Source organism: Sinosporangium siamense (assembly GCF_016863435.1).
In the GTDB taxonomy this organism is placed as follows: Bacteria; Actinomycetota; Actinomycetes; order Streptosporangiales; family Streptosporangiaceae; genus Sinosporangium; species Sinosporangium siamense.
Window position 1 is genome coordinate 114,352 of the sequence record NZ_BOOW01000034.1, and the last position, 57,671, is coordinate 172,022.

Here is a 57,671-nt window from a genome sequence, read left to right on the forward strand (position 1 = left end):
GGCGCTCGAACGGACGACGACGGCGGCCGCCCGGCCCGCGGCCGCCTGGACGAGGGCGAGGAGCGACGGACCGTCGTTGAGGCCGACGGCGAGCACGATCGACCCGGCGGGCACGGGCGCGGGGTCGGCGGGGTCGTGAACGTGGACACCGGTGACGACGCCCGCCGTCCCAGGATCGCCGGCGAGCAGGTCGACGAGGGTGCTGCCCAGATGCTCGATGGCTCTGGCGAGAGTGGATCCCACCGGCTGGGCGGGGGCGTCGGTCCAGTTCACAGGGCATCCTCCGATCGCCGCTGGTTCGCACACCGTAACCCGCGAACGGCCGGGTGCGGTAGCGTCCGTGCAGGTCAAGGCCCATTCGGAGTGACCCTCGTCACTCTGCGGCGCCGCTCTCGACGCGGGTGAGGATGTCGTCGCGCCCGCCCCTCCGCAACGTGCGGCATGTGGGAACCGCCTTCGAGGGTCACCCATTCGCAGCCGGGGATGCCGTCGCGGAGCGGCTCGGCCTGTGCGGGCGTCAGCTCGTCGTTACACCATGGGACCCCGCCGGTTTGTCCGGGCTCCTACCCAGCCCGGGACCATGTTCCGACTCGACGCGAACCGACCAACTTCCGACTCGACGCGGGGTCACGGCCGCGGACCGTGAAGCGCGCTCCGCCCGCGTCGAGTCGCAACTCCTCCTCAGGTCAGGAGATCCAGCCTTCCCTGACCGCCAGAGCCCCGAGATGCATCCTGGTCTTCGCGTCCCATTCCTCCATCAGGGATGCCACATGGCGGCGCACGGTGCGCTCCGTCACCCCCAGCGACACGGCCACCTCGTGGTCGCTCTGCCCGGCGGCGAGGAGAGTGAGGATGCGCTGCCGTATGGGGTGCACCTCGCCCGTGACGCCCTGCGCGTCGCTGAGCGGGGTCGCCGTCCGCCAGATGCTCTCGAACAGGTGGCAGGCCATCTCCGTGAGCAGCGGATGCCGCACCACGAGCGCCGCCGGCACCGTGGGCGCCGGGATGGGGAAGATCACCTGGTCGTCGACAATGGAGAGCCCGGCGCCAGGCAACCCGTGGTGCACACGGACGGCCACCCCTTCCGCGGCCAGATCGTGGAACAGCGTGGCGGGGTGAGGCCCGCGGTCCAGGAGATCGCTGGCCACCACCGTCCGCAGGAGCCGCATGGGCAGCGGCGGCAGCACCCAGGGCTCGTCGCAGCCGGCCGCGAGGTCCCAGTAGACGGGGGTGTTCACCACCATGATGCGGTCCAGCGCGTTGACGTGCAGCCCCATCACGGCGGCGGGCACCACGTCGGCGCCCTGGACGAGGTTGACCACCCCGTCCGTCTCCGGCGCCACCGCCGCCCTCGCCGTCAGCCACGCCTGCAGACGCCCCAGATAGTCGTGCAGACTCAGCAGGTCGCGCGTCCGGTGGTTGAGCTCGGCGTGCATGTCCTCAAGCAGCGCCTGCTGGTGGGTGAGCACCTTCTCGTAGACCTGGCCGGGCGGCACGGCGTTCAATGTCGCCGGGCGCGTGCCGCTGATCCATGCGAACCCCCTGTCGATGAGCTCCGCCACCGCCGGGGCCGGCCCGGGGAGCGTTCCATGGTTGCTGAAGGCGATCGCCGGGGGTGCGGTCGCCCGGGGCCGGCCGCCGCCGGCTGTGCCCATAGCCGGGCCCATTTCCATGCCCATCGCCGTGCCGTTGGGCACGGCGACGGGCGGGACGTCGAGATGAACGGCGTGGCGCGACGTGGCCGCCGGCGCCCATGGACCGCTCCCGCCTCCACCCCGCGCTGTCTCCGTCCGCGCGCTTTCCCCGTCCGGTGCGGCACCGGCCCCCGTGCGGGCACCGTACACGGCGGAGTGGCGGCCCGGCGGCTCAGGGCCGTCGACGATCTCCACGTCGATCGGGAGCGGTCCTTCACGGACCAGACGTTCATAGAGCTGCGCCGCTTCGCCCGACATTAATAACTCCAGCATTTCCTCCCCTTCTGCCGGACAGAGCGACGCCCGGCTGGTTTACCGATCATTCTTCATCCGGAAGATGACTTGGTCCATAGGCGGAAGCGCCAAAGGGCTCACAACATTTGTCCGCTGTGTGTGCGTTTGGTGTCCCGGAGGATGGATTGAAGGCAGCCGCGAATATTTACGCTGCGCCATCCGCCGGTCACCGAACAGCACCCTTATCGGATGGCCTGCCGTCAACCCTACACACCCTTCTCCAAAAGTTGATATGACTCGGCACCACTTTTGTCGCCTTTCGCGGACGGTGCGAACCTTGGCCATTATTGGCCACCGTCAGTGATCCTTTGACTACCAAGAATCTCGGCTGACGTCGCAGCCCACCCCTCCGGCCCACGCGGCGGGCACAACGCGCCGAGGGGCGGGCGACGGCTATTCAGAGCGGGAGAGCAGCGTGCGGAAAGCCGACCCGGAGAAGCGCCACCGAAAGGTGGCGTGCCGCCTTTCGAGGTCGCGGTGCCCTGGCCCGGGAAGCTCACCGGAGAGGATAAAGATCGGCTCGGCGGCAAGACTGAGACAGGCAAACAACCACGCTTTCCAATATCGACTATCGTAAATTTCATTTGGATTCCTTTCGCAATCGACGCTCGCTGTCACCAGGTTTTCACACCGCACACCCGAAGAATTCAAATTCGCCGGCGCCCCGGCGGGCGACGGCCAGACCACCCGCCGGAGAACACCCTGCGGCCCCCAGGCGACACGTTCCCCCAACGATCATCACCCATGAGGTGCCCATACGTCTGCCCCTGTTTCACCGCCCTGTTGACCCCTGCTGCCCGCATTCCCCCTCTCTCCACCGCCCTCCGCGGTCCACGTCTCGGGCGCGAGCAGCACCGTGGGCACGCTCGGCCGACGGCGGGCGCACCTGGTCCAGGCCGGTCGCCGTGGCCTCGGGAAACGACGTCACCAGCGCGCCGATCACCGCCGATCCGCGCCATCCGTCCCGCCTCTACGCGGCGGGCTCGACCGTGACGCAGCAGGCGGCCGAGGGTGAACCGTTCCACGGCCCCGCGTTCTTCACCGCGAGCCGCAACTCGGGACGCACCTGGAGCCCCGCCCGCGTCGTCGTCGCCCCAGGGCCCAGGCCGAATCACCACGGGGCATCAGCTCAGCGTGCTGCAGGCGGCGTCCTCCTCGGCACCGTCACGCACATCGACCTCCAGGCCAGGCCGCCCCGCACGCGACGAGGGCGCCACGCCCTCATGGCGATCCGCTCGGCCGACCGGGGTCCCACGTGGACGCCGCCGGCGACGGTCGCCGGCCTGCGGTCGACGGTGTCCACGACCCGCAAAACCCCCGGCGACGCGGTGGCCAGGGGCGGGCGGATGGTGGCGCACAACGCCGTCCACCCGGTCACCGGACGCGTCTACCTGGTTTGCCAGGACGCCCGCTTCACCTCGAGGCATGCCGACGGCGTCGATCTCCTCATCCGGGGGCGGAGCCGCCACCTGGACCCCGCTCGTCCAGGTGAACGCCACCCCCGCCACGCTGCCCGCACCGAACCGGCAGGCGTTCACCCCGAGCGGTCGCGGTGGCCGTCACCTGCGCCGACTTCCGCCACGACACCGCGGACGCCGCGCTCCTCACGGACCGGTGGACGGCGACGTGCGCGGCGAGGTGCGACACGCAGGCCGGGGTGTGGCGGGAGACGCGGCTGACGCCCGTGCCGTACGACATGAGGAAGGCGCCGCGGCTCACCGAGAAGGGCCCGCCGGGATGCTTCCTCGGCGACTACACGGGACTGGCCGCCACCTGCCGGAATCTCGTGGCCGTGCATGCCCAGCCCCACGGCTCGGACCCGGCGGTGGTCATCGGCACGGTCGTCCGTACACGCCCCTAGTCTCCAGATCGGGGGCAGACGTCGCGGTACGGCACGCCGATCTTGAACGCCTTCCAGTCGGCGGCCGAGAGCGTCTTGCCGGCCCGGGCGCAGACGGCGGCGGCGGACTGCTCGGGGTCGACGACGTGCTCGGCGATGTCCCCACCGGCCCCGACGGTGACCAGGTGTGTGCCATCCGCGTTGAAGGCCATCGCCGCGATGTACTCGGGATGCACGCTGAACGGCCCGCCCAGGGGGATGCCCGAGCCGGCCTCCCACATCATCACCTTCTGCCTTTCGACGACGGCGGCGACCACGTCACCGCGCGGTGAGAAGATGACGCCGGATACCCCCTCGACGAACTGGCCCGCGAGCCGCGTGTCGAGCCTGCGTTGTGTGGCGGTGTCCCACAGCGAGACCTCTCCGACGGGGGAACGTCCCTCGTCGTCGTAGCCCGCGAGGGTGCCGAGGGCGAAGCGGGTGCCGCCCTTGTCGAACGCCAGCGTGGCCGCGCGGGAGTCGCCCAGAACCGCGCCGAAGTCCTTGCCGGTCTTGCGGCCCGACACCAGGTCCACCAGGCCGCTCCAGCTGTTGCCGGCGATCGCGAGAGACTTGCCGCCGGGGGCGAAGGTGAGGCCGCTCGTCCTGCGTTGCCGGCGTTCCCAGCGCAGGCTGCCGCTCGACAGGTCCCACAGCTGCACGGCGCCGTGGGGGTTCTTGTCGGTTTCGTCCACTGCCATGGCGAGCAGTCCGCCGTCGGCGCTGAGCGTCAGCGTCCGCGCGCCGAGGTGCCGTCTCGGGGTGAGGGTGGCGACCCGCTTGAGGGTGGAGGTGTCCCATACGTCGACCTTCAAGGTGTAGGGCGAGTTGCCCTCCGTGGCGGCGGCGAGCCGCCTGCCGTCGGCGGAGAAGGTGAGGATGGAGAACGCGGCGGCGCGGCCGAGGTCGAGGGTGCCGATGGGGGTGCGCCGCCGTACATCCCACAGGGTGACCTTCGCCGTCTCGTCGGCGTGGGTGGCGAGCAGACGGCTGTCGGGGCTGAGCACGAGGTTGTCGCTCGTTCCTTTGAGCCGGGCGGGGGCGAGTGTCCGGCGGAGATCCAGGGTGACGACCTTCGCACCGTCGAGGTATCGCATGGTGTGCCCGTCGGGGTCGAAAGCGACAACGGGCTCCACGGTGTCGATCTTGTGCACGAGGGAGGGACTCAACACGCAGTCCGACCACACGGTGATGGTGTCGGCGGTGTAGGACACCACGTGCCGCCCGTCGGGGCTCATCTGCACGGTGCCCTGGTCGTAGTCGGCGATGAGCCTGTCGCAGTAATCCTTCTCGTCGCGGACGGTCTTGAAGTGGATCGCCGATCCGACGGCGACCGCGGCGAATCTGCTGTCGGCGCTGTAGGCCGCGTCGCGGGACATCGCCCCGAAGTCCCCCCTTTTCCCATCGACGGGACGCCATGTCTCAAGCGCATGGGATTCGCTGTGGCCGACCATGTGCTTCCCGTCAGGTGAGATCTGCGCCACGTGGAAAGGCGGTGTGCGCTTGCGACCGGTCGTGAGGTCCCACAACACCTGCTTCTGGCCGGAGTCCAGCGGACCTTCGCCGCCCACGATGAGGATGTTCTCGGCCTGGCCGAAGGCCACCGCGCGCGGCACCCTCGCGTAAGCCGGTGTGTCCAGAGGGAGCTGGGCCCGCCTCTTACCGGTCCGCAGGTCCCAGACGTCCACGCGTGTGCCGTCGACGACGGCGAGGGTCCGCCCGGCGGGGCTGACCGCGGCACTCCGGACACGGGCGCCGACCCCGGCGAACCCGCCTACCTGAGTGCCCGTGCGCACATCCCACACGCGCACGGTGTTCTCGCCGACGCTGACCAGCGTGCGGCTGTCGTGGCTCAACGCCCTGATCGTGCCGGAGGCGGTCGCCGGGTCGTGGAACGCCCTGTGCTCGTGCTGTGCCAGCGAGCCGGCGACCGCCGCTCTCGTCTGCGGCGTCGGCGTGATCCGCCAGGCCGCCACGCTGAGCAGCATCGCCTTCACCGGGTCGGTGGCCCGCAGCGTGTCGGCGAGTGCCGCGATCCGCTGCGACTCGGCCCGGGTCGCCTGTGATTCCGCGGTCGCGCCGCGCTCCTCGGCGAGCCCGCTCTGCTGTATCGCGAGGCCGCCGGCGACCAGCGCGGCCACGAGCAGCCCGCCCAGCGAGCCGGTGAGCACACGCCCGCGCCTGGCCCGGCGGCGGGCGAGCGCCGCGCCCGCGTCGAGGAACGCGCGTTCGGCGTCGCTCGGCACGATGTCGCCCCGCTCCGCCGCCGCCCATCGCCGAGCGTCGGCGAGGACGGCCCCGGAGAGCAGCCCGCTCTCCTTGCGCCCGCCCTGCTCCCAGCGGCGCAGCGCGGTCCAGACCTCGCGGTGTACGGCGAGGCCGTCGCGGTTGTTCCGCGCCCACGCGCGCAGGCGGGGCCAGGCGTGCGGCAGGGCAGGGCTCGCCGGCCAGATCTCACGTTCGTCGCCGGTGAGCAGACGGGAGAAGGCACCGAGGATCTCCCGCCCGGCCTCGGGGAACTCGTCGCGCCGTGCCCGCCGCGGCCGCACCTCCCCGTCCTCGTCGAGGGTAACGAGCCGCAGGAACACGGCGGGAGCCAGCGCCCGCTGCTCCTGCCCGAGGCGCGCGTAGATCTCCTCTGCCCGGGCCCCGAGCGCCGGGTCGTCGCGGTCGCCGCGGATCAGCCCCGCCTCCCGGCTGCCCTCGGCCAGCAGCGCGGCGGTGCCGGAACGGCCGTCGTCGCTGACCAGCGCCAGCAGCAACTCGCGTGATGCCGGCCTGTCCCGCGGGTCCTTGGCGAGCGCGGCGCCCACCAGGGACCGCATCGAGACGGGCAGCGGCGTCAGGTCGGGGTCGGACGTCAGCACCCGGTGCATCACACTGCCGAGGCTCTCCGCCTCGAACGGGTCCTCCCCGGTCGCGGCGAACAGCATGATGCCGCCCCAGGCGAACACGTCCGCCGGCGGCCCGGCCCGCTGCCCCGTGAACACCTCCGGCGCCATGTACGTCGGCGTGCCCGCCACCATCCCGGTCGCGGTCAGCGACATCTCCAGGGTGCGGGCGATGCCGAAGTCGATGACACGCGGCCCGTCCGGGCCGATCAGCACGTTGTCGGGCTTCATGTCCCGGTGGATCACCCCGGCCTCGTGGACGGCGGTCAGGGCGGTGGCGACAGCCGTACCGAGCCGGTGGAGGTCGGCACCCGCGAACCTGCGGCCCCCCGCGACCGCTGTGCGCAGGCTGACGCCCTCCACGAACTCGCTGACGATGTACGGCCGTGCCCCGTCGAGCTCGGCGCCGATCACCGCGGCGGTGCAGAACGACGCCACCCGTCGCGCCGCCGCCGCCTCCCGCCCGAACCGCCCCCGCAGGTCCGGGTCCGCCGCCGCATCCCCATGCAGCACCTTGATGGCCACCCGATGGCCGTCCGAACCGTATGCCTCGTAAACCACTCCTTGTCCGCCGGCGCCCAAGCGGCCCGCCAGCCAATAGTCGCCGAGCCGCTGTGGATCCCCGTCGATTAGCGGTGTCGCCATGCTTTCCGTCCCCCGTTTCAATGTGCGTCGCAGGATTGGATGCACATTTCTGCGGAGAAGTTCCGGGGAAGGCCACCCTGTAGATCAGAAGTGGCCTTCACCCGGCTTTGTACGGCGGTGCCTTAGCGGCCCTGCAGACCCTTGACGTTGTCGCCGAAGGTCCAGCCCTTCGAGCCGTCCCAGTTGATGGACCAGGTCATAAGGCCCTTGAGCTGGCCGTTGAAGCTGTTCCACGCCTGGGAGACCAGGCCTGGCGCCATGTGGCCGCCGCCCGCGCCGACCTGGGCGGGCAGACCGGGGGCCTGCTTGTCATAGGGGACCCGGATGGTGGTGCCCTGGATGACGAGGCCGTCGTTGAGGCAGGTGGTCTGGGCGACGAAGCCCTGCACGGTGCCGGCGGCGTAGGAGTCGCCGGAGCAGCCGTACATGCTGCCGTTGTAGTACTGCATGTTCAGCCACCAGAGGCGGCCGTTGTCGGCGTACTTCTTGATGATGGGGAGGTAGGAGCCCCAGATCGAGCCGTAGACGACGCTGCCGCCGGTGACGTAAGCCGTCTCGGGGGCCATGGTGAGGCCGAAGTTGGCCGGCATCTGGGCGAGCACGCCGTCGATGATGCGGATGAGGTTGGCCTGGGAGACCGAGAGCTGGTTGATGTTGCCGCTGCCGGAGAGGCCGGTCTCGATGTCGATGTCGATGCCGTCGAAGTTGTACCTCTTGAGGATCGGCACGATCGTCTGGACGAACCGGTCGGCGACGGTGGCGGAGCTGAGGTCGATGCCCGCGGTCGCGCCGCCGATCGACATCAGGATCGTCAGGCCGTTGGCCTTGGCCTGGCACATCTCGGCCGGGGTGGCGACCTTGACGGTGGAGTCCATGCCGTCCTCCCACAGGACGGTGCCGTCCGAGCGGATGACGGGGAACGCCGCGTTGATGACGTTGTAGCCGTGGGCCGTGATGCGGGAGTCGGTGATCGGGATCCAGCCGAGCGGCGGGTGCACGCCGTTCACGGCGCCGTCCCAGTTCTCCCAGTAGCCGTGCAGGACCTTGCCGGCGGGCTTGCCCTTCAGCGCGCAGGTGACGTCACTCGTCGGCGACACCGACGGGGACGGGGAGGCTGAAGGGGAGGTCGAGGGCGAAGGGGACGCCGACGGCGACGGCGAGGGCGACGTGGAGGGGGAAGGCGAGCTCGACGGGGAGGCCGAGGGGGACGGCGAGGGGCCCGGGGCGCCGTCGAAGCTGACGTCGTCGGCGTGGTAGGTGCCCTGGCCGTACCATCCGTGCAGGTAGACCTCGGCCGAGGTCTGGCTGGCACCCGTGGTGAACGAGACCGTGAGCTCGGTGTAGTCCGCGGCGGAGGCTGCCCAGCGCGAGGTGCCGCCGACCACGCCGAGGTAGACGTAGTTGCCGCGCACCCAGGCGCTCACCGTGTAGGTCGTGCTGGGCCGCACCGACACCGTCTGGGCGCAGCGGGCGTTGTCGGAGCCGCTCGCCGCGCCGGCCAGGGCCTTGGTGCCCGAGCGCGCGGGGGTGGCGACGACCGACCCGAGGCCGCCGGAGCAGGTCCACGGGGAGAGGGATCCACTCTCGAAGCCGGCGTTGGCGAGCAGGTTGGCGGCGTGCGCCGAGGTCTGCGTGGCGACGACGCCCAAGGTCGCCAGCATTAATGACACTGCCAGGAGAAGCAAGCGGGGGGTGCGCTTCATAAAGGGGACAACCCTTCTCAGCCCGGGCGCTTCAACGTCACCCGGCGTAGACAGCACAACAGAGGTTGCGAGGCCGCGGTGGGTGAGGGCTCGCGAGCTACAATCCACCGAATTATCCGGAGAAACCGCCATATGAGTCCATAAAGAGAACCTTAAGCGCACCTTTCCGGTCGACATTTGCGAGGGGCTGACCAGGACAAAGTGGCGGGTGGGTATCGGACCTGCTTTTAAAGGCCACGTGGTGGCGCCGGCCACGGATATGCGGGGCCACATCGGCGCCGCAGCCGAGGCCGGCCAGGTGGTCCCGCAGGGGCGAGCACGGGGCTCGTGCAGGGTGAATGAGCCCGGCTTGAATGCCGAATGGTGACCTGCGCCCCCGAGGAGTGTGTCCATCATCGGACAGTGCAGACACGGAAAGTAATCAATCATCTACACTACGTGACGGCTCGATCAGTCTCTTCCTTCCAGAAAGGACACCGGAATGATCAGCAGGACACTGGCGGCCACGGCACTGGCGGCGCTGGCCGCCGCTGCCCTGGCCGGCTCGGCCTCCCCCGCCTCCGCGTCGGCCACCACCTCGGCGTCGGCCCGCCCCTGCGGCGGGCCGCACAAGGTCGGCGACAAGGCGGTCTGGTACAACTGCTCAGGCGTCAATCAGTCCATCTGCGTGCGGCAATACTTCCCCCTGGCCAACTATCGGGCGGTCGTGGCCCCTCGGGGCGAGCACCAAAACTCATGGCGGTGGACGATCGACATGACCACCGACATGAGCCGCTGTTAGCCTCCGGCCTCCCGGCGACATCAGGACACCGCCCCGGCGGCGGGTCTCAATCGGGCGAGGGTCCGTGCCCCCTCGCCCGGTCTCCGTCCCGCCTCGCTCTCCGGTGACGATGCGTCTCTCAGCCGGGGTCGCGCCCTTCTCCCGTTCTCCGTCCGCGTGAGAACCCCTCGTCCTCCCGTTCGCACCGCACCGGCGGGCGAGGCTCACCCCCTCGTGACGGGGACGATGCGATAGAGCAGTTCGGGGCGCCCGACCCCGCCATACTGCGGCACCCGGCTGGCGACGCCGGTGTCGACGAGATGCTCCAGATATCTCCGCGCCGTCACCCTCGACACCCCCACCGCGGTTCCGACGGTCTGCGCCGAGACCCCTTCCGGCGCCTCACGCACCCGGGTGACGACAACGTCCAGCGTCGACTGGGTCATGCCCTTCGGCAGCGGCGATCCGGCGGTGTCCCGGAGCAGGGCCAGCGCCTTGTCGACCTCGCCCTGACCGCTGGCCTCCCCCTGGCCTCCGACCGACGAGCGGAAGTCCGCGTAGCGCCGGAGCTTGTCGTGAAGCGTGGCGAACGTGAAGGGTTTCAGCACATATTGCACAACCCCAACGGATATGGCGGTACGGACGACCGACAGGTCGCGCACCGAGGTCACGGCGATGACGTCACAGAGGTTCCCGGCGGCACGCATCGCCCGGCAGACGTCCAAGCCGTGCATGTCCGGTAGATACAGGTCAAGGAGCACCAGATCGGCGGGATGCCGGCGGAGAAACCGCAACGCCTCCCCACCCGACCGCGCCATCCCGGCGACCCGGAAGCCTGGCACCCGCTCCACGTAGATGCGGTTGCCCTCGGCCGAGATCTCCTCGTCCTCGACAATGAGCACCGAGATCACGCCCCACCTCCCGGCGGCCCGGTCTCGACACCCTCCGAAGACCCGATGTCGCCGTCCCCGCCACCCCGGGCCGGTCCGCTGAAGGGCTCGACGCCGGCTTCTCGTGGCGGCGCAGCGCCGGTGTCCTCCCGAGCGCTTCTCCCGCGCCCCTCTCCCTGGACCTGCCCGCGGCGCGGCCCATCGGAAGGCAGCGCTTCGATGCCCCTTGACGGCGCAGCGTCGATACCCTCCGGAGCGCCGACGTCGCGGCCCGCCGTGGGCTCGGCCGCGGACCCATGTCCGGCGACTGCGACCTGTGGCGACTGCGCTTCGCCGGGCGGCCCGGCCGCGCGGCCCTTCGCAGCCCCGGCTTCCCGCAGAGAAGGCCCGGGCTCGACCTCACCGCGGCCCCCCGAAGGCCCGGCTCCCGTTTCCTCAGGTGGCTCCGGCAGCGGTAGCCGTACCGTGAAGGTCGCGCCCTCCTCCCTCTCCACCTCGATGGTCCCGGCGAGGCGGCGGACCGCCTGGCCCACCATGGCGAGGCCGAGGCCGCGGCCGTCGGCCTTGGTGGTCCAGCCGCGGCGGAAGGCGTCCGCCGCCTCACGTTCGCCGAGGCCGGGGCCGCTGTCGGCCACGCGGATAAGGACCTCGCCGGCGTCCGCGCGGAGGGTGACGCGCACGCGGGCGGGGCTGCCGCCGGTGACGGCGGCGTCGAGGGCGTTGTCGACGAGGTTGCCGAGGATGGTGACCAGATCGCGCCCGTCGAGGCCGACGTCGTCGAGTTCGCTGTCCGGTGTGATCGACAGTTCGACTCCCCGCTCGTCGGCCTGAGCGGTCTTGCCGAGCAGGAGGGCGGCCAGCACGGGTTCGCGTACGGCGCCGACCACCTTGTCGGTCAGCTGCTGCGCGGTCGCGAGTTCCGCGGTGGCGAAGGCCACGGCCTGCTCGGTTCGGCCCAGCTCGATCAGGGTGACGACGGTGTGCAGCCGGTTGGCCGACTCGTGCGCGGCGGAGCGGAGCGACTCGGTGAAGCCGTGGGCGGCGTCGAGCCGGCCGGCGAGGTCCTGCAACTCGGTGTGGTCGCGCAATGTCACCACATAGCCAAGGCGGCGGGAGCCGGAGCGCACAGGGGCCATGTTGACCACGAGGACACGCTCACCGGTGAGGTGGATCTCGTCGGTGCGTTCCTCGCCGCCGGTCAGCAGGTCGATCAGCGACCTCGCCAGCGGCAGGCCGGACACGTGCCCGCCCTCCACGCCTGCGGCCAGGCCGAGCAGTGCACGGGCCCCGTCGTTGCACAGCGTCAACCGGCGCTCGGCGTCGATGAGCAGCAGCCCTTCGCGCACGGCGTGCAGGATCGCGTCGTGGTGCTCGTAGATGCGGGTGAGCTCCGCGGCGTCGAGCCCGCGGGTCTGGCGGCGCAGGCGGGAGCTCACCAGCACCGTTCCCACACCGCCCACCGACAGTCCAAGCAGTCCGGTCAGCCCGGCCACCCCCGCCTGCTCGCGGAACCTGTCGCCGATGCGCTTGACCGTCGTGCCCGCGCTTACCATCCCGCGGACGGCCCCGTCCTCTCCGCGCACCGGCGCGACGGCGCGTACGGACAGACCGAGCGTGCCGGTGAATTGCTCGGTGAAGGCGTGACCGGCGAGGGCGGGAGCGGTGTTGCCGAGGAAGGGCTTACCGATCTGCCCGGGATTGGGATGGGTGTATCTGATGCCTGCCGTACTCATGATGGTGATGAAGTCCAGGCCCGCCTCGCGGCGGGTGCGTTCGGCGTATGGCTGGAGCGTTTTCGAGGGGTCCGGACCGGCCAGGGCGGTGATCACCGACGGCGAGTCCGCCACGCTGATCGCCACCGCCTTGGCGGCCCGCCCGGCCTCGTCGGCCAGCAGCTCCCTGGTGTTGTAGAGGGTGAGAAGGATGCCGCCGGCGACGGTGACGGACACGACGACGATCTGCATGAGCAGCACTTGCCCGGCCACACTCCACTGGGCCGGTCGGGGCATGCGCGGCATGTCTTCTCCAGATTCCTCAGGCCGTGGTCTGGATGCACGAAACTTACGCAATGGTGACTCACCTCACACTGACCTCGCATAGTCGCTCCACACGACCCGCTTTGTCACGGCCCTTTGTGGTTGTGCCGCATCGCCAGGGAGAGTCGAGTGACGACGCCAACACCACCTCGCCGAGACAGGACGCATTACCTGTATCTCGCCGTCATCGCCGCCGTGCTGGCCGGGATCGCCGTCGGGCTGATGGCTCCCGACTTCGGCACCGCGCTGAAGCCGCTCGGCACCGCCTTCGTCAACCTGATCAAAATGATGATCAGCCCGATCATCTTCTGCACCATTGTGCTGGGCGTGGGGTCGGTCGCCAGCGCGGCCAAGGTCGGCAAGGTCGGCGGCCTCGCGATCGGCTACTTCCTGCTTATGTCCACGGTCGCGCTGGCCATCGGGCTCGTCGTGGGCAACATGCTGCACCCGGGCGAGGGCCTCACCCTCACCGACGAGGCACGCAAGGCGGCCGAGACCGAGGCCGCCAAGGGCGGTGAGACCAGCACCACGGACTTCCTGCTCGGCATCATCCCGACGTCGCTGCTGTCGGCCTTCACCGAGGGGCAGGTCTTGCAGACCCTCCTCGTGGCCCTGTTCACGGGGTGCGCGCTGCAGACCATGGGCGACAAGGCCGCCGCTCCCATCCTCAAGGGCGTCGCGCACATTCAGCGGCTCGTCTTCCGCATCCTCGGCATGATCATGTGGGCCGCCCCCGTGGGGGCTTTCGGCGCGATCGCCGCCGTGGTGGGCGCGGTCGGCGTCGACGCCCTCACGAGCCTCGCGGTCCTCATGTTCGGCTTCTACGTGACCTGCGCGTTGTTCGTCTTCCTGGTCCTCGGGCCGCTGCTGTGGGCCACGACGAGGATCAACCTGATCCGGCTGCTGCGCTACCTGGGCCGGGAGTTCCTTCTCATCCTGTCGACGTCGTCGTCGGAGTCGGCGCTGCCGAGGCTGATCGCCAAACTCGAGCATCTCGGCGTGAGCCGCCCTGTGGTCGGCATCGCCGTACCGACGGGCTACTCCTTCAACCTCGACGGGACCGCGATCTATCTCACGATGGCCACGCTGTATGTCGCCGGCGCCACCGGCGTGCCGCTCTCCTTCGGCGAGCAGGTCTCGCTGCTCCTCTTCATGATCATCGCCTCCAAGGGCGCAGCGGGCGTGACCGGCTCCGGCCTGGCCACCCTCGCCGGCGGCCTCCAGTCGAACCGGCCCGACCTGGTGGACGGCGTGGGCCTGGTGGTCGGCATCGACCGCTTCATGTCCGAGGCCCGGGCGCTCACCAACTTCGCCGGCAACGCGGTGGCCGCCATACTCCTCGGGGCGTGGACCAAGGAACTCGACTCCGCCCGCGCCGCCGAGGTCCTGTCCGGCCGCGCACCGTTCGACGAGAGCACCTTCACCGACAGCCACCACCCGGACACAACGGATGGTACGGACGACGGGTCTGACGAGGCCCGGCAGCCCGAGCCCCCACCGGTCCCGGCGGGTCAGCGATAGGACCCCCTCGGCCCGCCCGGCCCGCCCGGGCGGGCCGAACGCCTGCCTTCCGGCCCCGGTCGGCTAACGGTCCCAGGGAGCGGTCTCGCCCATCTTCTGGTAATAGCGCGCCAGGTGATTCTTGACCCGGTCGATATCGCCCGGCGGCAGGTCGACCCCGCCCCTGCCGCCCTGCATCACGTTGCCCGCCGCCATGACGGCCCTGGGCACGGCCTTGAGCTCACCGCCGATCACGTCGGCGAACAACAGCTTGTAGCTCGTGAAGTTCTCCGGCTTCTCGCCGTCGTACCACACGTGGGCGTCGCGGTAGGCGGCGTTGGGTTCGTCCTCGGCTCCCGCCCACTTCCGCACACGCTGCTCGGCGCTGTCCCCGTCCCACTCCCGATCCCGGTCGGCAAGCGGAAAATCTTGAAATCTGGTCACGGTCATATCCCTCCCCTACCCCGCCTGACCTGGGACAACAAGCCAGGCTGGAAGATGGGAAGGGAGTGACTCACCCCTTCGGCCGGCGTTTCCTGGAGACGACGACGTCGTCGATCAGGCCGTACACCCTGGCCTCCTCCGCCGTCATGATCTTGTCTCGCTCAAGGTCGCTCGCGATCTTGTTGAGTGGGCGGCCCGTGTGCCGCGACAACAAGTCGTTCTGCAGATCCCGCAGCCTCAGGATCTCGCGAGCCTGGATCTCCAGGTCGCTCCCGCTGCCACGCCCGCCCTCGGTCCACGGCTGATGGACCAGAATCCGCGAATGCGGCAACGCAAACCGCTTCCCAGGCGCACCCGCCGCCAGCAGAACAGCCGCGGCCGAGGCCGCCTGCCCGAGGACGAACGTCTGCACCTCCGGCCGGATGTATTGCATGGTGTCATAAATCGCGAGCATCGACGTGAAAGAACCGCCCGGCGAATCGATGTAGAGACTGATATCCCGGTCGGGGTCCATCGACTCCAACGTGAGCAGCTGAGCCATCACGTCGTTGGCCGACGTGTCGTCGACCTGCACGCCCAGAAAGATAATTCTGTCTTCGAACAGCTTGTTGTAAGGACTCGTTTCCTTGACGCCATAGGTCGTGCGCTCGACAAACGAGGGAAGCACATGGCGGTTTTCAAACACCGTCATCTCCTCAGGACTCGCCGCGCGCCGGCAGGGGCGCCGTCAAGGACGTCGCCTGCGCCGCGATGTGGTCGACCAGCCCGTAGTCCCTGGCCTCGGCGGCACTGAACCACCGGTCCCGATCCCAGTCGGCGCGCACCTGCTCCACCGTCTGCCCGCTGTGGAAGGCGATGCGCTCGGCCAGCACCTGCTTGACATAGAGCATGTGCTCGGCCTGGATGGCGATGTCCGCCGCAGTGCCGCCGATGCCGCCCGACGGCTGGTGCATCATGATCCTCGAGTACGGCAGAGCATGCCGTTTGCCGGGAGCCCCGGCGGTCAGCAGCACCTGCCCCATCGACCCCGCCAACCCGATCGCGACCGTCGCCACGTCGTTGGGGATGAACTGCATCACGTCGTAGATCGCCATCCCGGCCGTCACCGAGCCGCCTGGCGAGTTGATGTAGAGGTAGATGTCCCGCTCGGGGTCCTCCGCGCTCAACAGCAGCAACTCACCGCAGAGGCGGTTGGCGATGTCGTCGTCGACCTCCTGCCCGAGGAAGACGATGCGCCTGCGGAGAAGCCGCTCCTGGAGCTGCCGCATCACGGTCTCAGGCGGCGCCTCCAGGGCACGCGCTCGAATGGGCCATGTTTCTTGCATAGGGGTCGCCTGTTCTTCGATAAGCGCCTTCGGGTTTCCTCCCGCTGATGTGGATCGACGATAACCCTCACCCCTTGAGGCGACATCACCTTTTCGCTGTCGGCCAATTCTTTCAAGTTAAACGGAATTTCGCCGCGAGCATATTAAGCTATAAGCGCATTACGCCTGCAGCCGATTCGGTTGCATTTCAAGAAACGGCGTTCTCAAAATCGGCATCCGCCCGCCGGCAATTCAGTGCCGCCTCCGGTCAGGGACTCCTGATCTCCGGGGCGACGCTCAGGCAGAGGCCGCCTCATCCCGGCACGCCGCCCGGCCCCCCTCGCCCCGCTTCGGGGGCAGGGGAAGGCTGAGGCGGGGCAGCCCGTCGCCGCCGCGGCTCACCTCGGCGGCGACGCCGTACACCTCCGCCAGCAGCCGCTCGGTCACGATCTCGCGGGGGTCGCCTTCCGCGACCAGGTGGCCGTCGTGCAGGACCACCAGGCGGTCGCACGCCGCCGCGGCGAGTTGCAGGTCGTGCAGGGCGGCCACGACGGTCACGCCCAGCTCGCCGATCAGCCCCAGCAGTTCGACCTGGTGCCGGAGGTCCAGGTGGTTGGTGGGTTCGTCCAGGATGAGCAGCCCAGGTTCCTGCACCAGCGCCCGGGCGAGTTGCACGCGCTGGCGTTCGCCGCCCGACAGGCTCGCGTATGAACGTCCCGCCAGGTGGGCGACCTCGCAGCGTGCCATCGCCGCCCCGATGAGGCTACGTTCCCCGGCCGTCAGCCGGCCCAGCGCGCCGAGGTATGGCGTGCGGCCGAGCGCGACGATCTGCTCGACGTGGTTTTCGAGGTCCGCCGGAGCGTCCTGGGTCACGGCGGCGACCCGCCGGGCGACCCGCATGGCGGGGGTGCGCCAGATGTCGGCGCCGTCGAGGTGGACCGCACCGCGGTCGGGCCTCTGACGGCGGTAGGCGCACCGCAGCAGACTGGACTTGCCGCTGCCGTTGGGGCCGAGGAGCCCGACCACCTCGCCGGGTTCCACGGTGAGGCTGACGCCGCGCAGGACGGGTTTGCCGCCGGGCGCCCAGTGCACGTCGTCGATGCGCAGTGCCGCCGGCTCGGTCATGTCAGGGCTCTCCGATCGGCGCGTGCGAGGAGCGCGAGGAAGAAGGGGGCGCCGAGCACGGCGGTGATGACGCCTATGGGGATCTCGTCGGGCTGGTTGAGCAGGCGTGCGCCGACGTCCACCCACACCAGGAGCAGCGCCCCGCCGAAGGCGCTCATCGGCAGCACCCACCGGTTGTCGCCACCCACGATCATCCGTACGGCATGCGGCACCATGAGCGCGATGAACCCGATGCCTCCGCTGACGGAGACGACCGCGCCCACCGTGACCGCGGTGACCACGATCAGCCGCCACCGGACCCGGTTCACCTCGACACCGAGGCTGGTGGCGCCCTCCTCGCCCAGGACGAGCGCGTTGAGCAGCGCCGCGCGCATCCAGAACCACCCTGCCGCGCACACGACGACGGCGGCGGGGATCCACAGGTCGCGCCACTGCGTTCCGGACAGCCCGCCCAGCGTCCAGAACAGCGCCGAGCGCAGTTGCGCCTCCGGTGAGGTTAGGACGATGAAGCTGGTCAGGGCCTCGGCGAGGGCCGCGACGGCGACACCCGACAGGATGAGGCGGGTGGTGGCGAGCTGACCGCCTCTGCGGGCGAGAAGCACGACCGCGGAGAACGTCGCCATCGCTCCGATGAAGGCGGAAAGCGGGAGGGTCAGCAGGCCGAACCACGAGGCGCCCGACAGCAGGACGACGACGGCTCCAAGCGAGGCCCCCGAGCTGGCCCCGATCAGATAGGGGTCGGCGAGGGGATTGCGCAGCACCCCCTGCATCACCGCCCCGGTGACCGCGAGCCCGGCGCCGACCACCGCGCCCAGCAGGACGCGGGGAAGCCGGATGTCGAGCACGATGGTCGCCAGCGGCCCGGTCGCGGCGTCGGAACGCACCGCGTCCGCGATCATGCCCCAGACCTCGGTGAACGGGATCGCCACCGGGCCGAGCCCCACCGCCGCGACCAGCGAGAGGGCGAGGCCCAGGGCGAGCAGCCCCAGGGCCGCCGACAGCGTGAGCCGCCTCCGGCCGGTACGGCGGGAGCCCGCGGCGGCGAGCTCCGGAGCGCTGACGCCGGTCTTCACTCGCGCGTCACCGGGCGAAGCCCTCGGCCAGGGTCTTGAGGGCACGGCCACTTCGCAGACCGGGCTGCAGGTCGTTCACCGGCACGACGACGAAACGGTTCTCCTTAACCGCGGTCACATCGCGGATCGGCCCATATGAGCGCATCCAGGCGATCGACTTGCCGGCGGGTTCGAAGACCTGGTCCTCCACGACGATGACCTCGGGGTCGCGTTTGACGACCTCCTCCCAGCTCACCTGGCCGAACCTGGTGACCTCGGGAAAGATGTCCTTCCCTCCGGCCCGCTCGAACAGGTCGCCGGAGAGCGCGGCCGAGCCGGACGTCTGCGGCTTCTCCTTGCCTCCGGCGTAGTCGAACACCCGCACCGCGGGATCGCGCGGGACGACCGCGTCGACCTCGGCCTTCAAGGCGGCGGCCAGTTGACCGGCTTTGGCCTCCACCTTGAAGATCTTTCCGAGTTCACGCAGGTCGGTGTAGGTGTCGTCGACTTTCGCGCGGTGCCCCGGGCAGCTCCCCGACAGCAGGTAGGTGTTGACGCCGTCCTTTCGCAGCTGCGCCCGGTCGCCGAGAGCCTTGGGCCCGTAGTCGTCCGGGTAGCCGCTCACCACCAGGTCGGGGTTGACCGAGTAGACGACCTCCTTGGAGGGCGGCGGGAAGGCCGACTCGGCGACGACCTTGATCCCGGCCAGATCGGGGGCGTATTCCGGCATGATGTCCTTCGCCGCGACCGTGCCCGCCATCCGGTCCTTCAGCCCGAGAGCGAGCATGACCTCCGTGGCGACCGTGCTGGAGGTGACGACCCTCGCGGGTGGCGTGCTGTAGGCGTAGGTGTCTCCGCAGTTGGCGACGCTCACCTCTCCCCCGCCGGCGGGCCCGGCGGCCGGGGCCGCCGGGGTGTCCGCGCCCCCGCCGCCGGGACTCGCGCCGCAGCCGGCGAGCAGGACCGCGGCGAGCGCCACGGCCGCGATCGGCCTCGGTTTCATCATCGTGCGTTGTCTCTCTTTCATGTGCTGGGTTTGGCAGGCGCCGGTTCAGGCATGGGGAACCGGCAGCAGGTCGCGGACCGCGGGCAGGGGGTCGGCGCCGTCGCCGAGGAAGGGGAAGGCGGCGGGTCCCGTGGACCGCAGCCCTGGAACCACCACGCGGGCGACCGCCCACCCGGCGGACGCGAGGTCGGGGGTGGTCAGGTCCACGGTGATCGGCCGCAGTCCCCGATCGGCCAGGGCCGGGTAGGGGTCCCACAGGTCCTGCCCGGCCCCGGACACGGAGGCTTCGCCGTACGGCGGCGGCGTCAGGATCCGGGCCGCCACCGGTTCTGCGACGCGCGGGTCGGCGAGAAGCTGCAAAGTGCACATCAGGTCGGTGGCGTCGCTCAGGTCGGCGGCGTAGGAGTCGGCGTAGCGGCGGTCGGCGCGGTGGGGCATGAGCGCGCCGCGGGGACGCTCCCATTCGGGGATGCCGGCAACGACCTCCGCGAGGGCGTCGAGCGACTGCAGCGCCTCGGCGGCGGCCTTGCGGGCGGAGGCGCCGGCGGTGGGCGACAGTGAGCAGCCCACTCCGAGCAGGCCATCGTCGCTCCGCGCGAGGCACAGCACCACAGGCGCCCGCAGCAGGTTCGGCACGGCGTGCCAGCTCAGCCGTGCGCCCGCGGGAAGCGGCAGGGGCGGGCCCGGCAGCCGGGGAAAGCCGCTCACGCCGTGCCAGGCCGTCGCCAGAGCGTGCCGCTCCAGCACCTCGGCCAGCGCCGCCGCCGCGGCGGCCCGCAAGGTGGGCCCGGCGGCGATGCCCGCCGCTATCGGCAGGTGGGTGGGACGCCCGTTCACGGTCGCGTGCTCTCCCGGAGCCAGCCACACCAGCGACGCGGGCACCCACACGGTGCCCCCGTCGCCGTCCCGGCCGGCGACCCAGTCGGCGGCGTCGGTACGGCGGAGCCCGCAAAAAGGGAAACCGGGCCGCTCATACTGGGCCGCGCCGTACAGCGCGAGCGTCTCCGGATCCACCGCGTCCTCACCGGCCTCCGTGAGCCGCTCCCAGGTGTCGCGGCGCAACCGGGAGCCGGCGACGAGGTGCCCCGCGTATCTCTCGACGGCCTCCCCCAGCGCTCGGGCGCTGGCGCGTGCCGGATCGCTGAAGGAGGCTCCGCCGACGGTGGGGTTGCCCGGCGGGAGGGCGAACGCCGCGGTGTCGGCGAGGAGTGCGGTCGTGGTGTGCAGCACGCCGTGGCTGCGGCGTCGCGCCATTCGGCTGACCAGCCCGCTGCGTTCGTCGCAGGCGAGGACGGAGAGAGGGGAGATGGCGGGCCTCACGTGTGCGGGAGCGGGACGAGGTTGACGTCGGCCTCCGCCAGGGCGTGTGCCCTGAGCCCCAGCCGGACCGGGTCGTCGTACAACCGGGTGCCGCCGAGGAAGGGGAAGGCCGCGGGGGCGTTGGAGTAGGCGCCGGGGACGACGACCCGGCTGACCCGGATGCCGGTGGCGGCGAGATCGGGTGTGGTGAGGTCGACGGCGTGCGCCTGCAGCCCCGCGGACGCCAGACGGCCGAGGTAGGCGAGGTAGGGGTCACCGGCCACCACGGGCAGTTCCGCCAGGGAGACGGGAGGGACGTCGGCGGTGATCGGGGCGAGGTGCCCGGCCATCGCGGGGTCCAGCCATATCTGGCTGTGGCAGGCCAGGTCGGCCACGTCGCGGAAGTCGTCGCGGTAGGAGGCGGCGTAGGCGCGGTCGGCGCGGTGGGGGTGGAACAGGCCGGTGCTCAGATAGCCGTCGGCGACCGCCTGCCAGATCACGCCGTCCGGTTCGAGCAGTCCCAGGGCGTATATCCGCAGGGTGACCGCCTCTGCCAGGGCCTTAGCGACGGCGGCGGCGGGGTCGGGGCGGGCGGCTACCCCCAGCACCGTGAGGTCCAGCACCTCGTCGCGCAGCAGGACACCGATGACGGACACGTCGAAGACGGTGGGGATGGCCACGACCCGGTAGCTCAGCTCCTCGCCTGTGCCCGGGGCGTGCCCCCAGCCGTGCCCAAGGTGGGGGGCGGGACGCAGGAGGTGGGCCAGGCGCGCGTCGTTCAGGTCCACGGGCGTGGCCGGCAGGTGGTTGGCCCACCAGATCACGGTCGCGTCGCGTTCGATGATCTCTTCCAGGGCGGCGGTGCGCGCCCCTCTCAGGTCGGGGCCCGCGGCGATGCCGGCGAGCACGGCGAAGTTGGTGGGCGGCTCGGCTTCACGCGGAGGCTGGAAGTAGTTGACGTAGGTGAGCGAGGCGGGCACCCACACGGCCTCCTCGTCCCCGCCCGACCCGCCGCCGAGCGTGACCCCCTCAGTCCACAGCACGGGCAGGTCCGCGGTGAATACGGTGAACGGGCACCCCGGCTCGGCGTATTGCGCCTGCGAGTAGAGCGCGAGGGAGCCGGGGTCGACGGCCCGCTCCCCGGCGTCGAGGAGCTCCGTGTAGGAGGCGCGGCGCAGCCCGGCCGGGACGAAGTTGCCGCAGTAGCGTTCGACGGCTTCGCCGATCGCGGCGATCCTGGCGTGCTCCGGGTCGTTGAAGGCGGTGCCGGTCGAGACGCGGTCGGCGTGCCAGGGCAGGTGGTGGGAGATCGCCCCCACCGAGGCCGAGCAGATGTCCAGGCCGCGCGGCCACCACGGCTGCCGCTCGGCCCGGTCGACCCGGGTGATGAGCCCGGTGCGCTCGTCCACCAGATCGTCAGCCGGGTCCTGCGCCGGCGCTGTCTCCGGGGGGTTCACGGGTTCTCCTCTCGCGGCCTGGGCACGCGCAGTGCTGTGTCGGGATCGAGTGAGACGGCGAGGGTGACGGGCCGGTCGGGTGCGCGGTGGCGGGGGTGGCGGCCCACGGTGAGCTCCAGGTGCGCCAGATGTCCCTCGGGGAGCTCCACGGCGACGGGGGCCAGGCGCAGCACCACCGTCTGGGCTCCGGGGCGAAGCGGCGTGGTCCCGTCGCACAGGCGCACGCGCGTGCCTCCCGGCCGCTCGTGGACCAGCGTCGCGACCAGCTCGGCCGGTGCGTCCGCGGTGACGCGGCAGTTCAGCGACACGACGCCGTGCCAGCGAAGGGGTGGCCCGGTGGTCAGCCGTACGACGTCGTCCCGGTCGCCGAGTCCCGCGAGGTCGGCCGAGTGCGGGAGGGAGGGGTGGGGGTCGCGGGGGTCGTGGCGCAGAGTGTGCCGGCGGCGGCGCGGCCGGACCGGGACCGGGGCGCGGGTGGGCCCGGCGGGCGGCAGCGGGCTGGTGTCGTCCCACCGCCCCGCGCCCAGGGTGAGGAGGCGGTCGCCGGTGACGGCGAGCGGGTCGCCCTTGGCGGCCAGCGCGGCCAGCCAGGAGACGGCCAGGTCGCGGGGGTCGTCGCCCTCGGGCACCGCCAGGGCGCAGTCCGGCTGCAGCCGGTGGGTCAGCGGCGACGCCCATCCGCCGATCAGCACGGTCGCCCTGCGGGCGAGCGCGCCCTGCCGCAGGGATGTGGTCGCCGAGCCGCAATACCAGCTTCCCAGGTGGAGGCTTGGGATCGCGACCTTGCGTGCCCGGGCCAGGGCCCTGCGCGACTGCGGTTTCCAGCTGCTGGGCGTGGGCGGCCAGGGGCCGAGCGGGACCGGCCAGCTCGCGGGGTCGGCGAGCACGCCGCGCAGGTCCGGGTCGCGGGCCAGCGCGAGGTCGTACAGGCCGGGCCGCAGGTGGCGCCCCGTGCCGAGCTCGGTGCGCCACCACAGCTCCTCGTCCACGGCGGGTGCCCCGCCGGGCCAGGGCTGCCGGCTGACGATCCCGCACACCGACGGGTGGTCGGCCGCGCACCATGCCGCGTAGGCCTCGTAGGCGGTGCCGTACAGCAGGGCGGTGCCGTCCGACCAGCTCTGCCGGGCGGCCCAGTCGAGGACCGCGTGGCCGTCGGCGCTCTCGTCGGCGCCGGGGACGAACTCCCCGTCCGCGCGGTAGCGGCCCCTCAGGTCCTGCAGGACCACCGCCACGCCCTCATCGGCCAGGACCTCGGCCTCGGGCCACAGCGGAGGTGTGCCGTAGGGCGTGCGGACGACGACCACGGGGGCGGGCAGCCTCACGGGGAGGAAGATGTCGGCCGGAAGACGCCCCCCGCCGGCGCCGGGGATCGCCACGTCGACGGAGATCACGGCGCCTTCAGCATCAGCAGGTCGCCGGGGACGGCCATGACGGTGTGGCGGCGGACCTCCCCCGTGGCGGGGTCCGCCCCCATGTGCGCGCCGACGCCGTTCGGGGTCTCGCCGTGGAGGAAGGCGCGCAGGTCCGCGGTGATGAGCGCGGCAGCCGTGCAGGCGCCGATCGGCGCGGCGGGGTCGGGCTGGGGAAGTCCGCCCGCGTCCAGCCAGCTCCAGTAGGCGGCCAGCTCCTGCGGCCAGGGCGAGGCGGCCAGGCGGCGCAGGCGCAGGTCACGGTAGGACGGGGTGCCGGGGCCGGTGTGGAAGGGCCCGGTGTACCAGCGGCGGCCCTCGGCGAATCCGAGGTGCCAGGGCAGGCGACGGGCGCGGCAGTGCTCGTCGACCTCCCTCAGCCGGGCGTCGAGCAGCCGCGAGGCCACCACGACGAGCACAGCGACCCCGGTCAGGGCTTCGAGCTCGCCGACCGCGGGAGGGGCGGCGAGGGGAAGACTGCGCACCGGCAGGCCGACGTCGGCGAGAAGAGCGGGCAGAACCTGGAAGAGCGGGCCTTCCCCGCACACGACCACGTCGCCTTCTGGCCGGGGCGGAGCGGGGGCGGCCAGGACGCCCTCGCGGCCGAGCACCTCCAGCAGCTCGGCGGCGTCGGGGCCGTCCCCGGAGAGCAGTTCGGAAAGCGGAGCGGCGTGCGCGGCGTCAAGCTCGATGGTGAGGAAGTCCTCTTGCGGGGTGTGGACGAGCCAGCCGTCCTCCGTCGGCACGAACGAGGTGCCGCCGACCAGGGCGTGCATCGCGCGATCCGTCCTTTCTGGACTACGTTGGCAGTCCCGCGTGGGGGCGCGGTTCGAGCGTGCCCCCACGCGGGTCAGGACCTGCGGTCATCAGCGAACCGTCGGTCCTTAGCGCCAGGCGAGGGCGGAGCGGGCCACGGTCGCGTGGTTGCTCGAGTGCACGCTGACGCGGACCTGCGAGACCTTCAGCTTCTTCACCTTCATCGATTCACCTCCTCACGCTTTGCGGAGCCCCCCGACGGGGTCGGCGGGCGATCACCCAGACCATACGGGGAAACGATAACCATCGTCTATGGCTTTTTGGTAATGGTTTTCACTTTCCTTTTGATGTACCTTAAATCGGCGTGGATCACACCAAAGCCCACTCTCCGCCTCCCGTGGCGGACGGACTCCTCGCTCTGATGGCCGGCAATCGCGACTTCCGGCTGCTGTGGTGGGGCAACCTGGTCAGCGTGTGCGGCGGCTGGTTCACCTCGGTCGCGGTGTTCGCCATGATCTACGAGCACACCGGGGCCGCACTCGCCGCCGGCGCCTCCCTGGCGGTGCGTTATCTGCCGGGTGTCGTCTTCGGCGCCTGGGGCGGCGTGCTCGCCGACCGCCTCGACCGCCGCACCGTCATGCTGGCCGGCGACGTGGCCATGGCCCTGCTCGCCCTGGCCTTCCTCCTCGCCGACAGCCCGGCGACGGTCTGGCTGGTCTACCTGCTGACCTTCGCCTCGGCCGCGACCGGATACGTCTTCCAGGCCGCGCGCAACGCGTGGATGCCCTCGCTGGTACGGCCGGGCGAATATGTGCTCTACTCCGCCGCAGTCCAGGTCAACGGGCTGCTCTTTCAGGCCGTGGGCGGTCTCGCCGGAGCGGCGGCCGTCGCCCTGATCGGCTGGCGCTGGGCCTTCGTGGTCAACGCGCTGTCCTTCGCCGTCTCGTTCCTCTTCACGGCCAAGGTGCACCGCGGCGCCCGCCGGGGCGACACCTCACCCCAGGCGGCGCGCGGCTTCGGCGCCTTCCGCGAGGGACTCGACGCCGCACGCCGCAACCGCGTGGTGAGTGCGCTGCTGACCCTGGAGGCCGTCTTCTGCCTCGGCCTCGGCGGCACCCTCACCACCATGACCTTTCTGGCCACCCAGGTGCACCGCCTGGGGGACGGTGGCGTCGGCTGGTTCTACACCGTCCAGGGCATCACCGGCGCCGCGGTGCTCCTGACCACCGCCCCCCGCCTCGCCCGCCTGCCCGCCCGGGGGAGACTCGTCGTGATCGGGTGGTCCTGTGTCTGCGAGGGCGTACTCGTCGCCGCGCTGGGCCTCCCCGCGAGCATCGGACCGACCCTGCTGGTCTGGGCCGTCGCGGCCGCCGCCAACGTCCTGTACGGCCCAGCCTCGATGGCGGCCCTCCTCGACAACGCACCCGACTCCGTGCGCGGCAGGGTCGTGTCGCTGTGGAGTGCCGTGGCGACCCTCAGCCTGGGCATCTCCGCGGTCGCCTCCGGCGCCCTGCTGGACCTCCTCGGCCCCGGCCTTCTCCTGCCGGTTCTCGGCGCGCTGATGGCCCTGCCCGGCGCGGCCTGGCTGCTCGCCCTGCGCCTAGACAAGATCACCCTGCCCACGTGACACCGCTGAATGAGGGCGCCTGCCCCCGATCGGGGAGCAGGCACCCGCTCAACGCGGCTTAGCCGTACTCCCCTCCGCGCCTGCCCCTGATCGGGGAGCAGGCACTCCCACGTTCCGCCTAATAGGCATATGTGCAGCCCAGGGCACCGCCGACCACGGTGCGGATGCGGATCACCGGCGGCGTTCTGTACCACGCGCACGCCGACCAGGGCGAACCCGATCCGACGTAGGCCAGGCCGCCTCCACTGGCGAAGCTGTGGCATTCCACCGATCCGCCGTAGTAGAAGCCGATGCCCGCACTGCTGTGGACCTGGGAGCGGCAGTAGTCGCCGAGGTAGAGCGGGCTGGCGACCATGTCGACCTCCGCCTGGGCGGGGGTGGCGACGGTCAGTGTCGCGATGGCGGTGAGGGCGGCTGCCGCCGTAGTGGCGAGCGCACGTCGGAACACGGTGAACCTCCAGGAACCGGGGGATGCGGCGGCTCCCGCCGCCGGGCGAAAAGGTGGCTCTGATCTGGAACGTTGCGAAGTGCACTCTCAGTATTAATTAGGAAAGTTTCCTATGCAACACTCTCTTTGGCAGACTCCCGCACCTCCTCCTTCTCCTCCCCCGCCGCGCGGCGCAACGCCACGGCGGCCAGCACCGCCGCGGCCACCACCACAAGCGCCGCCGCCACTATCGACACCCGCACCCCGCCGGCGAACGCCGCCTTGGCCGCCGCGGCCAGTGCCGCTCCCGCCTCCCCCGGCAGGGAGGCGGCCGCCGCGACCGCCCCGCCGAGGGTGTCGTGCGCCGCCGCCGCGACCTGCCCGGACACTCCCTCGGGTACGGCGAAGCCCATCCGGTAGACGGCTGTCGCCACCGTGCCGAAGACCGCCAGCCCAAGAGCCCCGCCGAACTCCTGCACGGTCTCCGACAAAGCCGCCGCCGAACCGGAACGTTCCGGCGGCGCCGCCCCGACCACCATGTCGATACCGAGCACCATCAGCGGTGACGCACCGAGGAAGAACAACGTCTGCCCGGCGAGAATCAGCCACAGATCCCGGCCGGAACCCCCGACGAACCCGATCAGCGACAGCCCCAGCGCCGCGACGAGCAGCCCGCCGGCCGACAACAACCCGGCGTTCCACCGCTTGGCCAGCATCGGAGCCAGCGCGAAACCCACCAGCATGGCGGCGGCCGGGGCGAGCGTCACCAGCCCCGCCTGGAACGGCGACAGCCCGACGACCAGCTGAAGATACTGCCCGGAGAGCAGCCCGACGACCGGCCCGATGAGGATGACCAGGGTCAGCACGCCGAGCGCGGCCCTGAACCTCGGCACCGAGAACAACCGCATGTCGAGCAGCGGGTCGGCGAGCCCGCGCTGGCGCCGGACGAACACCACCCCGAGCACAACCCCGGCGGCGAGCACAAGAAGGGCGACAACGCTCGGCCCGTAGGCGGCGATCTCCTTCACCCCGTAGATCACGAGAAGCACGGCCGACACCGACAGGGCCACACTGGCCAGGTCGACGGGGCCTGAGGCCGCTGTCCGATACTCGGGCAGCAGCAGCGGCCCGAGCACCAGCAGGATCACCATGACCGGCACGTTGAGCAGGAACACCGCCCCCCACGAAAAGTGCTCAAGCAGCAACCCGCCGACGAGCGGGCCGACCACCAGGCCGCCGGTGAAACCCGCCATCCACACGCTGATGGCGGTGGTGCGCTGGACCGGATCGTGGAACATGTTGCGGATCAGCGACATCGTGGACGGCATCAGCGTGGCCCCCGCCACCCCGAGGAGCGCCCTCGCCACGATCAGCAACTCGGCGCTAGGTGCGAACGCCGCGAGCAGCGATGCCCCGGCGAACGCCGCCGCGCCGATCAGCAGGACTTTGCGCCGGCCGTACCGATCACCCAGGTTGCCCATCGTGATCAGGAAGCCGGCGATGAGGAAGCCGTAGATGTCGTTGATCCACAACAACTGGGTGCCGCTGGGCCGCAGGTCCTCGCTGAGGGACGGCACGGCCAGCGTCAGCACCGTTGTATCGATGGAGATGAGAAGTGTGGGCAGCACCAGGACGGCCAAACCTATCCATTCGCGGCTGCCTGCGCGTCTGGTGGACATACGCCCGACCCTAAGAACTCAAGTCAACTTGAGGTCAAGACGAATCCAGGCCCCTCGGGCGTACGGCAGCGCCCGGCCGGGTTATGCTGTTTATATGAACAGCTATTCAGATGACCATTTGATGGTGGCCGACGCGGACCGCGCCGCCGCTATACGTGAGCGTATGCCCAGCTCAGAGTCACTGGACGACACCGCGGAGATCTTCGGCCTGCTCTCCGACCCCGGCCGGCTACGCATGCTGGTCAGCCTCCTCGACGGCGAACTGTGCGTCTCCGACCTGGCCGCCGTCACCGGGCACAGCGAGTCCGCCGTCTCCCACGCCTTGCGTCTGCTGCGCGCCCACCGGGTCGTCTCCGTACGAAGATCCGGACGTTTGGCCTACTACCGCCTTGAAGACCCCCACGTGCGGATGTTGCTGGACCTTGCCCTTGCACACACCGAACACGCCCAGCCCGTCCACGTCGAATGTGAAAGGGGCCGATGATGGGTGCCGGTCACGGACACGGCCACGCCGGAGGCCGCCACCGGTGGCGGCTGGCCGTCTCCTTTGTGTTGATCGGTGGATTCTTCATCGTCGAACTCGTCTACGGCCTCATCTCAGGCTCTCTTGCCCTCCTGTCCGACGCCGGCCACATGGCGGCCGACGTCGTCACCCTGGGCGCCGCCCTCCTGGCCACCCGCATCGCGACCCGCCCCGACACCACCGGCCGGCGCAGCTACGGCTCCTACCGCGCCGAGGTGTTCGCCTCGCTCCTGGCCGTGCTGATGATGCTGGGCGTCGCCGTCTACGTCGTCACCGAGGCCATCGGCCGCATCGGCACGACCGCCGAGGTCTCCCCCGACCCGATGCTCGTCGTCGGCGCCATCGGCCTGGTGGTCAACGTCATCGCGCTGCTCCTCCTGCGCTCCGGCGCCGCTGAAAGCCTCAACGTCAAGGGCGCCTACCTGGAGGTCGTCGCCGACACCGCCGGCTCGGTGGGCGTCATCGTCGCCGGCTGGCTCGTCGCCGCCACCGGCCAGCCCGTGTGGGACACCGCCGTCGCCCTGGCCATCGGCGTCTTCGTCGCCGTCCGCGCCGTCGGCCTGGGCCGCCAGGTCTTCGCCGTCCTCGGCCAGCACGTCCCCGCCGACGTCGACCCGGCCGCCGTGACCGCCGACCTGGCCGCCATCAAGGGCGTCCGCGACGTCCACGACCTCCACCTGTGGACCCTGACCTCCGGCATGAACGTCGCCACCGCCCACCTGGTCATCGGCGACCCCGCAGACAACCACGCCACCCTCGACCAGGCCCGCCACCTACTCCAACAACGCCACGGCGTCGCCCACGCGACCCTCCAGGTGGAACCGGCGGAACATAAGGGGTGCGACGAACTCGGCTGGTGACTTGGCCGACCTCGCTTATGCCGTACGGAGCACCCCGCAACCTTGCCCTTGTGGACCGACCCGCCGAACCGTACTTGGCCCCTCTGGTCGGGCCCTACCATCAGCTTGTGAGGACTCGCCGGATCAGCCGACCCCGCGAATCCGTCACGCAACTAAATGAAAACAGGTCCCCAGCCCCGCAACACCGCAGGTGAACGAGTGTCGGCCCCGCACACGCGGGGATGGTCCTGACAGCTCGTGGCGGGACTCCCGCTCCACGGCGTCGGCCCCGCACACGCGGGGATGGTCCCTCCAGCTCCGCAGCCTCCAGCTCCGCGCGCTTGTCGGCCCCGCACACGCGGGGATGCTCCTGGCGAGGCGGATCTTGCCGTCAGGCGTTCACGTCGGCCCCGGCCTCGTGGGAGGTTTCCGCGGCCGGGCTTCAGACGGTGCGTCGTGCAGGAGCCGGCCTCCGCATGCGCGGGATTCCTTCCGGCGCCTGTTACGTTGGCAGGGTGCGCACCAGGTGGGTCCAGGCATCCGTCAGTTGGCGGGGGCCGTAGCAGCGGTTGCGTTTGGTTAGGGCTTCCTTCTCGGGGGACCAGGTGTAGGGGATGCCGGTCGAGGCGGCGGCGAGTTGGGTGCGGCACGCCTTATCGAGGAAGAGGGCGGTCATCACGGCGGTGGCGACGTCGGATCCCACGGTGACCAGGCCGTGGTGGTGGAGTAGCACCGCGTTGCGGTCGCCGAGGGTGGCGGCCAGCCGTTCGCCCAGGTAGCGGTTGTGGATGAGGTCGCCGGTTTCGGTGAATCGGGCGATGTCGGGTGGCCAGAACAGGGTGCCCTCGTGACCGAGTGGGAGTAGCGGCAGGCCGGTCGCGGCGAAGGCCACGGCCGCTTCGGCGTGAGTGTGCACGACGGCGCCGACGTCGGGGCGGGCCGCCATGATCTCGGTGTGGATGGGAAACTCCAGGTGCACCCTTCCCTGCCCGCCCGTGGGCCTGCCGTCACGGTCGATACGGACGACCAGGTCCGGGGTGATCTCCTGGAAACCGTATCCGGCGGACTTCAGCCACACGTCCCGGCCGCCCGGATCACGCTGCGACAAATGCCCCCACACCATGTCGGTGTGACCGTGGGCGGCCAGCACCCGGCAACCGGTCGCTACCTCTTCGGCGGGGCCGTTCACCCGGCGGCTCCGGAGCCCTTGGTCAAGAAGTCACCGACGATTCGGTTGAACTGTTCCGGCTGCTCGAACATGGGCCAGTGTCCCGCCGAGGTGATCATGTCGAAGCTGCCGCGTGGAAGGATCTCGCCGGCGCGGCGGCCGACCTCGGCCGGTGTGGTGGGGTTGTGGTCGGTCCACAGGACGAGGGTCTCGTGCCCGATCCGCTTCAGGTCCTCCTCGCGGAGCATGTAGGCGCGGTTCCCCTCACCGGGCTGCTCGGCGATCAGCTTGGCCTGCGCCTCCTCGGTGCCGGGGAGCGTGTAGTAGCGGTAGCGGCACTCGACCAGTTCGTCGGTCACGGTGGAGGGATTCACCATGAGCCACTCCAGGCGTGCGCGCACGCTGTCGCGGGTGGGTGCGGCGGCTGCCTTGGCGGTGACGGCCTTCACCTGGGCGTGGACGCGTTCGCTTTCCTCACGGCGGCCCGCGTCGTCGAGCAAGAGGCCGGCGCCGGTGACGGAGACGATGCGGCCGACGCGGTCGGGGTGGGTGAGCGCGGTCCGCAGCGCGGTCCAGCCGCCTAGGGACTGTCCGACGAGGTGGGCTCGTTCCACACCGATCGCGTCAAGGTAGCGCAGCAGGTGGTCGGTGAAGACGGGGGCGTGGTAGGTCACGTCGACGGGACGGTCGGTGAGTCCATGTCCGAGGGCGTCGATCGCATGCACGTTCAGGCCGCGTTCGGCCAGGGGCAGGACGTTACGGATGAATGCCTCGGCATGGCCGGTCAGCCCGCCCATCAGGATGACGGCGTCGCCTTGACCTGCCTCGATGGAGCGGGTGCGCCAGCCGCCCGCGTCGCGAAAGCGGATCTCGGCACCGAGAGCCTCGGTCCAGAAAGTGTTCACGGGGTTTCTCCTTGCGATGTAGACAATGCGGGCGCCGACCTCCTCATGGCATGCGCGCCCGACGGGGTTTGGGGGTGGATGGTGGCTGTGTGCGGTCCCAGCCCGCGTCAGCCCCCCAGGAACTGCACAAGAGCGTCCGCGACGATCTCCGGCTGCTCGAACTGTGGCCACTGCTTGGCCTGGGGCACGGTCACCACGCGGGCATCGGGCAGGGCTGCTGCCGCGGCCTCCACCACGTTCAGCGGGGTGTGGCCGTGCTCGCCCCGGATGATCAGCACCGGAGCGCCGACCTTCGCCAACCTGTCGGGCGTCAGCAGTACACCTTCGTTGTCGGCGGCACGGACCTGCTGGTGCACGTCGCGCGCTTCGGCCGGGGCGTACAGCGCGGTGCGGACGGCGACGAGTTCGGGATCGACGGTGTCGGGGGCGGCAAGGAGCCCTGCCAGGCGGGTCCGCACCGCTTCGGGGGTGGGTTCGCGGTATGCCTGTCCGCCCCGCTCATAGGCGGCGCGGACTCTGCCGTCGGCCAGCCGGGTCGCCTCGGACTGCAGCCCGGCCGGCTCGATGAGGGCCAGCCGCCGTACCCGCGCGGGGTCGCGCAGGGCGAGTAGCACGGCGATCCATCCGCCCAGCGACTGCCCGACGAGGTCGACCCGTCCCAGCCCGAGCGCGGTCAGTACGGCATGAGCGTGCTCAGCCAGCCGCTCCACCCCGTAGCCGCCGTCGGCCCGGCCGGTGAGACCGTGGCCGAGCAGGTCGACAGCGATAGCTCGGCGCCCGGAGGCGGCGAGCGCGGGCAGGGTGCGTGCGAAGGTCTCGATGTGACCGCCGCGCCCGTGCAGGAGTACCACGGGGTCGCCGACACCGAGGGAGACGACCCGGGTGCGCACACCGGAAGCGTCAACGAACCGGACCTCCGCCCCGAGCAACCCAGTCCACAGGCTCGGCGACGCGGCGGGGGCAGGGACACCGGTTCGCCGTGTCATCGCACACCTCCGAAGGTCGCGGCAGCCCTGCCGTCACCGGCGACTTTGACCGAGATCAGCGGCTTCACCGGACGACGCAGCGCGGCCACCGCGAGCCCGCGCACCGGCTCATAAGGCGGTCGCGCCGCATGATGCGGCATTTCCCGCCCCACCGGCCTCGCGAGCACCCCCGTCGAGGGCCGCGGCCTCCGCCCCACCGGCCTCGCGAGCACCCCCTTTGAGGGCTGCGGCCTCCGCCCCACCGGCTTCGTGCGCACCGGCTCATAAGGCGGCCACGCCGCATGGAACCCCAAGGGCCGCGGCCTCCGCCCCACCGATCTCACGGCTGCTCCTTCGTGAACAGGTGCTCCTTCATGAAAGCCACCGAGCTCTCCCAAGTGGCAGCCGCCGCCTGCGGGTGATAGCTCGGGTGGGTGTCGTCGTGGTAGGCGTGCCCGGCACCGTCGTGGACGTGCACCTCGGTGTGCTGCCCGCTGCGTTTGAGCGCGTCGCCGAGCCGGGCGACCTGGTCGAGCGGGATGACGTGGTCGGCGCCGCCGAAGTGGGCCTGGAGAGGGCAGCGCACCTGGTCGGCGGTGTCGATGCGGGAGCGGGTGCGCCCGGTGGGGCTGTAGGCGGGGGGCAGTTCCGGCAGGCCGTAGAGCGATACGGCACAGGCGAGCCGGTCGGTCTGCGCGGCCCAGGCCAGCACGAGGCCGCCGCCGAGGCAGAAGCCGATCGCGGCGGCACGTGAGGCGTCGACGTCGTCGCGGCCCGCCAGATAGTCCAGTGCGGCGTCGAGGTCGGGAACGGCCTGTTCGTCGCGGGCGGCGAGAAAGGCTTTGGCGCGCCTCTCCTCGGCGGTGTTGTAGTCCTGCGGCGGGCGCCCCCCGATGCGGCTGTAGAGGTCCACGGTGAGGCAGGCGATGCCTTCGGCGGCCAGGAGTTCGGTCACCTGCCTGCGGTGCTCGGTGACGCCGAGGTTCTCGTGGACCATGATCGCCACGGGTGGGCGGGGGCGGCCCTCGGGCAGGGCCAGATACCCGTTGATCTGGTCGGCGCCGCTGGGGAAGCTCACCCAGACGGCGTGTGCGGGGTCGGGCACGGTTTCAACCTTCCGGTAGTGCGCGCATGGGGGCCGGCGGTGTCCCGGCGGCGGAGCTGCGGGCGAGGAACTGGTGGATCTGGACCGCGAGGAGGTCGAGGCGGCGCCGCGGCATGCGCGCGGTCGGGCCGCAGACCGCGACGGCCCCGGCGGGGCGGCCCGCGATCATGACGGGCACGGCCACGGCGGCGATGCCGGGGATGTACTCGTCGATCTCGATCGCGTGGCCCCGGTTGCGCGAGGCGTCGACCTCGCGGAGCAGTACCGCGGGGTCGGTGATGCTTTTGGGGGTGCGGCGGGCGAGGTGAAACCGGTGGACCAAGTCCTCGGCCTCGTCCGCGGGCAGGCCGCTGAGGATGGCGCGGCTGAGGCCGCCGTTGGCGAGCATCGAGCGGCGTCCGACGGGCGAGAGGGAGTCGGCGGACCGGGAGTCCCCCCGCTTGGCGGTGATGACCAAGGTGCGGTCGCGCCAGTCGACCTCGGCCACCAGCACCGTCTCGCCGCTGGTGCGCGCGAGTTCCTCGGCGACACCCATCGTGAGGTGGGCGAGGGCGGTGGTGGCGGTGACGAGGCTGCCGAGTTCGATCAGCCGTGTGCCGAGCACGTAGGCGCCGTCGGCCTCCTGGCGCAGGAAGCCGCGTTCGACGAGGCTGACGGCGATGCGGTGCGCGCTGGTCTTCGGCAGGCCCGCCGCGTGGGCGAGTTCGCCGAGCTGGAATCGGGGGTGAGCCGCGCTGAACGCGCCGAGCACGTCCAAGGCCCGGTCCACGGCGCGCACTCCGCGCCTGCGGGCGAAATCCCGGGGCTCAGGGCCTTGGGTGTGGTCATCGGCGGCGTTCATCGCGTCCTCACGAGCAGTACGGCGGCGCCTGGTCGGCGTTGTCCCTGGTAATCAGCATGTCGGACACGGTCGCGATCTTCTTCACGCCCTCCTTCTTCTGCAGGAGGCCGACGGTGTCGTCGATGGCCATCTCCCCGACGCTCTTGGGGGTGTTACTGACGGTCACGGCGAACTCGCCGGAGCGGACGGCGTCGATCCCCGCGGGGCTGCCGCCGTTGGTGAGAATCTTGATGTCGGTGCGTCCGGCCGCCTTGAAGGCGGCGAGCACGCCGAGGGCCATGTCCTCGTTGTGCACGAACACGTACTTGATCTTGGGGTGGGCCTGGAGAAGGTTCTCGGCGACGTCCTGGGCCTTGGCACGCTGCCAGAAGGCCGGCTGGTCGAAGACGATCCTCGGCCCGCCGGTGAGGGCCTTTTTGAAGGCGTTGTTCATCAGGTCGGCCGCCGCGCCGGGCGCGCCGCCGATCACCGCGACGTCGGCGGCGGCGCCGGCGTTGTCCTTGACGAGCCACTCTCCGAGTTCGCGGCCGACCTTGACCACATCGGTGATCACGGCGCCGAGGATCTTCGACTGGTCGACGGAGGCGACGGACGTCAGGAAGATCGGGATCTTCGCGCGGTTGGCGCGGGCGATCCCGCCTTCCAGGGAGTCGATGTTGACGGTCTGCACGATGATCGCGTCGACCTGCTTGGCGATCATGTCGTCGATGTTGGAGAGCTCCTTGGCGGGATCCATGGCCGAGTTGGAGGTCAGCAGGGTGACCCCGGCCGTCTTGGCCCGGGCCTCCATGGACCTCTGCAGGCAGGTGTGGAACTCGATGGTGTTGCCGTTGACGAAGCCGAGGGTCAAGGGCTTCTCGCCGTCGCCCGAGGCGGAGGTGGTGGTGGAGGAGGAGCAGCCGGTCACGGCGACGGTGGCCGCCGCCAGTGCCGCGGCGAGGGTCTTGAGGGAGGGCCGGAGGGAGGTGTGGAGGGCCATGCGCGGTCCTTTCCGGGGGGTGGTGCTCGGTCAGTGCCGGCGTGATCGCAGATGGTTTGCGACGGCGGCGACCATGAGGACGGTCCCGAGGGCGACGTCCTGGAAATACGGGTTGATCTGGAGCAGGTTCAGGGAGTTGGCGACGACGCCCAGCAGCAGGACGCCGAGGATCGTTCCGACGAGGGTGCCGCTCCCGCCGTGCAGGGCCGTGCCCCCGATGACGACGGCTGCGACGACGGTGAGTTCCAGGTGCAGCCCGCCGGTGCCGGGGCTCGCGGCGCCGAGACGCGCGACGAGCATGACCCCGCCGAGCCCGGCGAGCAGCCCGCCGAGGGTGTAGAGCAGGAGCTTGGTACGGACGACCGGGATGCCCGACAGCCGGGCCGCGTTCTCGTTTCCGCCGATGGCGAAGGCGTTGCGGCCGAACGCGCTCCACCGCATGGCGAGACCGACGGCGAGGCAGACCGCGGCGGCGATCACGATGAGCACCGGGACGCCGAGGAGTTCCCCGAAGCCGAGCCCGCCGAGGTGTTCACCGATGGAGATGCTCTGCCCGCCGATGACGAGCAGGGCGACACCGGTCAGGATCGTGGAGGAGGCCAGCGTCGCGACGAAGGGAGTCACCCGGAACACCGTGACCACCGTCCCGTTGACGAGCCCGATGGCGGCTCCCAGGGTGAGGGCCAAGGCAACGGCCGCCCAGTCGGCGACCCCGGCGACGATCAGCTGGGCGGTCACCCCGTGGGTGACCGCGGCTATGGCGCCGAGCGAGAAGTCGATGCCGCCCGCGGTCATCAGCAGCGTGAGCCCCGCGGCCAGCACGGCCACCACGGCGATCTGCCGGGACACGTTGAGCAGGTTCGGGGCGGTGAGGAAGACGTCGCTGCGCGAGGTGGTGAAGACGGCGATGAGCAGAAGCACGCCGAGCACACCGCCGTGCCGTACCAGCCCGGGTGGAAGGGCCGCACCGATGGTGCGGCGGCGTGGATGGGCTGCGGTGGTCACGATGCGGTTCCTCCTACGCTGAGCGAGACGAGGTCGTCACGGGAGACGCGGTCTGCGGGCAGGTCGGCGACGGTGCGCCCGGAGCGCACCACGAGGACGCGGTCGGCCAGCCGCAGCACCTCGTCGACGTCGGCGGAGGCCAGGAGTACGGCGGCGCCGCGGGCGGCCAGCCCGTCGATGAGGCGGTGGATGTCGGCTTTGGCGGCGACGTCGACGCCGTTGGTGGGTTCTTCGAGCAGGCAGGCGGTGACGTCGCGGTCGAGCCATCGGGCCAGCAGGACCTTCTGCTGGTTGCCGCCCGACAGGGTGGCGACCGGCGGGTCGGGCCGGATCGTGGTGACGCCGAAGCGGGTGCGGGCCCCCGCGGCTTCGCGGTGCATCCGCCGCCAGCGCACGCTCCACGGCCTGCGCAGGCCCCGGCCGGTGAGGTCGAGGTTCTCGTCGACGGTCAAGCCGGGGACCAGGCCGTAGGTGAGGCGTTCACCCGTGACGCAGCGCAGACCGGCGGCGAGCGCGGCGGTCACGCTCCCGGGCGGGACCCTCCCGCCGCCGACCAGGACGTCGCCGCCTGAGGGCCGGCGCAGGCCCGACAGCAGCGGAAACAGCTGGGTCTGGCCGTCCCCTGCGCAGCCGAGAACCGCCACGACCTCCCCCGCGCGCACGGTGAGGGACAGGCCGGCCAGGCGGGGCCCCGCGGAGAGGTCGCGGAGTTCGAGGACGGCGCGCCCCGGGGTGCGCGCCGTCCTCGGCCGGGTCTCGGCGAGGCGGTCGCCCGTCATGGCCCGCACCAGCGACGGCAGGTCGGTCTCGGCGGTCGACGCGGTGAGGACGTGGCGCCCGTCGCGCAGCACTGTGACCCGATCGGCCAGGTCGAGCACCTCGTCCAGGTGGTGGGAGATGTAGACGACGGCGATGCCGCGCGCGCTGAGCGTCCGCACGATCCGGTGCACGCGGGCGGCGTCGGCTCCGCCGAGGGTAGCGGTGGGCTCGTCGAGGATCAGGACCCGCCCGCCGACCTGGATCTCACGGGCGATCTCCACGAGGGTCTGCTCGGCCGGACCGAGATCGGCGGCGATCGCGGTGGCGGGCACCTCGACGCCGAGATCGGCCAGCGCGCGGGCCGCCTGAGCACGCGCCGCGCGCCAGTCGACGCGCCCCGCGCGGGTCGGCAGCCGGCCGAGGAAGAGGTTCTCGGCCACGGTGAGCTGAGGGACCAGCGTGCGGTGCTGGTGCACGATGCTGACACCGAGCGCGCGGGCCCGGCGCGGGGTGAGGGCGCTGTGGGCGTGCCCGGCGATCAGCAGATGTCCGCCGTCGGGAGACAGCGCTCCCGACATGATCTTGACGAGGGTCGACTTGCCCGCGCCGTTGATCCCGGCCAGGGCGTGGATCTCGCCGGGAAGCAGGCTGAACCCGACCTCCCGCAGCGCGGCGGCGCCGCCGAAGGACTTGCTTACTCCGGTCAGCTCCAGTGCCGCGGCGGGCCGTGCCTGCGGTACGGCGTTCATGGTCCCTCCTTCTGGCGTGTGCGAGGCGGGGGTGGTGGTGGGGCCGTCCATGGCGGTCAGCGCCGTACGGCGGAAGCCGTGCCGAGCCGGGCCGCGGCCTCCTGGCCTGCTGTGTCCTCCGGTGGGCCGCCTTCCGCGCCGGCGCCGGAGCCGATGGCGGCCAGGCCGAGTCTGAGCCGGTTGAGCTGGTCGATGAACAGGCGCTTGTCGGCGTCGTCGTGGCCGGTGAGAGCGGCCGACATGCGGGCGGCGAACCGCGGCAGCAGGTCGTCCAGCAGGTCGTCTGCCGCCTGGGTGCGCCGTACGAGGACCAGGCGGCGGTCGGCCGGGTCGGAGGCCCGGCTCACCAGGCCGCGCCGTTCCAGGAGGTCGACCAGGCCTGTGGCGTTGCGGGCGGTGGTCATGACGTGCGTGGCGAGGGTTCCCATGGGGACGCCCTTGCCGCCGGGGTCGGTGCTGCGCAGCACCATGAGGATGTTGAACCGGGGATGGCTGAGTCCGTATTCGGCGAGTTCGCTGTCGACGGCGGCTTCCATCGCCGCGACGGCGGCGAAGAAGGCCAGGCGCAGCTCCATCTCCAGCGGGTCGATGCCGGGGAGGCGGCGGCGTTCGCCCTCGGCCATCGCGACGTGGGCCTGGTCGCGATGGCCGTCGGGACCGGGGACGATGAAACGGCTGGTGCCCATGTCAGGCTCCGCCCCGGCGCGGCGCGGCCTCGTCCAGGAGGCCGTCGGGATACATCGCGTCGTGGGCCACGCCGAGCGACACCATGAGGTTGCGCAACGCCACGGGGTTCATGCCGGCCGCAAGCAGCCAGGCCGCGTCGCGCTGCCGTACGGCGTCGCACTCGTCGGCGGTCAGCGTGTAGGCGGCGAGCACCTCGTCCGGCGCGCCGTCGAAACGCTCGCGCAGTCCGGCGGCGTGCTCCAGGTCTCGGGCGAGGTGGTTGAGGCCGACGATGCTCATGACCGGCCTCCCGCCGGGCCGGAGACTGCCGTACCGGCAGTGGCCGTCTCGGCAGTGCCTGTTTCAGCAGTGCCTGTCTCGGCAGTGCCTGTTTCAAACCTGGCGATGCCGATGCCGACGGTCCAGGGGAACATCGGCCGGTAGGCGTAGGTACGGCAGGAGCCGCCGGCCGCCGCCGCGGCGATCAGCCAGGTGCGGATCTCCAGCGCGCCGTTGCCGGCCTGCTCCTGGATGTGCTCGTCGGACCAGGTGAGGATCTCGTCCAGGTCTCCCTTCTCCAGCAGGGAGAGCAGGTTCCGGTCGAACTCCTCGTTGATGTCGCCGAATCTCGGCAGGCCGACCCAGTGGGACAGGCCGCCGGTGCCGATCACCCCGATCCGCTGGTTCCCGCCGAGCGAGGCGATCGTGTCCGCGAGGGCCCTGCCGAGTTCGACGCAGCGGGCCAGGCTGGGCAGCGGCGGGGTGTTGCAGTTGACGAACAGCGGCACCACACCCGCGGCGGCGGCCGAGGGGAGCTTGGTGAGCGGCACCGTGAAGCTGTGGTCGAGCGGCATGGTGTGGGAGCGGGCGACGTCGAATCCGCGCCGGTGGAGCCCGTCGAGCAGGCTGAGCGCCAGTTCGGGACGGCCCGGCACCGTTCCGCCGGGGTTGCCGAACTCGCCCCACCCCTGGTGGATGCCGGCCAGGCCGAGGCAGAACGTCGGATAGTTCTCCAGGCCGAAGGTCTCGTAGTGGTCGGTGGCGACGACCACGACGGCGTCCAGGTCCAGGGCTGCGATGTCGGCGTCCAGCAGCCGCCACGCGTCGTGCAGCGGGCCGGAGTTCTCCGGTTCTGCGCCGGCGTTCTTGACGATGGCGCCGACGTGGGATGTGGCGGCGGCCAGGGCTAGTCGGGCCATCATGCCTCCGTTGCGGATGTCTCGGTGAGGTCGAGCAGGCGGATGTCGTCTAGGTGGCCGGTGCCGCGCCGGGCCACGTCGACGGTGAGGAGCCGTCCGCAGTCAGGGCAGGCGTAGCGCCGCAGTTCCAGGCCGGCGTCCAGGCGGGTGGCGTGGCTGAGTTCGCGGATGTCGCCGGTGGTGTGCAGCCCGGCGTAGGGCCGCCACGGCCCGCCGGCGGGGGCCAGGACGAAGCCGCAGGCGCACGCGGTGAAGCGGGCCGCGCCGACCTGGACGATCTGCATGGTGTCGCCCAGCGGGTGGACACGCGCGCCCGGCCCGGCGGGCCGCTCCCACTGCGGCCTCTCCCTGGGCCAGTCGCGGCGCTCGGCGCGGATCCGGTCGCGGCGGGTCTCCGTGGCGGCCTCGTCGACCCGGCCGTCGCCGGCGAGGACCACTCCGTACAGCCTTACAGCTGCATCGGGCGTGACGGCGCCGAAGTCCAGGTCCGCCTGGACGGCCGTGCTGGAACGTTCCAGCGGATCGCCCCACCCGCCGCCGGCCTGCGGGACGGTGGCCAGCACGTCGTCATCGCCGAGTCCGTAGAGTCCCTGGCGGCCCCGCATCACGGGCCGTTCGCCCGACAGGTCGCCGACCGCGGGGATCTCCCCCGCCGCCAGGCGCGCCTTGACGTCGCTGCCGTGCACGACGGTCCGGGTGTTCTGGGCGCCGGGATATCCGCCGAAGACGCCGGTCGAGTTGGGGACGCTCCAGCCGTGCGCGGAGTTGAGCGCCGTGACGTCCCTGCCGCCGTGCACGGTGTAGACCGCGCCCATGCTCATGCCGCCCCTGGTGCGGCCCGCCCCTCCCGAGTCGGGGACCAGACCCCGCCACAGGTAGAGCAGCGGTGAGTCCATCTCGACGGCTTCGACGTTGGAGATCTTCTGCCGTTCGATGTTGTGCTGTCCCTGGGTCCACACGCCGTCGCGGTGGGCGTAGGCGGCGCCGCCCGTGGCGAGGCAGTCCATGATCACATATGTCTGGCGTGCGCCGTTCTCCCCCAGACCGGTCAGCACGAACTTGTCGGGTCCTCCCGCGGGCACGGCCTGAGCCTCTCCCAGCAGTTCGTCTGAGCAGGCGGCGAGCTTGGACAGGCACTCGACGGCGGTCATCTCCACCAGCCAGCCGGCCTCAAGCGCGCCGCCGCTGACCGCGGCAGGGCGGACCGCGTTGCAGATGAGCCCCTCCGGGCACTCGACCTCGACCGGTTTGAACAGCCCCTCGTTCCAGGGCGCGTCATAGGCGAGAGTGGGCAGCAGCGCCGCGGCGATCCCGGCCATCATGCCGGAGTAGGCGCAGTTGACGTAGCCCTTGACCTGGGGAGACGAGCCTGAGTAGTCGAAGTGCAGGGTGTCGCCGCGTTTGGTGAGGACCAGGTCCACCTCGTAGGTCGCGTCCTGGTCCGACTGGGCGAGCCCTCCGTCGTTGTCGAGGAAGGCGCGCGAGTGCAGGCGCGCGTCCGGGAGCGCCGCCAGCCGGTTGCGCAACCTCCGCTCCGACAACTCGATCAGGTTGCCCATCACCGTGCGCACGACGGCCGCGCCGTACCTGTCGGCCAGCGCCGTCATGGCGCGGATCGCGGTGTTGTTGGCGCCGATCAGGGCCCGCAGGTCGAGGTTGACCGTGGCCGGCATGCGGGTGTGGGCGAGGATCAGGTTCCACACGTCGCCGCGCACCTTGCCGCCGTCGACCAGTTTGGTCGGGGGCATCTGCAGGCCCTCCTGGTAGGAGTCGACCGCGTCGACGCAGAAGCTGCCCGGGGTCATGCCGCCCACGTCGACCATGTGGCACATGGCGCCGGTCCAGGCCAGCAGCTCCCCGCTGTGGAAGATGGGCGCGATGAGGCCGACGTCCTGGGCGTGGACGGTGCCCTTCCACGGGTCGTTCACGATGAACATATCGCCCGGGTTGATGCCGGGTTCCTCGGTGCAGTCGTCGATCACCGAGCGGGTGATCGCGGCCATGGAGGACGAGTGCGACAGAATCGTGCGGCCCATCGCGGCGACCGAGCCGTCGGGCAGATAGAGCCCCACGTTGTAGTCGCTGGCCTCCACGACGTGGGTGGAGCCGGAGATGGCGGCCAGAGTCGCGCCCTGCTCGTCGGTGATGGCGAGCAGCCGGTGCCGGATCACCTCGAAGGTGACCGGGTCGATGGCTGAGGCGGTCACGCGTCCCCCTTGCAGTCGATGACGAGGTTGCTGTGCGGGTCGACCTTGAGGGCCTGGCCGGGGCCCAGCACGACGGTGGTGCCGGGGAACTCGAGGATCGCCGGCCCGGTGAGGGCGGCTCCGGGGCCGAGGTTCTCGCCCCGGTAGACCGGGGTCGGCACGCGGCCGGTCTCAGGGAAGTGCACGTCGCGCTCCCCGAGCAGCGAGGCGGCCGGATCCGGCGAGCCCGCGTGCGGCCCCTGCTCGACGTCGGTGACGGTGACGCGGCCCTCGACCCGCAAGGTGTGGATCTCCACACCGGCCGCGAGCAGAGCGGTTCCCGCGCCGTAGACCCGCTCGTAGGCCGCGCGGAACTCGGCGATCAGGTCGCGCAGCACATCCGTCGTGACGTCCCCGTCGGGGAGCGTGAGCGGAAGCTCGTGCGACTGGCGGCGGAACTTGAGATAGGCGACGCGGGTCAGCCGCGTCCTCGGATCGTCGTCGAGGTCGGCGAGGCAGCGGCGGGCCAGCTCGCCCAGCGCGGTGTCGATCCTCACGGTGTCCAGATGCGCCGCCGGATCGGCCGCGCCGGGCGGGGTCCGCTGCACGTCGGTCGTCTGCACCGCACGGTAGCGGTCGGCCGTGACGGTGCCGTAGGCCGAGTGCACCGTCGAGGTCGGCGGCACGACAAGGGTCGCGATGCCCGCCGCCTCGGTGTAGGCGTAGGCGTGCGTGGGCCCCGCCCCGCCGTAGGCGTAGACGGTGAAGTCGCGCGGATCGTGCCCCTGCTCGACGGTCACCTTGCGCAGCAGGTCGGCCATCTGGTTGTCCGCCACCCGGCGGATGCCGGCCGCGGCCTCCTCGACGGAGAGGCCGAGTGGATCGGCGATGTGCTCACGGATCGCCTTCTCCGCCATGGAACGATCCAAGGGCATCTTTCCGCCCAGGAAACGTGCCGGATCGATGATCCCCAGCACCACGTCGGCGTCGGTGACCGTCGGCCGATCGCCGCCTCTGCCGTAGCACGCGGGTCCCGGCACCGACCCCGCGCTCTCGGGGCCGACGACCAGCACTCCCGCCTCGTCCACCCAGGCGATCGAACCCCCGCCCGCGCCGATCGCGGTCACCTTGATGCGCGGCAGCGCCAAGTGCAGGTCACCCACCTCGCTGACCAGTTCGACCAGAGGCTGACCGTCGATGATCAGGCCCACGTCGAAGCTGGTGCCCCCCATGTCGGAGGTGATGACGTTGGCGTGGCCGAGCCGCTTGGCCAGGGCCGTGGAGGCCAGCACGCCCCCCGCGGGACCCGAGGTCAGCATCGAGGCCGCCCTGCTCGCCGCGTCCTCGGCGCGCATCACACCGCCGCCCGAGTCCATGATGGAGAAGTCGCCGGCGAAGCCGGACGAGCGCAGCCGCCGCTCCAGACCGGCGACGTAGTCGCGGATCACGGGCCCCAGATAGCTGTTGACGACCGTGGTGGCCGACCGTTCGTACTCCCCGATGACCGGAGCCACGCGGTGAGAGAGCGTGAGGTAGGCCTCCGGCCACTCCTCCTGGGCGATGCGCTCCACTTGCCGCTCATGCGCACCGTTGACAAACGACCAGAGGAACGACACCGCGAGTGCCCGCACCCCCTCGGTGCGCAGCCGCCGGAGCACACCGCGCACCTCCTCCTCGTTCAACGCCACCACCTGGGCACCGGAGGAGTCGATCCGCTCGGTGATCCCCGCGATGCGGTCCCGCGCCACGATCGGCTCGGGGTTGCGGCGGCGGCTGTAGTGGCCGGTGGCGTTCGCCAGGCCGACCCAGGAGGTCATCGAGCGCTGGATGAGCATCGTGTCGGTGAACCCGCGCGTCGTCAGCAGGGCGGTCGGCGTGCCCTTGCGTTCGATCAAGGCGTTCGTCGCGGCGGTCGTGCCGTGGGCGAAGTAGACGATGGAGGCGCAGAAGGCGCCGAGGCTCATGCCGTACGACTCGGCTGCGAGAGCGAGAGCGGCGATGACTCCCTCGGAGCGGTCGCGGGGTGTCGTCGGCGACTTGAAGAGGCGTGGCGGCCGGCCGTCCTGGAGGACCACCAGGTCGGTGAAGGTCCCTCCGACGTCTGTGCCGACGAAGAACCGCGGCGCGGTATCCGTCGTACTTCCCACACTGATCTCCCTGAGAGTTGGCTTGCGCAACGTGCGGATATGACATGCGGAAATGTCGTGCGCATTGCGTCTGAGCGACACCCGCGTTGCGTTGCGCCAACTCTGTAGTCACTGGAACTTCGGGACAATGGAGCAGTCCGCAGTGCGGAATGGGAGAGGGAAATACTGCTTTGGGGCTTATGTCCGATGCCTTGGCCGGCCTCGTACCTGCGGGGGTGTCTCAGTCTCCGCGCGAGCGGCGGAGGACGCCCTGCATGGAGGTGCGGGCGCGGTCTTGCAGGGCGGGAAGGTCGACGTCGAGGAGGCGGCCCTCATGTTTGACCAGGCGGCCACCCACCATCACCGTCTTCACGTTGGACGGGTGGGCCGAGTAGGCCAGCAGGGCATATGGCGGCCCCGAGGTGAAGCGGCCGAGGTTGATGTCCCCGGTGTCGATCATGATCAGGTCGGCCTGCTTGCCCGCGGTCAGGGTGCCGATCGAGGCGTCCATCCCGATCGCGCGGGCGGCCCGGCTGGTGGCCAGTTCGAGCAACCGCAAGGGCTTCACGGCGGTTTCCGAGCGGCTCGCGCCGGTTTCGGTCAGCGCGAGGAGGCGCATCACGCCGAACATGTCGGCACTGCCGGCCAATGCGTTGCCGTCGACGCCCAGGCCGGTTCTGTCCACCGATGCGTACTGCGAGAGCCTGGTCAGGCCGTATCCCACTCTTTGCTCGGTGACCGGTGTGAGGGCCAGCGCCGCCTTCGCCTGGTTGAGGGCCGCGAGTTGGGCGCCGGTGGCGTCGGTGGCGTGGATGACCTGCAGGTCGGAGCCCAGGAAACGGCCGTTGACAAGGCCGTCGAGTTGAGCGCGTGCCCGCACACCGCTGGCGTGCACGGAGATGGGCAGTCTGAGGCGCCTGGCGGTGGCGTGTTCTTCACGCGCGACCGACAACGCGGCGGGAGTGCCGGCCCCGGGGCCTCTCCAGCCCAGGCCCAGGGTGATCCGGCCGCCCGCCGACCATTCCGGCCAGGATCCGGCGAGGGCTTCCAGGTGCTTCAAGTCGACCGTCCGCCCTTCGGGGAGGTCGTCGTGGGCGCCGTAGAGGAACCGGGCCCGGGTTCCTGCCGCCTCATGGGCGCGTAGCGACCGTTCGGCGTAGGCGGGATCGCGGACGTTGTCGTTGAAGTCGACCACGGTCGTGATCCCGGAGGCCAGTGCCTCATAGGTGCCGAGCAGGGTCCCGATCTCCATGTCGGAGGCCCGGAAGTGACGCCCGAAGACCTCGCTGGCCTTGAAGTAGACGGTCTCGGGGGTATTGGCGTAAAAGCCGCGTGTCTGGGTGAGCCACAGGTGGTTGTGGGTGTCGACGAAACCGGGCATCGTGATCATGCCTCGCCCGTCGATCTCGGTGGCGGAGGGGGCGGACAGGTTGCGCCCGACACGTTTCAGCCTGCCGTCGCCGATGAGGATGTCGCCGCGGTCAAGGTCACCGGAAGCGGGGTCCATGGTCACGACATAGGTTTCGCGGATCACCACGTCACCCGCGGGCCGCCTGCCCCAGGGCGCGCCACTCGCCGCAGCGGGCCGCGCCAGCGACGCCGCCCCGACCGCTCCCCCCAGCCCGGCCAGCACCGAGCGCCGCGTGAGCCCGCGACCTGTCGTCCCGTTCGGCATGTCCTGCCCCCTCCTTTGATCGCCTCCTGTTGGCACCACCGGAAAGTGTTAATTGTATGCGCATTCAACATAAGCCGGACCAAGGCTCTCTGTTTTGCCAGGTTACGTGGCCCCTCAGCCGCCGGATCGATCGGGGAAGACCACGATCAGGTGTTCCTCCACGTAGTCCTCGTTATAACGATCGGCGTCACCCAAATCCCGGGCATACACCCGGACCCGGTAACGCCCTTTCCCCTTCAGCGCCAGGTCGGGCAGCACCCGTCCCGCGCCCGTGTCACCGCCCTCGGGCATGGCGGGAACTCCCAGGCTGCCGCTGCGACTGAGGACACGGACCGTGCCCAGGTGGTTCCACCCCTTGCCGGGCGGAGGTGGAGCCGTGTTCGACGCCTTCACCGTCATGCACATCATCGTGTTCTCCGTCACGGTCGACACGTGCACCGAGCCGCGGGCGGCCGTGACGACCTTCCCGCCCTCCCCGGCGATGTCCTCTGGGTCGTCGTTGACGTCGTATATGGAATATCCGCCCCCTTCGAACAGGTAGTACGCCGCCGTTCCCTGTCTGCGCCCCCGCAATTCCGGCCAGGGATCGGCACAGCGGGCGTTGCCCTCGGCGACGAAGCGCTCCTCGGCCTCACGCACCTCGGCATCCGAGTACAGCTCGGCGGGATTCCTGCCGGCGACGGTCCCGGGGCAGAGAAACACCAGCGCCTCCCCGTCCGCGCGCCAGACTTCCCGGGAGCTGCCTGCCTCCCGGAGAATGTCCATCCCGTCCTTCCCCTCGGGCAGCTCACACAGGCGCCTGCCGTACGCGAGCACATATTGGTCGGGGAGAGTGTCGGGGAACATCGGCGGCGTCCCGCGCGTCGAGTCGCGGGCGTGGCAGAGGAACGCTTTCTCCCTGTCCTGCGGTTTCGTGTCGCCGAAACGGCGGCCCCCGTGGATCCACGGCGAGCGCCCCTCCCACCCTCCACCGTAGGTGAGCCGGGCCTTCTCCTCCGCCTGCACCCCCACGGCGAGCGGCGCGAGTACGGCTAACGCCACGGCCGCCCTCCCCCGGGATGACAACCCTCCGGGCTCGACCTCGACAACCGGCTGTGGGGGGGCGGTGAGTTCGTGAGCGGAGCGGGCCGACCACACCGTGTGGAAGACCAGCAGTTCACCGACCAGCCAGATGAAATCCAGGGTGACACCGGGGACATATCTCGCGATCATCATAGGGATGATGGGGTGCGCGACCGACTGCGCCAGGGCGAGCCAGCCGACGACGACCGTGGCCGGGGTCCATCGCCCGTCGGCACGCTGGGCGAAGAGAATCAGTATCTGCCAGCCGGCCGCGGCAAGGTTCAAGAGCACGAAGGCGGCTTCGACCCAGGGTGTCTCCGCGAAGACCATCACGTTGGGGTCCGCGGGGATCTCCTCAAGCATCACCGGCAACCCGACCACGAGGTTCAGGCCGGCCAGGGCGAGTGCCGCGCCGCGCAATCCTCTTGACGCTCGCACCATGACCAGCACGAATAGCACCTGCACCACGCCCCAGAGGAGCCAGTGCAATGCCCCGGCCACCGCTTCGGACAACACCGTTCCGAGGGCCGCACTGAGAATCAGCGCATCGGCGACGGCGAGATAGAGCAGGCGCCGGAGCCACACCACTCGCCGCCCGAGCGGCCTGTCACCACCGGCAGGTACGGAGAAGACCTGCCAGAGCATCCACGACTTCGCCACGGACACCATGACGAGCATCGCCGCCATCACCGCGATGACGCCCTCCCGGGCGGGAAGCGGCGCCATGTCCACCAACGGGAACCACATGGCGAGCAGCCACAGCGGCTTCACACTCCCGTCGATGAGCGAGACCACCGCGGCGGCGGCCACGGAAATCAGATAGATCCCAACTATGAATATTCGTAGACGACGCCACACCACGACATGTCCCTTACGCCGGAGGAAAAGATGATCTTAGGGCCGACAGGGTTGCCCGGGCAGGCGAACGGGCCGGGCGTCTCAAGCGGGCGGAATACGCAGGTGGGAGGCCGTCGCTTGACATTGACGCCGATGTCAAGGATTACCGTGGGGCGGTCGCGGTCGGGGAGGGAAGATGCGGATCGGTGAGCTGGCCGCGAAGGCGGGGGTGAGCACGCGTGCGCTGCGTTACTACGAACAGCACGGACTGATCTCGTCCCGGCGCACGGACAACGGTTACCGCCAATACGACGAGTCCGACGTGCCGCTCGTGGCGCAGATCCGTGCGCTGCTGGCGGCGGGCTTCTCGCTGGAGGACACGCGCCCGTTCGTGGACTGTCTTCGCGCGGGGCACGACTCGGGTGATTCCTGCCCGGAGTCCGTGGCCGTCTATCGCCGGAAGCTCGCCGAGATCGATCTGGAGATCCGTTCCCTGGTCGAACGAAGGGCCGAGGTAGCCAACCAATTGGCGCGGGCCTGTCCGGGCTGCGTCCTGTCCCCGGAGCGTATGAATGATCACGTTGACGACGGAGAACTTCGACGAGCTCGCCCTGAGTGGCGACAGGCCGGTGCTGGTCGACTTCTGGGCCGACTGGTGCCCGCCGTGCAAGATGATCGCGCCGGTGCTTGAGCAGCTCGACGTCGAACTGGGAGACCGCCTCACGATCGCGAAGATCAACGGCGACGATCATCCGCAGATCGCGGCACGTTACGGTGTGATGGCCTTCCCGACGCTGCTTCTGTTCCGGAACGGCGAGGTCGTGCGCCGAATCGTCGGGGCCAAGCCTAAGCGTCTGCTGCTGGCCGAGTTTGAGAGCCACCTCTAGGAGTGCACAGGGGACGGCAGGACACACGTCCAGCCGTCCCTTTTGTCATTGATTGCCGCATTCTATGGGGACATGTGCGCACACGCGGACGCGACTCTGCGTGCGCCCGCGGAAACGGTGGGCGACGCCGCCAGGACCCCGCGTTGACAAAAAATCTTGAAAAATCTCCAGGGGATGTTGACGCCCCTGTCAGACCACACCCAGGTCCCTGCATTTCCGCAGGTCATTGCCTACATACAGCGCACGCGTTACCGCTCCGTGACATTACGGCACAGCAGTCAAATGAGGCCTTTGTCGGGAGCGCTCATGTTTATCCCGCGTACTACTCGGTAGGGATACCAGTCCAACCAGCGGCGGGAGGAGGACACACATGGATCACCAAGTTACAAGATCCATTTCTACCTCCCGGCGCACCTCCCCACCCAGCGCTGACACAGCTCTGAACCTTGAATCTGCTCCCCCCGCCGCCGCGCGACCGCGCGGCGGTGTTACCGCGGTCAACTCCCCGGAGGCCGCAAGGAGACTCCCCATGAAGATTGCCCTGGTTTCAGAACACGCCAGCCCCTTGGCCACGTTACGAGGTGCCGACGCCGGCGGACAGAGCGTTCACGTGGCCGCCCTGGCCAACTCCCTCGCCGAACGCGGACACGACGTCGTCGTCTACACCCGCCGGGCCGACACCCGCCAGCCGGACCAGGTGACCATGGCGTCGGGCGTGGTGGTCGACCACGTCCCGGCCGGCCCGCCGGAGTCACTCCCGAAAGACGAGCTTCTGCCGTACATGCCGAGTTTCGCCGCCCACCTCGCCCGCCACTGGAAGACCGACCGACCGCACATCGTGCACGCCCATCACTGGATGAGCGGCCTGGCCGCCCTCGGAGCGACCCGGCACGTGAAGGTGCCGATCGTGCAGTCCTATCACGCGCTCGCCACCACCGATCAACGCTGGCAGAAGGGTGACGACACCAGCCCGCCCGAGCGTTACGCCATCGAAGAGGAGATCGGCCGCCGGGCAAACGTGATCATCGCGAACTGCACGCAGGAGGCCCGCGAACTCCAGACCATGCGGGTGCCGGTGCGCAACGTGTGCGTGGTGCCGCGCGGTGTGGACCTCAAGGTGTTCCGCCCGAGTCGCCGCAGGCCCGCGGGGGCCGGGACGCGCCCGCGTCTGCTCAGCCTCGGGCGCACGATGCCGCACAAGGGCGTCGAGACGATCATCCAGGCGTTGCGTGAGGTTCCGCAGGCCGAGCTGGTGATCGCCGGCGGCAATATGAAGGACCCGGAGGTCGTACGGCTGCGCAAACTGGCCGCGACCCTCGAACTCGACGACCGGGTGAAGATGGTCGGCAAGGTGTCGCGCAAGAACGTCCCGGCGCTGGTGAGCTCGGCCACGGTCCTGGTGACCGTGCCGTGGTACGAATCGTTCGGCATGGTGCCGCTGGAGGCGATGGCCTCCGGGGTGCCCGTCGTCGCCTCCGCCGTCGGCGGGCACCTCGACACGGTGACCGGTGCCGGCATCCTGGTCCGCCCCCGCCACCCGCGCACACTCGCCCGGGTCCTCAACGGACTGCTGGAGAGTGAGCAACTCCGCCGCGACCTGGCGAGTGCGGGTGTGAAGCGAGTCCGCGCGAAATACGGCTGGCCGCAGGTGGCGGCGCAGACGGAGCGCATCTACCGCAGGGCGATCGCGGGGCGCGACCCCATCTCGACGACGGTGGGCAGGTAGCCCCCGTTCCGGTGGGTCGACCGCAACCATCAGGGGCGTTGCGGAAGATCGGCCTGGTGACTCCCCTGATGTGACGAGCGAGGGGCATGCGTGATTCGGCAAGGATTGCAGACGTGCTGAGCATACTCCGGACATTCTGTGAGACCGGCAGTATCGGCCCGGTGTCCTGTGGCATGTCCCTCGCTCACGTACAAGACCTGATTGGACCGTTCGACCACCGACAGGAGCCGCCCAGTGCACACTGCCTGCACATCTGGCAGGACCTGGAGCTCCTGGTGGACACGGGGACGGGCCTCGTCGTACAAGTGGGACTGCTCGCCGGAGGGTGGGGCGAGCTGCGACTGCCTGCGGCGCTCGGCGGAGTTTTCGGGACTCCGGAAATGGGACCGAGCGTGGACGCGGTGCTGAGGGCACTGGATAAGGCCGGGGTCACCTGGTCGGAAGCGCCCGAGCAGGTGGTCGGCGACGAGGCCCGAGTGGTGCGGGTCGAGGAGACCGGGGTGCTTTTGCACTTTCATCCCTATGAGGGGAAGGGGTGCCCCCATGGAGATGCCGGTCTCCTCGCCCTGCACTGCGCGACACGATCTGCTTAGACCTGATCACGGGGCCTTTTGCGAAGCCGCGGCGGCGGGGTGCAGATCGGCGAGCGTGAGCCGATGCGCCGGCGGATCGGGCAGGATCAGTGTGCGCGTCACGGTGAGATCGGCCGCGCAGTGCAGCAACTCGCCGGATCGAAGCGGTCGCCAGCCGGGATCGTCGTCCATTTTCTCACTGGCCACCACCACGGCGGGCGCCCGCGACAGATCGCTGGAGCGCACCCGCATCCGCCCGCCCGTGCCGGCGTGATCAAGCCCTTGGTCGCCGGGCGTGCGCTGGAGCACAAACAGCTCGTGGGTGTCCGGATAGCGCAACGCCCACAACTCCTGCGGCGTGGTGAGGACCACGTTGAGCGCATAGACGGGAAGACTCCTGGCGATCCACCGCACGGCACTCGCGATCCCCGCCCCGATGTCCCCCTCATGCCGCCTGACCTCGCGGGTGATCAGGGCGAACACACGCTCGGAATCCGTGTCGCCCCTGACGGGCGACCGATCCGCACCGAGGTGCGCGTCGAGCAGGTCCAGCCCCTCGACCACCCCGTTGTGCGCGAACAGCCGGCCGTCCTGCTCGAACGGGTGGGTGTTGCGCCGCTCCAGCCCGCCCGTCGAGGCGAACCGCACGTGAGCGATGAAGGTCGTGGACCACACCTCCTTCGCCTCCTCGGCGAACCGCCGGTCGGCGTAGGCCGCGAGAGGAGCCTTGTGCAGGTGCGGGGTGCCGTCGGCGTCGAAATAGCCGAGCCCGGTGCCGTCGGGATCCCGATGCGCCTGCTCACGCAGGCTGTCGGGTGCCTCCAGCAACCAGAAGACGGCACGGGCACGCGTCGGCGAACTGCTCAGACCGAACAGTCGGCACATGTAGGTGTTCCCCTCCACCATGGATGACCGTACGGCGCAGCCGGGGTCAGCGTTCAGTGCCACAGCGAGTAGCGATGTTCTCACAGTGAGGGGCGAAATCGTGGGAGCGTCGGACTCAGTGCGGTCAACGCCTCGCATGACGGCCCCGCCGTACCTCAGCTGAAGGAACCTCCTCCGATACGACGATCGCCCCTCCCCGCGAAAGGCGTCGGGAGGGGCGATCGGCCGGAAAGTGTGGTGTCAGCTCGTGTGAGTCGTCATCCCCACGGAGTAGGAGACACGCCTGGCCGTCGGACGGGTGGCGCGTTTGCGGGCCGACGGGGCGGGCTCGACCAGGGCGCGGCGCCATTGGCGGCGGAGGACGGTGAGGTGGTCGGCGCGCTGGCGCATCACCTTCGCCTCCTCGCCTATGGCGGACTTGTCGGCCGCGACCTCGGTCTTCAGCCGGCGGCGCACGTCGATCAGCTCCTCGGGCGTCTCCTCCCTCGGCGCGAGCAGGGCGTGGTGGGCGATCCTCAGCTCGTTGAGGGCGGCCGCCATCTCGCTCTCCCGGACGCGGATCCGGAGGCGGAGGTGCTGGTCGGTCGCGCGGCGGAGGATCTGCCGCGACTGCAGGTGCTTGACCGAGCGCAGAGGGGTCAGAGCGAAGCGGGCGTAGTAGGCCACTCTCGGCATCTTGATCAGCTGAATGGCCAGCGGGCCGAGGATCAGGGCGGCCAGGCCGCCACCCACGGTGATTTCGGCGAAGGTGGCGAACTCTCTAGTCGGAGGGGCCGATCGAAGTTGTACCAGGGCTTCGTACTCCACGAAGACCGCACACAGCATGTAGGCGACGAAGGGACTGCTCAGAACGGTCTTCAAGCGGGGGGTGTAGCGGTTCTTCTGCCATTCCCCCAGCAAGAGACGCATTTCCACGACGATCGCCAGCCCGATAACCGGAGCGACGATGGCAATCGACTCCCAGTAGCCGTCCAAGACACACCTCTGATAGCGGTTGATGGAGCGGCGTTCGGTGCCGAGTTCACCGGAACGCGAATTGACCTGCTGCGAACATGTTGCTTCCACTGGCCGGTTCGCGCGTGGGCATGGTGAACTGCCCTGCGGGTGGGAGAATGAACCAGTTTCACGAGACCGACGACGAAGCGCGGCGGAACACCGCACACGAAACGGCCGCAGTCATATTCTGTCAGGCCCGCCCGTCGGTCCCGGAGGCGGGATCGATGTTCGTGTGGTCCACCGTTGGTTCCGCGAGGGCGGCTCGCCCGGGGCCGCGGGCCGCCCTCGTTGATATCACTGTGCGATCAGGGACTTTGCCGTTCTATCCGTGGATCCGAGCGCGGGCGGGGGTCACAGGCCCAGGCACTGCCCGCTCATGGCACCGTTACCGTCCGCACCTGCGACGTTGCTGTGCCCCGTGGGGGCGGGCGCGTTGTCGATGCACGTGATGTTGTCGTCGGATCGGTTGCCGATGATCTGAGTGCCGCCGAGATTCTTGTTCACTTCGAGGTTGTCCCAGGCGACGTTGTACTGCACCGATGCGCCACCGGAGTTGTTCTCGACCTTGAAGCCGTCCAGCGCCGTGCTGTTGTGCACGGTGGTGAGGCCGCCGGAGTTTTCGAGGACCAGGAAGTTTCCGTTCGCCTGGGCGGTGTTCACGGTGACACCGCCCCGATTCTTTCTGATGAAGATGTCGGCGTTGGCGGAGCCGACGCCGGTGACGGTGACGGCTCCGGTGTTCTCCGCGATCTCCAGGCCGCCGAACGCGGTCGAGTTCGCGATGGAGGCGGTGCCGCCCTTCAGCATTTTGGCGTGGCCCTGGATGGCCGAGTTGCCGCTGACGGAGACCGACGCCGCCTGACTGGCGTGGAGGCCCGCGGCGACGCTGATGCCGGTGGCGTTCAGGGTGGAACCGATGCCCACCTCGACGCCGGCGCGGATGACGGTTCCGGTGAGGGTGCATGTGGCACCGGCAGGGACGACGAGCTTACCCGGCACCTCTACCGCGCCCATGGAGGCGGAGCAGGCGGTGTCGGGTGCCATGAAGGCCGCTTGCGCGGGTGCGGCCGGGAGGACGAGGGCGGCGGCGATGAGGGCGAAAACGGCAGGGGTCTTCCTCAATGCGATCTCCAGTGGTGTGGAATCCGAGGAACTCTCCGGGTGGCTGGTCCGGAGCGAGGGACGGCTGCTCAGTTACAAACGTCACGAGTACTGATGAGTACTTCATGAGAAATAGATGAAAAAGCCCTCATAAATGCTCTCAAATCCCCCTAACCGAATATAATTCGACATCCTGTCCTCGGTGAGAAGATGAGAGACGAGCCCCTTCCCCCTGCCGGAGACGAGAAATCACTTCCGGCGCCACAGCCTCACGTAGCCGTCATGGCCGCCCGACGCCAGCACGGCGCCGTCCTTCGAGAAGGCCACCGACGTCACACGGCCCTCGTGCCCGGTCAGGTCGGTGAGAGGCTTCGAATTCGGGAAGTCCCACAGGCGCACGAATCCCTCGTCACCCGCCGACGCCAGAAGATTGCCGTCGGGACTGAAGGCCACGGTGAAGATCTGGCCGTTGTGGCCCTCCAGCAGGGCCGACTCCACCGGCTTTCGCGGATTCGCCGAATCCCACACGTGCACGTAGTTGTCCGCTCCCGCCGACACGAGGAATCTGCCGTCCGGGCTGAAGGCCACCACATTGGCCCCGTCACCGTAGGCCTGGGAAGCCGTCGATTCGACCGGAGCCCCGCCCTTGATCTCCCACAGGCGAACAGGCTCGTCGAATCCCGCCGTCGCCAGCGTCTTCCCGTCCGGGCTGAAGGCCACCGACGTCACCGTGCCCGGCACGGAAGCGCCGTTGACGAAAGTCAGGTTCCTGCCTGTCTTCTGGGCGTCGCCGGCCTTGGTCAGGTCCCAGAAGCTGACGTAGTCCTCGCTTCCCGCGGCGAGGTAACGACCGTCCGGGCTGAAGGCCAGCGCCTTGACGGCTCTGTCGTACCCCAGCAGGCCGTAGGCGACGGCGCGCGCGCTCAGGTTCCACAACAGGGTGGTGTTCCCCGCGCCGGTCGCGATCGTGCCGTCGGGGCCGAAGGCCAGCGCGACCATCGACTCGGCCGGCTCGACGGCGTCGGTGAGGTCGGCGACGTTGCGCCCGTCGGCCGGGTTCCAGAGCTTGAGGCTCGCGCCGTCCCCCACCACGGCGAACAGCGGTCCCTGCCCGAGCGGGGTCGAACCGTGGCTGAAGTCCACGGCGTTCACGAGGAAGCCCTGTTCGAGCGCCTGCGCCAGGCCCCAGGCGCCCCCGCGGGAGGCGGCGGAGTTCGCTCCGGACACTCCGCTGTCCCGTCCGCCCGCTCCTCCGGTCAGCAGGAAGGTCGTCGCCGCGCCGATGCCGAGGGCGGCCAGGCCGCCCACACCCCAGATGAGCAGTTCGCGCCGCCTCGGCGACGGGGGCTTCTTGTCCGCGGCGGTATCCGCCGCCAAGCGGTCGGCTCCTTTGGTGGCTGCCGGGTGCGCGATGGTGGGCGGAACAACCGTGACAGAGGCGGCGGGACCTGACACATCCGGACCGGACACCGCTGTGTCGACTGTCACGCGGATGGCACGCGCCGCGGACGCTTCCGGCGGCGGAGTCGCGGTGGAGAGTAGGCCCGGCGTCGGGACGACCGTGTCGCGGCCGGCGGCCGTCACCGGAGTGCCGGCGTCCGCCGGGGGATTTCCGGCGACTACGGCCCGCAGCGCCTCAAGAGCCTGCTCGGTCCCGAGGCGTTCGGCCGGATTCTTCTGCAGCAGCCCGGTGAGCACCGGCGTCAGCGGCCCGGCGTGCACGGGCGGTTCGGGCTCGTCGCTCAGCAGCGCGGACAACACCGACACCAAGTCGGTGCCCGTGTACGGTGCCCGCCCTTCGGCCGCGGCGTACAGAGTCGCGCCGAGTGCCCACAGATCCCACGCGGGCGACACCTCACGCCCTCGCGCCTGCTCCGGCGCCATGAACGACGGGGTGCCGATGAGCATGCCCGACGCCGTGAGCGTGGCGTCGCCCGCCATGCTGGCGATCCCGAAGTCGGTGATGACCACCCGGTTTCCGCTCACCAGCACGTTGGCCGGTTTCAGGTCCCGATGCACGATGCCGGCCGCGTGCGCCTCGGCGACGGCCTCCAGCAGGCCGACCCCGATGGCGGCCACCCGCTCAGGCGGCAGCCGTACGCCTCCGGAGATGGTCTGGGCGAGCGACCGGCCGGGCACCAGCTCCATGATGATCGCCGGTGCGCCGTCGTGGAGGGCGACGTCGTAGACGGTGACGATGCCGGGGTGATTGAGCCTGGCCGCCGAGCGGGCCTCGCGCATCGCACGGCGGGTGAGGGTCTCCCGTTCGGTGTCTTGCAGGCCGCGGGGAAAGAGGATCTCCTTGACCGCCACATCGCGTTCCAGCACCTGGTCGTAGGCTCGCCATACTTTTCCCATGCCCCCGACGCCTATCGGCTCGATGAGCTGGTATCGGCCGTTCACGAGCTCGCGGGCATCCGTCACGATGCGATGGTATTCGGGGGAGATTACGGAACAAGGGTGTCTACATATCTATATGGAACGCATCAAGCCACGGCCTTTACCAAGTATGGCGACATGTCCGAATTCGGCGAGGGAAGCGTCGTCTCGCCGACGGAGGAGCCGAAACCATCGAGACCCGAGCCGGGTCAGTCGGCGTCCTGTCCTCCGTGCCAGGAGTTCCACAGGCCCGCGTATATGCCTCCTCTGGCGACGAGTTCGTCGTGGGTGCCGACCTCGCCGACGCGGCCGCCTGCCATGACGACGACACGGTCGGCGTCGTGCGCGGTGTGCAGGCGGTGGGCGATGGCGATCACCGTGCGGCCCTCCATGACGGCGGCCAGCGAGCGTTCCAGGCGGCGGGCGGCCACCGGGGACATCTGGGAGGTGGCCTCGTCCAGGACGAGGGTGTGCGGGTCGACCAGGATCAGCCGGGCCAGAGCGAGCTGCTGGCTCTGGGACGGCGAGAGTTCGGCCCTGCCGGGGCCCACCTCGGTGTCCAGACCGAGTTCGCCCGCCCACTCCCAGGCGTCCACGGCGCGCAGGGCGGCCTCCAGTTCGGCGTCGCCGGCGTGCGGGTCGGCCATCGTGAGGTTGTCGCGGAGAGTGCCCTGGAAGACGTGCTGGTCCTGGGTCACCAGGGCGATCTCGCGGCGGAGGGCGCCGAGGGGAACCTCGGTCAAGGGGGTGCCGCCGAGGGTGACGACGCCCTCACGCGGTTCGTGGATCCCGGCGATCAGGCGGCCCAGGGTGGACTTGCCCGCCCCGGAGGGGCCGACGACGGCCAGCCGTTCGCCGCGCCGGATGTCGAGGTCGACCTTGTGCAGGACGTCGTGCCCCTCGCGGTAGGAGTAGCTGACACTCTTGACCGCGATGTCCTGTGCCTCGCCACCTGTGCAGGCGGGCTGCGGCGCACCACCCGTGCCGGTGCCGGCGGCCTTGCGGCCGACACCGAGGATGCGGGCAAGGGACGCGCCGCCGATCTGCAGGTCGTCCATCCAGTAGAGGAGGCGGTCGACGGGGTCCAGCAGTTGCTGCACATAGAGGGTGGCGGCGGTGACCGCCGCCAGGGACACCCGGCCGTCGATGTAGAGCAGCCCGCCGAAGATCAGCGTCGTGACGACCGGCAGCACATATGCGGTGTCGCAGATCGGCAGGTAGACGGTGCGGAGGTGGAGCGTGTAGCGCTCGGTGGCGTAGGAGCGGGCGATGTCGCGGTTCACCCGGTCGAAGCGGCGGCCGGCGAGCTCCAGGGCCTCGACGGTGCGGGCGCCGTCGACGGTCTCGGCCAGCCCGTCGGTGAGGTCGGCGTAGGCGGCGCTCTGCCGTAGGTAGCCGTCGCGGGCACGGGCGAGATACCAGCGGGTGGCGGCCCAGAGCACGGGCACCGCGACCAGGCAGGGAAGCACCATGAGCGGGCCGACCAGCACGAGGGCGCCCATGGTGAGCAAGATGGTCATGGCGGCGGTGAGGGTGTCGGGGACGGCCATGCGCACGCTGCGCGACAATACGTCGACGTCGCGGGTGGTCCTGGTGACGAGGTCGCCGGTGCCCGCCCGCTCGACGACGGCCAGCGGCAGGCTCACCACGGTGTCGACG

At 70.3% G+C, this 57,671-nt stretch carries 49 protein-coding genes (2 of these 49 only partly in view); 10 read left to right on the forward strand and 39 right to left on the reverse strand.

From position 1 onward, the window contains the following. Together Ssi02_RS26505 and Ssi02_RS26510 are read right to left on the reverse strand one after the other, a co-directional pair. Window positions 1–273, reverse strand: partial view of a PucR family transcriptional regulator gene (locus tag Ssi02_RS26505; protein WP_204030293.1) — the 5' end (the start) only. Its footprint begins 1,353 nt before the window's first position; 273 of the gene's 1,626 nt are visible here — the first part of the coding sequence; the start codon lies at window positions 271–273; its stop codon lies off the left edge, out of view. Window positions 274–686: 413 nt separating this feature from the next. Next, window positions 687–1,967, reverse strand: coding sequence for a helix-turn-helix domain-containing protein (locus Ssi02_RS26510; protein WP_204030294.1), 1,281 nt, complete (start codon window positions 1,965–1,967; stop codon window positions 687–689). 1,573 nt (window positions 1,968–3,540) lie between these two features. On the opposite strand from Ssi02_RS26510, the gene Ssi02_RS26515 reads away from it, so the two are divergent. Continuing rightward, window positions 3,541–3,849, forward strand: a complete 309-nt coding sequence (locus tag Ssi02_RS26515; protein WP_204030295.1) for a hypothetical protein — start codon at window positions 3,541–3,543, stop codon at window positions 3,847–3,849. Here the strand turns inward: Ssi02_RS26515 and Ssi02_RS26520 are convergent. Together Ssi02_RS26520 and Ssi02_RS40120 are read right to left on the reverse strand one after the other, a co-directional pair. Then, a complete protein-coding gene (locus tag Ssi02_RS26520) occupies window positions 3,846–7,403 on the reverse strand; it encodes a serine/threonine-protein kinase (protein ID WP_204030296.1) in 3,558 nt (1,185 codons plus the stop codon). The genes Ssi02_RS26515 and Ssi02_RS26520 overlap by 4 nt on opposite strands. Before the next feature lie 122 nt (window positions 7,404–7,525). Beyond that, window positions 7,526–9,064, reverse strand: coding sequence for a carbohydrate binding domain-containing protein (locus tag Ssi02_RS40120; RefSeq protein WP_239129728.1), 1,539 nt, complete (start codon window positions 9,062–9,064; stop codon window positions 7,526–7,528). A gap of 523 nt (window positions 9,065–9,587) precedes the next feature. Between Ssi02_RS40120 and Ssi02_RS26530 the strand changes: the two genes are divergently transcribed. Further along, on the forward strand, window positions 9,588–9,887 hold the full coding sequence (locus tag Ssi02_RS26530) for a hypothetical protein (RefSeq protein ID WP_204030298.1): 300 nt from the start codon (window positions 9,588–9,590) through the stop codon (window positions 9,885–9,887). 203 nt (window positions 9,888–10,090) lie between these two features. On the opposite strand, the gene Ssi02_RS26535 is transcribed toward Ssi02_RS26530, so the two are convergent. Both Ssi02_RS26535 and Ssi02_RS26540 read right to left on the reverse strand, forming a co-directional pair. Next, entirely contained in the window at window positions 10,091–10,777 is a 687-nt protein-coding gene (locus tag Ssi02_RS26535) for a response regulator (protein ID WP_204030299.1), read from the reverse strand. Continuing rightward, entirely contained in the window at window positions 10,774–12,774 is a 2,001-nt protein-coding gene (locus Ssi02_RS26540) for a sensor histidine kinase (protein WP_204030300.1), read from the reverse strand. The genes Ssi02_RS26535 and Ssi02_RS26540 overlap by 4 nt, the downstream gene beginning before the upstream one ends. Before the next feature lie 147 nt (window positions 12,775–12,921). Here Ssi02_RS26540 and Ssi02_RS26545 point away from each other — a divergent pair, with 147 nt between their 5' ends. Continuing rightward, on the forward strand, window positions 12,922–14,313 hold the full coding sequence (locus Ssi02_RS26545) for a cation:dicarboxylate symporter family transporter (protein WP_204030301.1): 1,392 nt from the start codon (window positions 12,922–12,924) through the stop codon (window positions 14,311–14,313). A 63-nt stretch (window positions 14,314–14,376) separates the two neighbouring features. Here Ssi02_RS26545 and Ssi02_RS26550 read toward each other — a convergent pair whose 3' ends face one another. The 10 genes from Ssi02_RS26550 to Ssi02_RS26595 form a co-directional block, all read right to left on the reverse strand. Continuing rightward, on the reverse strand, window positions 14,377–14,742 hold the full coding sequence (locus tag Ssi02_RS26550) for a hypothetical protein (protein WP_204030302.1): 366 nt from the start codon (window positions 14,740–14,742) through the stop codon (window positions 14,377–14,379). A 64-nt stretch (window positions 14,743–14,806) separates the two neighbouring features. Continuing rightward, complete coding sequence (locus tag Ssi02_RS26555; RefSeq protein ID WP_204030303.1) at window positions 14,807–15,427, reverse strand: ATP-dependent Clp protease proteolytic subunit; 621 nt, start codon at window positions 15,425–15,427, stop codon at window positions 14,807–14,809. A 4-nt stretch (window positions 15,428–15,431) separates the two neighbouring features. Next, a complete protein-coding gene (locus Ssi02_RS26560; RefSeq protein ID WP_373870200.1) occupies window positions 15,432–16,061 on the reverse strand; it encodes an ATP-dependent Clp protease proteolytic subunit in 630 nt (209 codons plus the stop codon). A 276-nt stretch (window positions 16,062–16,337) separates the two neighbouring features. After that, a complete protein-coding gene (locus Ssi02_RS26565; RefSeq protein WP_204030304.1) occupies window positions 16,338–17,165 on the reverse strand; it encodes an ABC transporter ATP-binding protein in 828 nt (275 codons plus the stop codon). Then, window positions 17,162–18,238: a FecCD family ABC transporter permease gene (locus Ssi02_RS26570; protein ID WP_204030305.1), complete on the reverse strand. Its 1,077-nt coding sequence runs from the start codon at window positions 18,236–18,238 to the stop codon at window positions 17,162–17,164. The genes Ssi02_RS26565 and Ssi02_RS26570 overlap by 4 nt, the downstream gene beginning before the upstream one ends. Window positions 18,239–18,245: 7 nt before the next feature. Further along, a complete protein-coding gene (locus Ssi02_RS26575) occupies window positions 18,246–19,223 on the reverse strand; it encodes an ABC transporter substrate-binding protein (RefSeq protein WP_204030306.1) in 978 nt (325 codons plus the stop codon). A 45-nt stretch (window positions 19,224–19,268) separates the two neighbouring features. Then, window positions 19,269–20,477 carry a YcaO-like family protein gene (locus tag Ssi02_RS26580; RefSeq protein ID WP_204030307.1) on the reverse strand — a complete coding sequence of 403 codons (1,209 nt, stop codon included), beginning with the start codon at window positions 20,475–20,477 and terminating at the stop codon, window positions 19,269–19,271. Window positions 20,478–20,539: 62 nt separating this feature from the next. Next, window positions 20,540–21,979: a YcaO-like family protein gene (locus Ssi02_RS26585; protein WP_204030308.1), complete on the reverse strand. Its 1,440-nt coding sequence runs from the start codon at window positions 21,977–21,979 to the stop codon at window positions 20,540–20,542. After that, window positions 21,976–23,370, reverse strand: a complete 1,395-nt coding sequence (locus tag Ssi02_RS26590) for a CocE/NonD family hydrolase (protein WP_204030309.1) — start codon at window positions 23,368–23,370, stop codon at window positions 21,976–21,978. The genes Ssi02_RS26585 and Ssi02_RS26590 overlap by 4 nt, the downstream gene beginning before the upstream one ends. After that, complete coding sequence (locus tag Ssi02_RS26595; protein WP_204030310.1) at window positions 23,367–24,164, reverse strand: hypothetical protein; 798 nt, start codon at window positions 24,162–24,164, stop codon at window positions 23,367–23,369. Before Ssi02_RS26595 ends, Ssi02_RS26590 begins: the two co-directional genes overlap by 4 nt. Before the next feature lie 401 nt (window positions 24,165–24,565). Between Ssi02_RS26595 and Ssi02_RS26600 the strand changes: the two genes are divergently transcribed. After that, on the forward strand, window positions 24,566–25,771 hold the full coding sequence (locus tag Ssi02_RS26600; protein ID WP_204030311.1) for an MFS transporter: 1,206 nt from the start codon (window positions 24,566–24,568) through the stop codon (window positions 25,769–25,771). 118 nt (window positions 25,772–25,889) lie between these two features. Here Ssi02_RS26600 and Ssi02_RS26605 read toward each other — a convergent pair whose 3' ends face one another. Both Ssi02_RS26605 and Ssi02_RS26610 read right to left on the reverse strand, forming a co-directional pair. After that, on the reverse strand, window positions 25,890–26,219 hold the full coding sequence (locus Ssi02_RS26605; protein ID WP_204030312.1) for a hypothetical protein: 330 nt from the start codon (window positions 26,217–26,219) through the stop codon (window positions 25,890–25,892). Window positions 26,220–26,329: 110 nt separating this feature from the next. Continuing rightward, on the reverse strand, window positions 26,330–27,877 hold the full coding sequence (locus Ssi02_RS26610) for an MFS transporter (RefSeq protein WP_204030313.1): 1,548 nt from the start codon (window positions 27,875–27,877) through the stop codon (window positions 26,330–26,332). Between the two features lie 94 nt (window positions 27,878–27,971). On the opposite strand from Ssi02_RS26610, the gene Ssi02_RS26615 reads away from it, so the two are divergent. Further along, on the forward strand, window positions 27,972–28,361 hold the full coding sequence (locus tag Ssi02_RS26615; protein ID WP_204030314.1) for an ArsR/SmtB family transcription factor: 390 nt from the start codon (window positions 27,972–27,974) through the stop codon (window positions 28,359–28,361). Then, complete coding sequence (locus tag Ssi02_RS26620) at window positions 28,361–29,260, forward strand: cation diffusion facilitator family transporter (protein WP_204030315.1); 900 nt, start codon at window positions 28,361–28,363, stop codon at window positions 29,258–29,260. The genes Ssi02_RS26615 and Ssi02_RS26620 overlap by 1 nt, the downstream gene beginning before the upstream one ends. 481 nt (window positions 29,261–29,741) lie before the next feature. On the opposite strand, the gene Ssi02_RS26625 is transcribed toward Ssi02_RS26620, so the two are convergent. The 16 genes from Ssi02_RS26625 to Ssi02_RS26700 all read right to left on the reverse strand — a co-directional run bounded on the left by Ssi02_RS26625 (window position 29,742) and on the right by Ssi02_RS26700 (window position 47,439). Next, window positions 29,742–30,428, reverse strand: coding sequence for a class II aldolase/adducin family protein (locus Ssi02_RS26625; protein WP_204030316.1), 687 nt, complete (start codon window positions 30,426–30,428; stop codon window positions 29,742–29,744). Continuing rightward, window positions 30,425–31,312, reverse strand: a complete 888-nt coding sequence (locus Ssi02_RS26630) for an alpha/beta fold hydrolase (protein WP_204030317.1) — start codon at window positions 31,310–31,312, stop codon at window positions 30,425–30,427. Before Ssi02_RS26630 ends, Ssi02_RS26625 begins: the two co-directional genes overlap by 4 nt. Window positions 31,313–31,419: 107 nt before the next feature. Next, the gene (locus Ssi02_RS26635; RefSeq protein ID WP_204030318.1) at window positions 31,420–32,298 is read right to left on the reverse strand and encodes an alpha/beta fold hydrolase; all 879 of its coding nucleotides are present in this window, start codon (window positions 32,296–32,298) and stop codon (window positions 31,420–31,422) included. Further along, complete coding sequence (locus Ssi02_RS26640; RefSeq protein WP_204030319.1) at window positions 32,295–32,438, reverse strand: hypothetical protein; 144 nt, start codon at window positions 32,436–32,438, stop codon at window positions 32,295–32,297. The genes Ssi02_RS26635 and Ssi02_RS26640 overlap by 4 nt, the downstream gene beginning before the upstream one ends. Window positions 32,439–32,617: 179 nt before the next feature. Further along, window positions 32,618–33,382 carry a dienelactone hydrolase family protein gene (locus Ssi02_RS26645; RefSeq protein ID WP_204030320.1) on the reverse strand — a complete coding sequence of 255 codons (765 nt, stop codon included), beginning with the start codon at window positions 33,380–33,382 and terminating at the stop codon, window positions 32,618–32,620. Between the two features lie 4 nt (window positions 33,383–33,386). After that, window positions 33,387–34,223, reverse strand: coding sequence for an IclR family transcriptional regulator (locus tag Ssi02_RS26650; RefSeq protein ID WP_204030321.1), 837 nt, complete (start codon window positions 34,221–34,223; stop codon window positions 33,387–33,389). A 7-nt stretch (window positions 34,224–34,230) separates the two neighbouring features. Next, complete coding sequence (locus tag Ssi02_RS26655) at window positions 34,231–35,202, reverse strand: sugar ABC transporter substrate-binding protein (protein ID WP_204030322.1); 972 nt, start codon at window positions 35,200–35,202, stop codon at window positions 34,231–34,233. A 30-nt stretch (window positions 35,203–35,232) separates the two neighbouring features. Beyond that, window positions 35,233–36,207, reverse strand: coding sequence for an ABC transporter permease (locus Ssi02_RS26660; protein ID WP_204030323.1), 975 nt, complete (start codon window positions 36,205–36,207; stop codon window positions 35,233–35,235). Next, the gene (locus tag Ssi02_RS26665; RefSeq protein ID WP_204030324.1) at window positions 36,204–37,715 is read right to left on the reverse strand and encodes a sugar ABC transporter ATP-binding protein; all 1,512 of its coding nucleotides are present in this window, start codon (window positions 37,713–37,715) and stop codon (window positions 36,204–36,206) included. The genes Ssi02_RS26660 and Ssi02_RS26665 overlap by 4 nt, the downstream gene beginning before the upstream one ends. Window positions 37,716–37,771: 56 nt before the next feature. Beyond that, window positions 37,772–38,401, reverse strand: a complete 630-nt coding sequence (locus tag Ssi02_RS26670; RefSeq protein ID WP_204030325.1) for a MarR family winged helix-turn-helix transcriptional regulator — start codon at window positions 38,399–38,401, stop codon at window positions 37,772–37,774. A 1-nt stretch (window position 38,402) separates the two neighbouring features. Further along, window positions 38,403–38,681, reverse strand: a complete 279-nt coding sequence (locus tag Ssi02_RS26675) for a hypothetical protein (RefSeq protein ID WP_204030326.1) — start codon at window positions 38,679–38,681, stop codon at window positions 38,403–38,405. Continuing rightward, window positions 38,678–39,580: a DODA-type extradiol aromatic ring-opening family dioxygenase gene (locus Ssi02_RS26680; RefSeq protein ID WP_204030327.1), complete on the reverse strand. Its 903-nt coding sequence runs from the start codon at window positions 39,578–39,580 to the stop codon at window positions 38,678–38,680. The genes Ssi02_RS26675 and Ssi02_RS26680 overlap by 4 nt, the downstream gene beginning before the upstream one ends. Then, on the reverse strand, window positions 39,580–41,787 hold the full coding sequence (locus Ssi02_RS26685; protein ID WP_204030328.1) for a hydantoinase B/oxoprolinase family protein: 2,208 nt from the start codon (window positions 41,785–41,787) through the stop codon (window positions 39,580–39,582). Before Ssi02_RS26685 ends, Ssi02_RS26680 begins: the two co-directional genes overlap by 1 nt. After that, entirely contained in the window at window positions 41,784–43,913 is a 2,130-nt protein-coding gene (locus Ssi02_RS26690; protein WP_204030329.1) for a hydantoinase/oxoprolinase family protein, read from the reverse strand. Before Ssi02_RS26690 ends, Ssi02_RS26685 begins: the two co-directional genes overlap by 4 nt. 220 nt (window positions 43,914–44,133) lie before the next feature. Beyond that, window positions 44,134–45,567: an amidohydrolase family protein gene (locus tag Ssi02_RS26695; RefSeq protein ID WP_204030330.1), complete on the reverse strand. Its 1,434-nt coding sequence runs from the start codon at window positions 45,565–45,567 to the stop codon at window positions 44,134–44,136. 114 nt (window positions 45,568–45,681) lie between these two features. After that, on the reverse strand, window positions 45,682–47,439 hold the full coding sequence (locus Ssi02_RS26700) for a hypothetical protein (RefSeq protein ID WP_204030331.1): 1,758 nt from the start codon (window positions 47,437–47,439) through the stop codon (window positions 45,682–45,684). A gap of 223 nt (window positions 47,440–47,662) precedes the next feature. Between Ssi02_RS26700 and Ssi02_RS26705 the strand changes: the two genes are divergently transcribed. The 4 genes from Ssi02_RS26705 to Ssi02_RS26720 all read left to right on the forward strand — a co-directional run bounded on the left by Ssi02_RS26705 (window position 47,663) and on the right by Ssi02_RS26720 (window position 50,672). Continuing rightward, window positions 47,663–48,157: a MerR family transcriptional regulator gene (locus tag Ssi02_RS26705; RefSeq protein ID WP_239129729.1), complete on the forward strand. Its 495-nt coding sequence runs from the start codon at window positions 47,663–47,665 to the stop codon at window positions 48,155–48,157. Continuing rightward, on the forward strand, window positions 48,039–48,353 hold the full coding sequence (gene trxA, locus Ssi02_RS26710; protein ID WP_204030332.1) for a thioredoxin: 315 nt from the start codon (window positions 48,039–48,041) through the stop codon (window positions 48,351–48,353). Before Ssi02_RS26705 ends, trxA begins: the two co-directional genes overlap by 119 nt. 529 nt (window positions 48,354–48,882) lie before the next feature. Continuing rightward, on the forward strand, window positions 48,883–50,079 hold the full coding sequence (locus Ssi02_RS26715) for a glycosyltransferase (protein ID WP_204030333.1): 1,197 nt from the start codon (window positions 48,883–48,885) through the stop codon (window positions 50,077–50,079). Between the two features lie 173 nt (window positions 50,080–50,252). Next, window positions 50,253–50,672, forward strand: a complete 420-nt coding sequence (locus tag Ssi02_RS26720) for a hypothetical protein (protein ID WP_204030334.1) — start codon at window positions 50,253–50,255, stop codon at window positions 50,670–50,672. A gap of 6 nt (window positions 50,673–50,678) precedes the next feature. Here Ssi02_RS26720 and Ssi02_RS26725 read toward each other — a convergent pair whose 3' ends face one another. The 5 genes from Ssi02_RS26725 to Ssi02_RS26745 form a co-directional block, all read right to left on the reverse strand. Further along, window positions 50,679–51,599 (reverse strand): class II glutamine amidotransferase, encoded by a 921-nt coding sequence (locus Ssi02_RS26725; RefSeq protein WP_239129736.1) that lies wholly within the window; start codon window positions 51,597–51,599, stop codon window positions 50,679–50,681. A 177-nt stretch (window positions 51,600–51,776) separates the two neighbouring features. Next, the gene (locus tag Ssi02_RS26730; protein ID WP_204030335.1) at window positions 51,777–52,601 is read right to left on the reverse strand and encodes a P-loop NTPase family protein; all 825 of its coding nucleotides are present in this window, start codon (window positions 52,599–52,601) and stop codon (window positions 51,777–51,779) included. 282 nt (window positions 52,602–52,883) lie between these two features. Further along, a complete protein-coding gene (locus tag Ssi02_RS26735) occupies window positions 52,884–53,654 on the reverse strand; it encodes a hypothetical protein (RefSeq protein ID WP_204030336.1) in 771 nt (256 codons plus the stop codon). Between the two features lie 228 nt (window positions 53,655–53,882). Beyond that, on the reverse strand, window positions 53,883–56,057 hold the full coding sequence (locus Ssi02_RS26740; RefSeq protein WP_204030337.1) for a WD40 repeat domain-containing serine/threonine protein kinase: 2,175 nt from the start codon (window positions 56,055–56,057) through the stop codon (window positions 53,883–53,885). Window positions 56,058–56,221: 164 nt separating this feature from the next. Then, a protein-coding gene (locus Ssi02_RS26745) for an ABC transporter ATP-binding protein (RefSeq protein WP_204030338.1) crosses the window boundary here: on the reverse strand, window positions 56,222–57,671 show its 3' portion. The gene runs 305 nt beyond the window's last position; 1,450 of the gene's 1,755 nt are visible here — the last part of the coding sequence; its start codon lies beyond the right edge, outside the window — the gene reads right to left on this strand; it ends in the stop codon at window positions 56,222–56,224.

Bases quoted from the DNA above. Each gene is read 5' to 3' on its own strand.
- Ssi02_RS26510 (WP_204030294.1), bottom strand. From the start codon at position 1,967: ATGCTGGAGTTATTAATGTCGGGCGAAGCGGCGCAGCTCTATGAACGT.
- Ssi02_RS26520 (WP_204030296.1), bottom strand. From the start codon at position 7,403: ATGGCGACACCGCTAATCGACGGGGATCCACAGCGGCTCGGCGACTAT.
- Ssi02_RS40120 (WP_239129728.1), bottom strand. From the start codon at position 9,064: ATGCTGGCGACCTTGGGCGTCGTCGCCACGCAGACCTCGGCGCACGCC.
- Ssi02_RS26530 (WP_204030298.1), top strand. From the start codon at position 9,588: ATGATCAGCAGGACACTGGCGGCCACGGCACTGGCGGCGCTGGCCGCC.
- Ssi02_RS26540 (WP_204030300.1), bottom strand. From the start codon at position 12,774: ATGCCGCGCATGCCCCGACCGGCCCAGTGGAGTGTGGCCGGGCAAGTG.
- Ssi02_RS26550 (WP_204030302.1), bottom strand. From the start codon at position 14,742: ATGACCGTGACCAGATTTCAAGATTTTCCGCTTGCCGACCGGGATCGG.
- Ssi02_RS26555 (WP_204030303.1), bottom strand. From the start codon at position 15,427: ATGACGGTGTTTGAAAACCGCCATGTGCTTCCCTCGTTTGTCGAGCGC.
- Ssi02_RS26560 (WP_373870200.1), bottom strand. From the start codon at position 16,061: ATGCAAGAAACATGGCCCATTCGAGCGCGTGCCCTGGAGGCGCCGCCT.
- Ssi02_RS26565 (WP_204030304.1), bottom strand. From the start codon at position 17,165: ATGACCGAGCCGGCGGCACTGCGCATCGACGACGTGCACTGGGCGCCC.
- Ssi02_RS26575 (WP_204030306.1), bottom strand. From the start codon at position 19,223: ATGATGAAACCGAGGCCGATCGCGGCCGTGGCGCTCGCCGCGGTCCTG.
- Ssi02_RS26580 (WP_204030307.1), bottom strand. From the start codon at position 20,477: ATGGCGCGACGCCGCAGCCACGGCGTGCTGCACACCACGACCGCACTC.
- Ssi02_RS26595 (WP_204030310.1), bottom strand. From the start codon at position 24,164: ATGCACGCCCTGGTCGGCGGCACCTCGTTCGTGCCGACGGAGGACGGC.
- Ssi02_RS26600 (WP_204030311.1), top strand. From the start codon at position 24,566: ATGGCCGGCAATCGCGACTTCCGGCTGCTGTGGTGGGGCAACCTGGTC.
- Ssi02_RS26610 (WP_204030313.1), bottom strand. From the start codon at position 27,877: ATGTCCACCAGACGCGCAGGCAGCCGCGAATGGATAGGTTTGGCCGTC.
- Ssi02_RS26615 (WP_204030314.1), top strand. From the start codon at position 27,972: ATGAACAGCTATTCAGATGACCATTTGATGGTGGCCGACGCGGACCGC.
- Ssi02_RS26620 (WP_204030315.1), top strand. From the start codon at position 28,361: ATGGGTGCCGGTCACGGACACGGCCACGCCGGAGGCCGCCACCGGTGG.
- Ssi02_RS26635 (WP_204030318.1), bottom strand. From the start codon at position 32,298: ATGACACGGCGAACCGGTGTCCCTGCCCCCGCCGCGTCGCCGAGCCTG.
- Ssi02_RS26640 (WP_204030319.1), bottom strand. From the start codon at position 32,438: ATGCCGCATCATGCGGCGCGACCGCCTTATGAGCCGGTGCGCGGGCTC.
- Ssi02_RS26650 (WP_204030321.1), bottom strand. From the start codon at position 34,223: ATGAACGCCGCCGATGACCACACCCAAGGCCCTGAGCCCCGGGATTTC.
- Ssi02_RS26655 (WP_204030322.1), bottom strand. From the start codon at position 35,202: ATGGCCCTCCACACCTCCCTCCGGCCCTCCCTCAAGACCCTCGCCGCG.
- Ssi02_RS26665 (WP_204030324.1), bottom strand. From the start codon at position 37,715: ATGAACGCCGTACCGCAGGCACGGCCCGCCGCGGCACTGGAGCTGACC.
- Ssi02_RS26670 (WP_204030325.1), bottom strand. From the start codon at position 38,401: ATGGGCACCAGCCGTTTCATCGTCCCCGGTCCCGACGGCCATCGCGAC.
- Ssi02_RS26675 (WP_204030326.1), bottom strand. From the start codon at position 38,681: ATGAGCATCGTCGGCCTCAACCACCTCGCCCGAGACCTGGAGCACGCC.
- Ssi02_RS26680 (WP_204030327.1), bottom strand. From the start codon at position 39,580: ATGGCCCGACTAGCCCTGGCCGCCGCCACATCCCACGTCGGCGCCATC.
- Ssi02_RS26695 (WP_204030330.1), bottom strand. From the start codon at position 45,567: ATGCCGAACGGGACGACAGGTCGCGGGCTCACGCGGCGCTCGGTGCTG.
- Ssi02_RS26705 (WP_239129729.1), top strand. From the start codon at position 47,663: ATGCGGATCGGTGAGCTGGCCGCGAAGGCGGGGGTGAGCACGCGTGCG.
- trxA (WP_204030332.1), top strand. From the start codon at position 48,039: ATGATCACGTTGACGACGGAGAACTTCGACGAGCTCGCCCTGAGTGGC.
- Ssi02_RS26715 (WP_204030333.1), top strand. From the start codon at position 48,883: ATGAAGATTGCCCTGGTTTCAGAACACGCCAGCCCCTTGGCCACGTTA.
- Ssi02_RS26720 (WP_204030334.1), top strand. From the start codon at position 50,253: ATGTCCCTCGCTCACGTACAAGACCTGATTGGACCGTTCGACCACCGA.